Here is a 46,489-nt window from a genome sequence, read left to right as displayed (position 1 = left end):
AAAAAGTTTCAATTCCTTATAGGTAGTCTAGAATCGTTATTATAAGAAAATAAATAGTTGGCAATGTAATATGTTTCAATTCCTTATAGGTAGTCTAGAATCGGTCGAATATGTCAAATAAGAGTATTTGCATGTAACATGTTTCAATTCCTTATAGGTAGTCTAGAATCCAATTGTACACCTTGATATTACTATATTCTCTCATTTTTGTCAATGTAATAAAAATAGCCTTATTTGTTACATAAATTTAGTATTTTTTCTTATAACTATTGGGATTATTCAATTTAGGCAAAAAATAATTTGTCGTCGATCTTCAGGGGTTTTTGCACCATTATAGGTCGACGACAAATTATTTCTAACAATTAATACTTAGTTGTTCTAAAACTATAAATAATAATAAAGGCTTGGTCATAATCAATTATTCTTCTTAGTTCTACCTTCAATTTCGTCAAATTTGATTCTGATATTTCGCCTTCCTTTTTTATATATCCCCCTATCGCCAATACAGATCCACTGGTTCTCCTGTGACTAGAGAAATAATTATGTACAATACCAATGCTATAACTCCAATTATAAGAGATGCTCTGCAATAGTTCTTCTTGTTTTCATTTACATTCCCACCAAAGCCCCAAACAAAGAGCATGACTATGTTGACAATAGGTATAGCCAATATAAGTTCTGTAGTGAACCAATCTTTTACACTCATAACATCGTCATAATCCCTAGTTTCATCATAATAGTTTCTATTGTTCGGTTCCATAATATCCCCCTTTCATTTTGTTTACATTATATTATATGCAGCCTTAAGATTTCAAGTTCAGTTCTATTCCCAAAACTCTTCTATTCGTCTCTTTAGATTTTCCAAATTCCTTGCTTTTTTATAGATCATCCATTCCTTAGGAAATAATTTTTTGTATTTATAGGTAGTAAATCTATCATCTATGAGTAGGACAACTCCTTTATCTTTTTCTGTTCTTATGACTCTGCCTGCAGCCTGAAGTACTTTGTTCATTCCTGGGTACATATATGCATATTCATATCCCAGTTTGTTTTTTTCATCAAAATAGTTTCTAATTATGTTTCTCTCAAGACATATTTGAGGAAGACCTACACCTACAATTATAGCTCCTATGAGTTTATCTCCTGTCAAATCTATTCCCTCTGAAAATATTCCTCCAAGTACAGCAAAGGCTACTCTAGTTTTATTGTCATCTTGAAATTCTTTCAAAAAATCTTCCTTTTCACTTTCCTCCATGGATGAGCTCTGAATGATTGTATTTATATTTTCATTTCTTTCTTTGAATATTTCATAGACCTTTTCCATATATACATAGGAAGGAAAAAACACAAAATAATTTCCTTTTTTACCTTCTGCAACAGTTTCTATATATTTAGCTATATCTAAATAGCTATTTCCCCTATCTTTGTATCTAGTAGATATATGTTCGGCTATGGATAAAGACAAATTTTTCTCATCAAAAGGTGAAGGTATTTTCATTGTATAATCTTCTTCGGCACCACCCAATATTTCTTTAAAATATTCCAGAGGAGTGAGGGTTGCCGAAAAAAATACAGCACTTCTCCCTTTTTTTAAAGTCTCACTCAATAGATGGGATGGATCTAAGCAAAAAAGTTTCAATTTTATATCCTCATCTACTTTTTCTCCATAGGTTATAAATTTTTCATCATATATATCCCATATCTTCACAAATCCTACGAGACTAAAATATACATCTAGTATTTCTTTATATTTTTCATCTTCTTTGTTCTCCAAAAGCCAAGGCTCCAGTTTCTTCATAAGCCTCTCTATCAACAAAATTATTTCATCTATTCCTTCTTTTCGTACAAAATAGTTTTCATCATTGTACCATTTTTTAGTCCCCAGCATGAAACTGTTAATTTTCCCAAAAGCTTTGGAAAGCCCACGTTCACTTTCTTTGAAATATTTTTTGTATTCTAAAAAAGGTTTTTTATATATTTCTATAGAGTACATATCTCTGGCCCTGTCTACTAAATTGTGAGCTTCATCCACTAGAAATATGAAATCTTCCCTTTCCTCTTGAAAAAATCTTTTTAGAGAAACCATAGGATCAAATACATAATTGTAGTCACATATTATGCAATCTGCAAAAATACATAAATCCAGAGACAATTCAAAGGGACATACATTGTACATTTTTGCATAGTATTCCACCAATTCTCTAGTGATGATATCTTTGTTTTCCAGTATCTCCATTATAGCTTCATTTACTCTATCGTAGTGCCCTTTGGCATAAGAACAACAATTTGGATCACAGTTTACTTCATCATTTAAACATATTTTTTCTTTTGCTGTAAGAACTATAGTCTTTATTCTGAGTCCCTTGGATTTCATATTTTCTATTGAATCTAGAGCTACCTGTCTAGTTATGGTTTTAGCTGTAAGATAGAATATTTTGTACCCAATTCCTTCTCCTAATGATTTGATTGAAGGAAAAAGAGTGGATATAGTCTTTCCTATTCCTGTAGGAGCCTGCACAAATAGATTTTTTTCGTCCAGTATAGTATTGTAAGTTGCTACTGCTAGTTCCCTTTGTCCTTTCCTATAGACATCATAGGGAAAATTTAGTTTTCTAATAGAATCATCCCTTGTATTGGTCCAATCTAGAGTCAAACGTATCCATTTCAAGTATCTATCTATAAGGAAATAGAAGAAACTTTCCAATTCTTCTATGAAAAAACTTCTTCTGAATTTTTTCATCTCTTCTGTATCCAAATGATAATATGTGAGATTTACGTCTAAATCATCTAAATGATTTAATTTCCCGTATATATAGGCATAGCATTTTCCTTGAGCCCAGTGCATTTCATTGTAGTCTTCATCTATGGAATCTAAAGCTGTAGTAGTAGTTTTTATTTCATCTATAACTGTCTTCTCATTTTCTTTAAATATTCCATCAGCTCTTCCTTCTACTGTTATATTGAAATCTTCATATTGAAAGGACTGTTTTAATGTGACTTCTTTGTTGTATTCATCTCCATAAGAATTTTGAATTTTTGTATGAGCTCTTGTACCTTCAACTGCTCTGCTTGAACCCATAAAGCTAGTATCTAAGTCCCCAGAGCGAAGAACAAATTCAACTAAATTTCTTACAGATACTTTTATTTCCTTTTTCATATCAAGTTTCTCCTTATTTCTGTTCTAATGATATATTATCATTTTTTCATAAATAGTCACAAGAATATTAAATATTTAGAAAACGTTTACAATTGCTGCTTTTTAATATAAACTATAATTGTCGATAATTTTATTGGGGGGATTTGAATGAACAATTTTAATACTATGTTAGAAAATTATGCACGCCTTGCAGTAAAGGTAGGAATCAATATTCAAAAAGGTCAAAAGCTTGTAGTGAACTCTCCTATTGAATGTGCTGACTTTGTCAGGCTTGTAGCAAAATGTGCTTATGAAGAAGGTGCAAGTGATGTATATGTAGAATGGCACGATGAAGAATTGCTACTTATGAAATACATAAATGCGCCTATGGAAGTATTTGAAAAGTTTCCAAAATGGAAAGCAGATGGTTTTGCACAAATGGCTGAAGAAGGAGCTGGATTTTTATCTATTGCAGCATCAAATCCAGAACTTCTAAAGGATGTAGATCCTGAAAAGATTGCTGCAAGCAACAAGTCAAGTTCTACAGCCATGAAGAAATTTAGAGAATATACTATGGGAAACAAAAATTCTTGGTGCGTAATCTCAATACCTACTAAAGACTGGGCTACTAAAGTATTCCCAGATGTATCAGAAGATGATGCTATAGAAAAATTGTGGGAAGCTATATTTAAAACTGTAAGAATAGATAAAGAAGACCCTGTGAAAGCTTGGGAAGAACATTTAGAGAATGTAAATGAAAAAGTTAAATTCTTAAATGAGAAGAAATTTAAAACTCTTCATTACACTTCTTCCAATGGAACAGATTTAACTATAGAATTGCCTAAGGGACATATATGGGCTGGTGGTGGAGAAAATACTACTGGCGGTGTATACTTTGTCGCAAATATGCCTACTGAAGAAGTTTTCACTATGCCTAAAAAAACTGGAATCAACGGATTAGTTGTGAGTACTAAACCACTTAACTATGGTGGAAACCTAATAGACAATTTTAAATTGACTTTTAAAGATGGAAAAGTAGTAGATTTTGAAGCGGAAAAAGGATATGAAACATTGAAACATCTATTGGATACTGATGAAGGATCTCGTTATTTAGGAGAAGTTGCATTGGTTCCATATGATTCTCCAATATCCAATTCAAATATATTATTCTACAATACACTATTTGATGAAAATGCTTCTTGTCATCTTGCTTTTGGTATGGCTTATCCAACTTGTATCGAAGGTGGAAATGATATGAATGAAAAAGAAAAAGAAGCTCATGGTGTAAACACATCTCTTGTCCATGTAGATTTCATGGTAGGAGCAAAGGATTTAGATATAGTTGGAGAAACTGAAAGTAAAGAAAAGTTCCAAGTATTTAAAAACGGCAACTGGGCTTTTTAAGTAATTGTAAAAGACCTTGGGTTAAACCCAAGGTCTTTTTATGAATTAAAAACTTTTGTTTTTTTAAGTGCTACACTCAAAACTACTGCTACTACTGCTCCAAGTAGGCCTTGTACAATATTTCCTGGTACACCAGCTAAAGCTGCTTCTCTTCCATACATAAATATCTCTGCTATATAATATCCAAAGGCCATCCATACTCCTCCAATAGCAGTTGGTACGATAGGTGCCTTTTGACCTATTTTAGTTTCTAAAAGTGCTCCTGCAAAGAAACCTTCAAGACCCTTTACTACAAAGGTAATAGGTGAATAATGAGTATATCCTAAAAGTATATCTGCAAGGGCTGAACCCAATCCTCCTACAACAAATCCACCGCTTTTCCCAAATATAATTGCAGCTAAAAATACTACCATATCTCCAAGATTCAAATATCCCTTTGTAGCTGGTGTAGGTATATGCACTACCATAGTCATGACTGTAGTAAGGGCGATCATGACAGCATACCTTGTCATTAGTTTCAATTTTTCATCTTTCATAGCTATCAGCTCCTTTACCGTATGTATTGTATGGGTACGATTTTCTTTTTCCTTTAAACTGTATCCATATCTATAGTAGCATCTTCATTACACTTTTGCAAGTAAAAAGTATAAAAAAACTGTCCCAAATTTAGGACATTTTATATCATATCATCTTGTATTGGATTTTTTTCATAAGAATTCATTTCATACTCTTTATCACTAATAGCTTCTAATTCAGCTTTTCTAATGGTCTTATCTAATTTCTTAGATTCTTTCCTCATAAGAAATACAGCTACCACACTTGATGTAAAATCTGCTATAGGATAGGATAGCCAAACAGCTAATGCTCCTAAATCAAACACCTCTATAAGCAGTATGGATACTGGCAAAAGTATTATTATCTGTCTAAGTATAGATACAGTAAAAGATTTTTTTGCCTTCCCCAAAGCTTGAAAATAATATATAGAAACATAATATAAACTTATGAGTGGCAGTACAGACACCATTATCCTAAACGCTTTTACAGCTTCTTTTACAATGTTTTTATCTTTTACAAATATAGATATCAATTGAGGTGTAAATATCATTGTTATAGCCCAAAGGCCTAGAGAAGTAAGTAAAGCATATATAATTGTTTTTCTCACTACTTCCTTAAGTCTTTTATAGTTTTCAGCCCCCAGATTATATGCTGCAATAGGTTGCATAGCCGAGCTAATTCCAAGCATATTTATAAACATAAACATAGATAGTTTCGATATAACACCTAAAACTATAACTCCCATATCTCCTGCATGTTTTAGAAGAAGATTGTTTAGTATTGCTAAAAGTATTCCATCTTCTGCTTCAACTATAAATGCAGAAAATCCAACGGTAGTTATACCTTTCCATATATCAGCATTAAACTTAAATCCTAAGGATAGTTTAAATTTCTTCTTTACTTCTACAAAATGATAGTAGGCATATATAAAGGAAACAATTTGAGACAAAACTGTTGCAATAGCTGCACCCTTTACCCCAAAATCTAAAAGTACTACAAAGATAAAATCTACAATAGCATTGCAAATAGCTCCTGTCATAGTACTTTGTAATGCTACCTTTCTATTTCCTAAGGCCATCATCATATATCCTATAGATATAGTTAAAGATTGAAATATGCTTCCAAAAACTATTATAGATAAATATTCATGAGCATAAGGTAATATTTGATTACTTGCTCCCAAACTTTTCAATATGCTATCTTTAAATATAAAGATTAAAATAGTTAAAGGAATCATACTAGAAAAAGTCAAACTAATAGAATTTTTTATGATTTTCTGTACATTTTTATAATCTTTTTCTCCGCTACTTCTTGCAATTGCAGTAGAAGAACCTATAGCTATCATCATACTTATAGCGACTATTATTCTTTGAATTGGAAACACAACTACTAGTGCTCCTATCCCATTTCCACCTATAACTCTCCCTACAAAAACAGTATCCACCATATTGTACAGCTCAGATACTAGTAAGGAGATTATAGCTGGAATGGAAAATTTCATCAAAAGTTTTCCTACATTACCTTTCTCAAATATACTGTCGTCTACCCCATAAAAAAAACCTCCTGTCAATATGAACCTATATATCATATTAACATTTTTTAGCTTCTGTTTCATTCACTTAGATACCTAATATGGGGTACTTATTTAGGTTAATACAAAATGTACAAAATTTCCAATTCATAAGAAAGTTCTTTATTTTCGCTATTTGTGTACTTTTTTTAATATTATCAAAGTTCCACCGTATTCCTCAACAGTAGCTACTATATTGTGTACAGCACTTTTTTTGCCATAAGACAACAAAATTTTAGGTTTGCTAGAATCCTTTAAAATTTCCAATTCTTCTTCATCTACTCTCTTTGGTCTACCTATAGAATTCCATTTGTCATATGCACAGCCCCATTTATTGTTTATATAGTATTTAATTATTTTATAATCATCTTCCATGTTTTTTATATTTATTGAAAATTTTCTCTCTATAGTATTTTTAAGTCCTCTATTTAAAAAAGCTTCTTCATAAGTAGGAATAAAATCTAAATTTTCACTATGGCTAAACAACAATATTTGATAATCTCCATCTTTTTCCGTGACTATATATTCTTCTCCTTTAGAAACTAAATTGTTCCCTAATTGGGACAATAAAAAGCATGTATAATATGAAGACTTTTTTATATAATTGTTAGTCACAAGGCCACTGTCTCCAAAAAAAATCTCATTGTCCATTTTCACCCTATAATTTACTTCATCTATAGCCTTAAATACGTTCAAATTGTCTTTCTCAATTAAATTATATACTATGTATGGAATCATATAAGAAGTATCATATACAGTATTGAAATCACGAAAGGTCTTGATGGCTCCACTTTCTATGATCATATCTTTTCCCCATTTTTCACCTAAAACCTCTTCTAATTTTTTTATATACTCTTCACTATTGTCTGATGGGACAAAATATCTCCAACTACAAACTATATCCTCTCCATAGAAATTCATAAAATAATCAAAAAATTCTTCTAGTACAAAAGACATTTCTTCACCACTATATTTCATTCCTATGTCTATGATGGGAACAAGCTCTTCTTTCATTAGAAAGCTAATACCTCTTTCAATTTCTCTCCAGTTTATAAGTCCTGATTTGTCTTTCAAATATGCATCTAGGCATTCTTCGAATATATCATGCAACAGTGCATATTTAAACCCTATGTCTTCTTGAATTTCTTCTATAAGTCTTTTATTTTCTTCTTTCAACAAATTTTTAGCTTGACCTAAATCTATTATATTATTTGTCTCAATATCCCAAGGCTCTACTTCTTCAGATAAATCAATGTCCAATCTAATAGTCTTACTTTCATAGTTAAATCTATCATAGTCCTCTAGATAGTGGCTGACTATAGAAAGGGCCTCTTCTAAATCATAGAAGTTAATCTTTTTCATCTTCTCCAATTTTTCGCTATCCATTTTGTATTTTTTTCTATACTGCATAGGAGTAAGTTTATAATTGGTCTTAAAATGCTTGTTGTAATATCTTACATGAGAAAAACCAACTTCTTCTGAAATTTCCGATATGGTTTTATCTGTATCTAAAAGAAGTTTTGTAGATTCCTCCACCCTTATAAGATTTAAAAAGTCATTAAAATTTCGCCCAAAGGTATTCTTTATTTTATATGAAAGATATTGAGAACTCAAAAATTCTTTTTTTGCTATATCTTGCAAACTTACTTTATTCATATAATTGTTGCTTATGTATTTGACAATCCTATGATATCTTTCAAGTTGAACTTCATCTTCCCTTAAGCTTTCTTCTTCGTAAAATAGATAATGGAAATTGTTTAATAAATGAAACATCATGTCCAAAAGGTTTTCTTCTAAAATATCTTCATAATCATCATGTTTTTGTACTATTTCACACAATAGTATAGATAAATATTTTCTCAAAATATAATAATTTTCTTCTTCTTGTATTCCCTCTATTGATGAATTTGTATAAAAAAACACATCCTTTGCATCTTCATAATATTTTTCAAAAAAATTTGGATCTATGTTAAATATGAGAACTCTATTGTCTTTATCTTTGCTTTTTATGCTATGAACTTCATTTGAATTTACAATTTCAATTTCTCTTTCTTCTACAGTATATATTTCTGTTTCCATTTTCAAATCAATAGTTCCTTTGAGTACAAACAATATTTCTATGGAATCATGCCAATGAATAGGATATTCCATGATATTGGCAAAAGCTATATTTATAGGAAGTCCGGCTATATATTCTATATATTCCTTTCTCATAATTTTACTCCTTTCTAGATAGTCAAAAACTGCCATACCTATGGCAGTTAATTATCTAAATTTATCAATTAAATATAGTATGGACAAATGTGCTGGATAAAAGACATAGAATACATATTTTAAATTATATCCTCGTTCTCCATTGTATAATTTTATGAGCAGCAAAGATACTAAACTCAAAGCTTGATTTGATGCAAGTAATACGTTTTGTAAGCTTAATTTCCCTCCATAAGCTGCATATCCAAGGATATTTATACTAGCATATACTATGTTCAATATTACTTGATATTTGACTATATCCTTAAAATCTTCATGATATTTATAAAAAATATATATTGTGAGTACTCCATACATTCCATAGTCGGCACCTATAACTTGTCCAATCAATCCCATCAGCCATATATAGTAGCTTTTATTGGTTTTTTCATACATGTATATAGCATATAAACCTAAAAACAATGTAAAGTATATATTTAGATGATATTTTTCATTGAAAGCTAAATAAAATGGTATTTGAGATATCAGGGCAAATATAAAAAGTCTCTTCATATAATTTTTTACATCACTGGTCTTAAAAAATCCTTCAGATACTAAATACGCAAATATAGGGAATGCTAGTCTGCCTATCATTCTCAGCCACTCTACATCTGGAAACAATACTGCCCCTATATGATCTATGAGCATAGTGATAATGGCAATGAGTTTTAATTCAAATGAATTCATTTTTCACTCCTCCAAGTTTTTCTATGCTTAAATTTTAACATAAATACAAAAAATATAAAAGCTCCAAATTCATGGAGCTTAATAAAGACCTTTACTGTTAAAATACTCTTTATATTCCATATCACTCTTTAAGATATGATTTTCAATCCAATTTGCTATAAAAGCTATAAGTTCCGTACTTACTTTTTTCTGTTTTTCATCTACTTCTTCTTGACTTATAGATGTGATTTTCTCAATAAATTTCGCATGCTCTATTTTTTGTTTTTGATAATTTTCATATCCATATTGTTTCATAAGCTCTTCTTCATAACCAAAATGATAGATAGCATATCTCCTAAGTTCAGATAATATTTCCATTATTTCATCATATCTATCTACATTGTCTTTTGCTGAAACAATAGTATACAATTTTGACCCCAAATTAAAAAGTTCCTTGTGTTGTTCATCAATCTTTTCTACATTTACACTAAATTCATCTTTCCATTTAAACATAAACAATCGCCTCCAAATTTTTTTATACCCTAAAAATCTAGAAGTTAACTCTTTATTTTTCCCTGTGATGGAGTCCTACAAGATTAGAAACTGGAATGGTAAATATGATACCTGTTCCTGGATCGTTGAGTCGTCCAGCTTCTACAATAGTATCAAATACTGGTCTATATGTTTCTTCTTCATGAAGTACAAGTATCACTTCTTTTGAAGCTTCTATGTGAATATTTAAAAATTTATTTATTTCACTTTCTCCAGTTCCACGGCCATACAATATTGTAGCTCCTTTTGCCCCAACTTTTTTAGCTTTATCTACAATCCTATCTGCCTTTCCCCTTTCAACTATAGCTATAATGCATAGAATATTTTTCATATCTAAGCTCCTTTCTTAAAACTTTGTCAGTATTCCTAATACAAGAACAGACACTACTGCTCCCAAGGATGTCAGTCCTATTATACCAAATCCATTTAAAAGAGGGTCTGCATTTTCTACTATAGTGGATAAACCAATAGCTACTGCCATGTTCAATGGTATATTTACAGGTCCTGTAGTAGAACTAGCAGAATCCATGGCAATAGCTACGAATTCATCAGGTGCTAAATAAGTCAGGACAAGTATGACTAAAAGTATAGGTAAGATAATTTTAGTATTGGGAATACTATTCAATATCTTAAACATGCCTATGGCCATTCCTCCGCCAAATCCTATAGCTACAGCATGAATTAAAGTTGTATGAGGAATAGCTCCTACTGAAATTTCCTCAACTTCTAAAGCCAATGCTTTTAAAGCCGGCTCTACCAAAGTTGCAAAATATCCTAGTATAAAAGAAAATACTACTATTGACCATTTATATTTTAAATCAATGAGATTTTTGCCTACTGAATTTCCCAATGGAATGAGGCTCATAGAAACTCCCTTTAAAAAGAAATGAAGGCCGAAGACGCTCAACAAGAATCCTAAAACAAAATTTTTCGCATTTTCTATAGGTTTTCTCAGGACTAAAACTTGAAACAATATTAGAAAAGCTGATATAGGCAGGACACTTCTTGCTGTTTCCCACAGGGCATTTAGCCCTTCTAAGTTTTTCATATACACTTCCTCCTTTTGTAAATCATTTTCCATATATATTATACTATATACTATATAAATATTGCAAAAAATAGGTTATAATTATTAAAATAGGGTATTTATAATTATTGATATTTGAATATAAATTTATTTATATATAATAAAATGAGATGGGAGGTAAAAAAATGGAAAAATACATTCCTGAAGTAAAATCTAAATTAAGAAGCAGAATCATAGAAGTACCACCAGTTATATATAAAGCCAGCGGAATAAAAGTATTGGGTACCCGTATTAAATCCCTTCTTTTTTCCACAGATGTAGCCATTATAAAAAATACAAATGCCAATTCTATAATAGCAGTGTATCCCTTTACCCCACAGCTTTCCATTACTCAAGCAATATTAGAAGTAGCACCTGTGCCTGTATTTGCAGGAGTTGGTGGTGGAATAACTACTGGTAGAAGATCTATAGATATAGCTCTTCAAGCTGAACTGATGGGAGCATATGGAGTAGTAGTCAATGCACCAACCACAAATGAAGTCATAAGTGAGATGTATGACAGAATAGATATACCCATTATTGCCACTATAGTATCAGAATTTGATGATTATAAGGGAAAATTAGATGCAGGTGCAAGAATTTTAAATGTGTCTGGAGGAGCAAGAACTGCAGAAATAGTTCGAAAGATAAGAGATGACTACAAGGAACTTCCTATTATAGCTACAGGAGGACCTACAGATGAAAGTATACTAAAGACTATTGAAGCTGGGGCAAATGCTATAACCTATACCCCACCTTCCAGTGCAGATATTTTTGCTGGGATCATGTCACAATATAGGATCGAGAAAGAAAAATAAGAAGCTATATTATAGCTTCTTATTCTATTTCTACTATTGGAATAGATATTTCAAAGGTTGTCCCTTCATCTTTCTTTGAAAAAACAGACATATCTCCCTTTAAATAAACTTCAACTATACTTTTGGCAAGACTAAGTCCTAGTCCTTTGTTTACTTCCCCAGTTTTATAATCCATTTTAGTAGAATAGCCCGGTGAAAATATATGAGCAATTTCTTCTCTTTTTATACCACACCCATTATCTTGTATTATAAATAAATGGTCTTTATCTGATACTTTATGAATAAATACAATCTTGCCTTTATATTCAATGGAATCAATAGAATTCACAAAAATATTTGTCAAAGCTGACATTAAATAATACTGTTTTTCTGTATGAAAATCTTTTCCTAAATTGAAATCAAGGGAAATATTTTTATCTTGGCAGTTTATCTCCGAACCCATATTTTCTTTTAAAATAAGTCCTAGTTCATGAAAATACATACCATTATCATCTATTCTATTTTTAAGGATTTCTTCCATATCCTTAGTTAATTGTTCATATTCCTTTTGTACTTCGTGAGTCTTTTTTGAAATCTCAAGGGATCTATTGGCCCAACTTTCTTTATCTTCATTATTGTTAATTTTTAAAAATAGTTCATAGGCATCAGACATAGTGCTTTGAACATAATCTATACTTTCCCTCATCCTATATATTTCGGTATTGAGTCTTGAAGTTAGCCAAAGAAGTTTTTTATACCTTTCTTCATGTTCTTCCTTTATGAGAAACATTTTATAATATTTAAGCAATATAATTGCAAATATAGCCATTCCAGACCTTATAATAGCTACTACAATCAAGTCTTTTATAATATATAAATCTGCCAAAAAAGACTTGATTCCAATACGAATGCATACTTCAACTATATTGCTTAAAAAATCACTTCCTAAAACTATAAAAAACATCTGTCTTGTAGACATCCTTGGAAACGTTTTTTTAAACATATAAAATATAGTACCATAGGTCACATAAAAAATTACCTCTGGAAAAATTTCAAAAATACCTGTCTTAAAAGCTCCCCCATCAATGATATAAAATAGCATTCTAAAAAAGCCGAGGGAAAGTCCAGATGAAACCCCTAGCAATATGGGATTTATTTCACTGTAAATATATAAAAACACAGAAAAAACCACCGCTGAAAGTGAAAATTTTAAATTTAATATTTGAAAATCAGTATACAATTGTGACAATAGACCTACCAAAATGATTACTAAAATAAAATTTTTCTTTTTATCCATTCTACCACCATTAATGTATATTATTTTTTATATTATACCATTTATATATATGTAAGTGAATTAATGATATTTTATTAACATAAAACAGTGGGCCAAAGCCCACTGTTTACATAATGCTATCTAATGCTTGTTTTAAATCATTTATAATATCTTCAGGAGTCTCCAATCCAACTGATAGTCTTATGAGTCCATCAGTTATACCACTAGCTTCCCTTTCTTCCTTTGTATATGGTGAATGAGTCATACTAGCCGGATGTTGGATTAAAGTTTCCGTATCTCCTAAGCTTACTGCAATATTGCAAAGTTTTACATTGTTCATGACTTTCTTTCCTTCTTCTATTCCACCTTTTATTTCAAAGGAAATAATTGCTCCTGGAAGTTTCATTTGCTTTTTAGCTAATTCATATTGTGAAAAACTTTTGAGTCCTGGGTAGTAAACTTTTTCAACCATTGGATGGTTTTCAAGAAATTCAGCTACTTTGGAAGCGTTTTCACAATGTCTATCCATTCTGATTTCCAAAGTCTTTATCCCTCTGTTTATTAAAAATGCATCGAAAGGACTAAGTGAAGCTCCTGTCATATCTTTTACACCAAACAATCTCACTTCATCAATAAATTCTTTCTTACCTATTACAAAACCAGCTATGACATCTCCATGACCATTTAAGTATTTTGTCGCAGAATGAACTACTGCATCTGCTCCTAGTTCTAATGGTCTTTGTATATATGGAGTACAGAAAGTATTGTCTACTACAACCATACAATTTTCATTTTGATGAGCAATATTTGAAATAGCTTCAATATCTGCAATTCCCAAAGTTGGATTTGCTGGTGTTTCAAGATATACTACTCTTGTATTGTCTCTCATGGCTTTTCTCACATTTTCAGGATCTGTTGTGTCTACAAAGGTCACGTCTACTCCATATCTAGTCAATCCATGATTCAAATAGGCAAAAGTGCAACCATAAAGAGTTTCAGCAGCTACTACATGATCTCCTGCTTTAAGTATTGTCCAGAGGCAAGATGTTATAGCTCCTATGCCAGATGCCATAGACATACAAGCTTCTCCATTCTCTAGCAATGCTACTTTTTCTTCAAGTTGAGTATTTGTTGGATTTCCAAGTCTTGTATAGATATATCCTTCTTCTTCTAATGCAAATCTCCTTCCACCTTGTTCTGCTGAATCAAATATAAATGTGGAAGTCTGATATATTGGAGTAGCCAATGCCCCAACTTCATTTTTTTGATACCCTCCATGTACAGCTTTGGTAGCAAAACCCATGTTTTTCATTTCACTCTTATCCATTTGCATCCCCCTATCAATATATTTACTTTTCATATCTCATACTTTCATTATATTACAAAAAAGCAATAAAACATAATTATTAAAATTTTGTTAAAATTCTAGCAATAGAACCTTTTTCGAATGTTTTAAATATAATAATAGAAATATCATATTTTTAGGTGATAATTCATGTATAAAAATTTAATTTATGGTTCAAACACGTTGGTTCCCCTCTCAAATGGAGAAAAAGTCCCATATATAAACTTTGACAATGCTGCTACTACTCCCCCTTTCTATTCAGTCATGGAGGGTATAAACAATTTTTCACCTTGGTATTCTTCTGTTCATAGAGGATCTGGCTATAAATCTATAATTTCCTCTGAATTCTATGAAAATGCTAGAAGATTAGTTTTAGACTTTGTTGGAGGAACTCCAGAATACCATGAAGTAATATTTCTCAAAAATGCTACTGAAGGAATAAATAAACTCTCTTTTAGACTTCTTGAGGAAAACAAAGATAATGTAGTTCTATCTACATTTATGGAACATCACTCCAATGATCTCCCTTGGAGAAATAAATATAAAGTTGACTATGTAAATATAGATGAGTCAGGAAGACTTTCATTGGAAGATTTAGAAAAAAAATTAGTCAAACATAGTGGAAAAGTAAAACTTGTAGCAGTCACTGGAGCTTCAAATGTGACAGGATATGTAAATCCAATATATGAAATAGCTAAAATATCTCATAAATATGGAGCAAAGATATTGGTAGATGGAGCTCAGCTAGTCCCTCACCATCCTATGGATATGAAACCAATTAACTCCAATGAGCATATTGATTATCTTGTATTTTCTGCTCATAAAATGTATGCCCCCTTTGGCACTGGAGTCCTCATAGCCCCTAAAGCTACCTTTTCAAAAGGTGCTCCAGAATTTTCAGGGGGAGGTACTGTAAAAATAGTTACAAGTGACTTTATTTTGTGGGATGACCCTCCATATAAAGAAGAAGCAGGCACTCCAAATTTAATGGGAGTAGTAGCACTTATAAACAGTATAAATACATTGAAATCTATAGGAATGAAAAATATAGAAATATACGAAAAAGAACTTACTTATTATACTCTTGAAAAGCTATCTAAAATACCCAATATAAATTTGTATTGTGATATGGATGTAATAAATAAGGTATCTATAATACCTTTCAATATTGAAGGAATTCATCATGGAATAGTAGCAAATATACTTTCTCTTGAAGGAGGAATTGCTGTAAGAAATGGATGCTTTTGCGCTCAACCCTATGTACAGAAACTCCTTAAAATATCCTCAGAAGAAATGGAGAAGTATAAACTAAATCCCAATTTGCCTCGTCCTGGTATGATAAGACTTAGTTTTGGCCTGTATAATGATTATATAGAAATAAATATATTCCTTGAATTGCTTAAAAATATTGTAATGAATAGAGAATATTATTTAAATAAGTATAGAAATCCCTCCTTTTTCTAAAACTATTGAAAAAGGAGGTTTTTTTATGGGGAAAAAAATGAATATACTCATGTTTAGTGGAGAATATGACAAAGCGCTAGCTGCTCTCATTCTTGCCAATACAGCTAAAGAAATGAATATGGATGTAACTATGTTTTTTGCCTTTTGGGGACTTTGTCTTGTGAGGGATCCAAACAAAATGACCGATGAAGACAAAACTTCCTATGAAAAGATGTTTGCCAATTTCACTCCAAGAGGCATAGAATATCTTCCATTGTCTAAGATGAATATGGGCGGTATAGGCAAAAAAATGCTTAAAAGTATGATGAATGAAAATGACACTCCTTCTCTAGACAAATTTTTGCAGGGTGCTATAAACAAAGGTGTAAATATGTATGGATGCAAGTTGTCAGTAGAAGTCATGGGATTTAGTAAAGAAGAACTTCTGCCAGAAGTAAAAATAATCACTGCAGAAGAATATTTAAAAGATGCCATAGAATCAGATATGCAATTGTTCATATGAAAAAACTGTACTTCACCAGTACAGTTTTTTTGTGCTAATATATATATATATAAGTAAGAAACGAGGTGTATTCATTTGTCCATTTTAAATAATATAAAAACCCTAAAGGAAGTCTTCTGGATAAACCCTAAGTATGAGAGCTTTGATAATGTAAAAGATAGCCTCGAAGTTTCAAAAGAAGATGTATTAGATGCAGAAAAAAGGCTAAATAGATTTGCCCCATATATAAAAAGTGCATTCCCCGAAACAGCTTCATCTGATGGTATCATAGAATCTCCCATAGCTAAAATACCAAATATGAAAAAACGGATGGAAAGTGATTTAGATAAAAAAATTTCAGGAGAGCTTTTAGTTAAACTTGACAGCAATTTGCCCATAGCTGGTTCCATAAAGGCTAGAGGAGGAATCTATGAAGTACTTAAACATGCTGAAACACTAGCTATAGAAAAAGATATGCTATCTATAGAAGATGATTATTCAATTATCAATAGTGATAGATTTAGAGATTTTTATAGTAATTATACTATTCAAGTTGGAAGTACAGGAAATTTGGGAATTAGCATTGGTATCATGAGTGCAAAATTAGGATTTAAAGTGAAGGTTCATATGTCTAGGGATGCAAAAGAGTGGAAAAAGGGCCTTTTGCGAAGCAAAGGTGTTGAAGTAATTGAATATGCTTCTGACTACTCAAAGGCAGTAGAAGAGGGAAGAAAACTATCACACATGAATCCTAAAAGCTATTTTATTGATGATGAAAATTCAAAGGATTTATTTATGGGATATGCCGTAGCAGCCTTTAGACTTAAAAAGCAGTTAGAAGAGGCGAATATATTGGTAGATGAAAAACATCCTCTAATTGTATATCTTCCTTGTGGAGTAGGTGGAGGCCCTGGTGGAGTTGCATATGGACTAAAATTGGTATACGGTGACAATGTACACTGCTTTTTTGCTGAACCAACTCATTCCCCATCAATGTTACTTGGACTTGTAACTGGACTACATAGTGAAATCTGCGTACAAGATTTTGGAATAGACAACAAAACTGAAGCTGATGGCTTAGCTGTAGGAAGGCCTTCAAGTTTTGTAGGAAAAACTATGGAAAAGCTATTGGCTGGAGAGTATACTATTGATGATGAAAGGCTGTATAAATTGTTGCAAGCTCTTTTAGATGAAGAACAAATTTATCTAGAACCTTCTGCCCTGGCAGGATTCATGGGCCCTGTATATGTATCAGAAAAAGAATGCATAGATCATTTAGAAAATGCAACTCATATCTGTTGGGCAACAGGCGGAAGTCTTGTACCAAAAAAACTTATGGAAAAGTACTATGAAAAAGGAAAAATGTTGAATATAAAAAGGGCTATTTAGCCCTTTTTATCATTAAAACTCCCTTGTCATATATATTTTTTTAGATATTTGAAGTGAAATATAGTATATTAGTATAGAAAATATAAATGCAAATAAAGTTATTTGCCTTATATTTAAACTTGCCATTCCTTTTAATAGACCTTTTGATTCTAATTTTCTTCCTATTTTGCCTAAGATAGTTGGCCCAACAAACACTAACATCCATAGTATTGAATTAAACATTCTCAAATCACCTAATTTAAAATATAGTGGATAATATATAGAATAAAATACTAGCAATAAACTCATAGCTGCTACAACATCCCATATATCCGCAGGCCTACCATCTGGTTTTACTCCTAATCCTTTAATTATATTTGTCAATAAAAATACAAAAATGCAACTAACAAATATAAATATTAAAAGAGTCACATATTTACCTATTACAATATCCTTTCTATCAATTGGAAAACTGTTTAAAACTACTTCACTTTTGTTCTTGTCATCATATCCGATAGAATAAATTACAGAAACAAATACAAAATTAATGATTCCTAGTATATACATTATATTTACAGGTAAATCAACAGGTAAATTCATTCCCATTGCAGAAATAAACATTGCATAAGCTACTCCAAAAATATTTATTTTAGTAGATAATTTTAAATCCTTCTTAACCAAATTAAACATAATATCACCTCTGTCTCCTTTTTGTATCCCCTGTCTCCCAGTTTTATAAGTCTCTTGTTTCATAAAGTTTCATAGATAATAGTAATGACAGTAGATATAAGACAATAGATATGGGCAAAATATAATTACTAATAGTAGGAAGATTTATATAATTTATCATAGCTTTCTCCCCTAAGTTAGCAACATTTATCATAGCAATAAATGAAGACATAAAAATTATCATATGAACTACTTGAGCTAATTTAGGTTCAAATCTAAAATATGCTGGATATATCAATGATGTAGAAATAAGTATTACAGGTATTACTGTTTTTATCATTTCTAAATTAAAATAATCCACAGTTTTTATTCTCAAAATATTAATTATCCACAAATAGACCCCAGAATACACAATTGTTATTAGAAAATATACAAATGTTAACAAATACTTTTGTAGAACAATTCCCTTTCTACTAATAGGTAGAGAATTTATCATATAACTAGTTTTGTGCGTAACATCATAGCTAAATGGTGTTATAGCCATAAGATAGGTATAAGTATACAATATTATACCGTATGGCCACTTTGGGTCATCGGATTCTACTATAAAAAGTAAAAAAGGTATATATAATAGAAAAAATAATCTATTTTTTTTATCTGCAATCATAAAAGTTAAATCTCTTTTCAACATCCCTATCATTGCCTTACCCCCTTACTGTATAAAACATTATATCTTCAAGAGTTGCTCTTTCTATTAGAACCTGTTCTCCAAAAAGTCTTTTCACCTCATCTTTATTATTCGTCAATCCTTCAAATCCTACATTGGTTTCCTTAAGACCTATAAATTCTTTTTTTGTATCTCTATCAAGAAGGTCTGTTCCTCCTTTAACCACACTATAATTTTCAAGTACTTCATCTTTAGTTTCTGAAAAAACAATACTTCCTTTATTGATAAAGGTAATATAATCTGCTATTTTCTCTAAATCCGTAGTTATATGAGTTGAGAAAAATATACTTTTGGTTTCATCTTGTATGACATTGTAAAGTATATCTAGTATCTCTCTTCTAAATACTGGATCTAACCCAGATGTAGGCTCATCCATTATGATCAAATCCGCATTGTGAGAAAGAGCTACAGCTAAGGAAAATTTCATCTTCATCCCCTTAGAAAGAGTCTTTATTTTAGATTTTGGATCCAAATCAAATTGTTCAATATAGTCATTAAAAGTAGCATCATCCCATTTAGAATAAAAACTTGCCACTATATTTTTCATCTGCTTTATAGTCAAATCCTCATAATAATAATTCTCGTCATATACAAAACCAATCCTGTCTTTTATTTCTTTTTCATGTTTTTTATGGTCTAATCCAAATACCTTTATTTCCCCTCCATCTAATTTAAGCAAATTCATTATTAATTTAATAGTAGTGCTTTTTCCAGCCCCATTTGGCCCTATAAATCCCATGATATATCCCGGTTCTAATTTGAAACTTATATCTTTTAATGTAAATTTTTTAAACTCTTTTCTCAAATTATTAACTTCCAAAATATAGTCCATGATTAAACCTCCTCAAACAAAATTCTTAGCATTTCAATTACTTCTTGATAGGAAAGTCCCAATACATTGCATTCCTTAACTACTTCTTGCAATTGTTCTTCTATAATCTTTAATTTCATCTCTCTCATAAGTTCCTTGTTTTGACCAGCAACATAGGACCCCTTCCCCTGAACTGATTCAATAAAGCCTTCCCTCTCCAATTCATCATAAGCCCTCTTTGTGGTAATGACACTTATTTGAAGATCCCTAGCAAGTCCCCTTATAGAAGGAAGCATCTCCCCTTCTATAAGTTCTCCCTTAAGTATCATAGATTTTATCTGGCTAGATATCTGCTCATATATGGGCTCATTTGAGGAATTTGAAATAAGTATTTTCATTTTCATCTCCCCATTCTAATTTAGCTGTGTATATACTGTTTATATTCTATATAAGCAGTATATACACAGCTAATATTCTTGTCAAGTCATTTTTAAAAAATAATCAAAGGTCATATTATTGTCAACCGTTTTATGATTCTAGTTGACAATGTGTAGACAATCAAGTATATTTATATTGTAAACTTGATTTTATATTTAGTTAACATTTTAATTTAAGGAGGCTTTTTTATGAAAATCAGTACAAAAGACATGGTATTGGTATCATTATTCACAGCATTGACAGCTATAGGAGCTTTTTTAAGTATTCCATTAGGAAATGTTCCTATTACTCTTCAAACCCTTTTTACTATTTTATCTGGACTTATATTGGGACCTAAACTTGGTAGCTTGTCTCAACTAGTATATGTGATATTAGGACTTTGCGGAATAAGAATATTTGCAGGATTTTCAGGAGGACCACAGACAGTTTTTAGTCCCTCTTTTGGATTCTTGATAGGATTTATATTTGCAGCATACATAGTTGGAATCATAGGAAATGCTGAAAAGAAAGTTAACTTTAAGAAAATGTTTTTAGCTGCATTGGCAGGCACAGCTGTTATTTATGCTTTTGGTGTTCCCTATATGTATTTGATATTAAATAAAGTGCTGTTAAAAGAAATTTCTTTTGCCACAGCACTAAAAACTGGTTGCATTATATTTTTGCCTGGAGATTTAATTAAATGTTTTGTAGCCACATATGTAGCAACAAAGGTAGTTCCAAAATTTTGTAAAAATTGATTTTACACTACCCTACCATTTCAAGTATTTTTAACTCTTCTTCTTTAGCTAAATCCACATAGGTGTTACCCAACTTTACAACTGGACAAGTAATATTGTTAGGAGGAATAAATACTATTTCTCCTATATGTCCATCACTTATTTTGACCTTAGAACCTAAATAATAGTTAACTATATTATCAAAAAATACTTTAAGTATATTGACATCAAAAGAGTATGCTCCTATTCTTTTCAATTCTTCCACAGCCTCAAAAGGAGTGCTCTTTTCCTTGTATACCCTTTTAGATATCAGTGCATCATATACATCAGCAATAGCTAATATCTTAGCATAGCTGTTTATTTCATCACCTTTAAGTCCTTGAGGATACCCACTCCCATCTACTCTTTCGTGATGAGAAAGAATAGCTTGTCTTACATTCTCATCTATACTCAAAATATCCTTAGACATTTTATATCCAATGATGGTATGAGTTTTAACTATATCAAATTCTTCTTTTGTAAGTTTCCCTTTTTTATTTAATATTTCTAAAGGTATTCTAGATTTTCCTATATCATGTAGAAGTCCCGCTTTTATTATGTTCTTTTTTTCTTCTTCACTACATCCTAACCATTCCCCAATCAAAAGAGCATACAGTGCTACATTCATAGAATGATTGTAGGTATATTTGTCTTTAGCTTTTATTTCAAAAATATGTTCTATTGAGATACCAACCTTATCTATATATGCGTATAGAGTATCAGAAATTTCTCTTATTTTTTTAGGAGCTACAATTTTTCCTATGGCTAAATTGTTCATAATGCTTTTAAGCGTTATGACACTTTCCTTGTATAATCCCCTAAAGTCTCTTTTTTGCCTTCCAGACAATTCTTCTTTAGAAATATATACAGGAACCTTATCCACCTTATATTCTTCCAACCTCTCAGCAATATATGGATTTATAGTTGAGTTTTTAGAAGCCAAAATACTTCCTTCTAAATCATATAAATTTTCACTCAATATTTCTCCGTTGCTACATTCAGATAATTTCATATATTTATATGCCAAAATATCACCCACAATTTCTACAGTGTATACAATCAGAATATTTTATGGTAAAATATACTATGTATAACATAGCAATATTATCAGAAATTTTTATAAACTGCAACAGGTATTATAGATTTTGTCCATAATTTCTATCATTTTAGACAAAATAGGTATAATTTCCTAGACTTATAAGAAATCTTTGTAATATTTTCTCATAAGATTGACTTTTCATAATATTATTGTTAAGATATTATCAAACTGAACTTTCATCCAAATTTTTTGAGGGCTTACCTTAAATTTTTGGATGTACAATACTTCTAATACCTGACAGGAATAGAATATTCTATCCTGAAAGGGAATTGGTTTTATTTTGCTACCAACTTCCTTTCAGAGGAAGTTTTTTTGTTTAGAAAGGAGGAAATTTCTTGAAAAAAAGAATCGCAATCATCAGTGCCATATTGGAGAGCCCAGAAAAATCTCAATATGAATTCAACAAAATCGTTTCAGAATACAAATCCCTCATAAAAGGAAGAATGGGCATACCTTTTGATGAGGAAAATATTTCAGTCATATCCATAACTGTTGTAGGAACTATTGATGAAATAAATAGCCTGACAGGAAAATTAGGAAATCTAAACAATATCACCGTAAAAACTTCTATATCTAAAAAGGAGCTTGATTGATGAAAAAAGTATTAGACAAATTATACAAAACCAACTCCCTGTCTAAAGATCAACTCATCTATATTCTAAACAATTTAGATAAATCTCTACAAAATTATTTATTCCAATTGGCAAGAGACACTACAATCAAAATTTATGGAAACAAAGTATTTATAAGAGGACTTCTAGAATACTCCAATCACTGCAAAAACAATTGTATGTACTGTGGCATTAGACGTGATAACAAGAATGTAGATAGATACAGGCTCAGTGAAGAAGAAATACTTCTCTCCCTTGAAGAAGGATACAAAATAGGATATAAAACTTTTGTATTGCAAGGAGGAGAAGATTTATATTTCACTGATGACATATTTGAAAGTTTGATACTTAAAATAAAAAAACAATTTCCAGATGTAGCAGTCACTCTTTCCATTGGAGAAAGAAGCTATGAAAGTTATGATAGATTTCATAGAGCTGGAGCAGATAGATTTTTACTTAGACACGAAGTAGCAAATGTCCAATTGTATAATGAACTTCATCCTGGAATGAATTTTGAAAATAGAAAAAACTGCCTGTACAATCTTAAAAAAATAGGATATCAAGAGGGAGCAGGATTTCTTGTAGGACTGCCTGGTGAAAACAATGAAATACTAGCTGAAAATCTTATATTTTTAAAAAATTTAGCCCCCGCCATGGTAGGAATAGGTCCACTGATTCCTCATCCTGATACTCCACTAAAAGATGAAAAAGTTGGATCCGCAGAAAAAACTATTGTGATGCTCTCCCTCACAAGACTTCTTCTTCCAACTGCATTAATCCCTATAACTACTGCTTTAAATACTATTTGTGAGGATGGACTGGAACGTGGACTGATGGCTGGAGGAAATGTAGTCATGCTCAATCTCTCACCTATATATGTGAGAAAAAAATATGAGATATATAAGAACAAAGAAACAAGAGATGCCCATGAGTTGAAAACCATTGAAGAAAAGGCTAAAAATGTTGGTTTTGTTATAGATATGGGAAGAGGAGACAATATAAATTTTAGGAGGAATGAAGATGGAAAATAGTTTTATCAATGATAAAAAAATTTGTGAACTCCTTGAAAGTGGCAAAGGAGCTTCTAAATCCGAAATAAGAAAAATCATAGCTAAATCTTTAGGTAAAACTCGTCTTGAACCTGAAGAAACAGCTAAACTTTTACAAGTAGAAGATGAGGAACTTTTAGAAGAGATATTTAAAGCTGCGAGAACCCTTAAACAAGAAATATATGGAAACAGAATAGTATTCTTCGCACCCCTTTATATAGGAAACAAGTGTATAAACAATTGTCTCTACTGTGGATTTAGAAGAAGCAATAAAGCCATAGTTAGAAAAACTTTGACTCATGAAGAACTTGAAGAACAAGTAAAAATTCTTGAAAGTAAAGGACACAAGAGACTTATTTTAGTATATGGAGAACATCCATATTATGATGCTGATTTTATAGCTGAAACTATGAAAACTGTCTATGATACAAAAAACGGAAAGGGGGAAATTCGAAGAGTAAATATAAATGCTGCCCCTATGGAAGTAGAAGGATATAAAAAACTTAAGGAAGCAGGAATAGGAACATTCCAAATATTCCAAGAAACATATCATTATGAAACATATAAAAAACTTCATCCTGAAGGAGATATGAAAAGCGACTACAACTACAGATTATATGGTTTAGATAGGGCCATGAAGGGCGGAATAGATGATGTGGGAATAGGTGCATTGTTTGGACTTTATGATTGGAAATACGAAGTCATGGGACTATTATATCATGCTATACATTTAGAAGAAACTTTTGGAGTGGGTCCTCACACTATTTCTTTTCCAAGAATAGAACCAGCCATAGATACTGAATTTTATGACCAAACTAAATATAAGGTTTCAGATGATGATTTCAGAAGAATCGTAGCTATACTTCGTCTATCTGTTCCTTATACTGGAATGATTTTGACTGCAAGGGAAAACCCCGAAGTAAGAAAACAAGTAATTCCTCTTGGGGTATCTCAAATAGATGCAGGTTCAAGAATAGGTATAGGTGGATATACAAAAGATGATTATATACCAGATAAAGAACAATTCCAATTAGGAGATATGCGTTCTCTAGATGAAGTCATTGGACAAATGTGCGACTTAGGGTTTTTGACTTCCTTCTGTACTGCTTGCTATCGTTCAGGAAGAACTGGAGAAGAATTCATGTGCAAAGCCAAACCAGGGGAAATACAAAATTTCTGTGAAGCCAATGGAATATTTACCTTTAAAGAATACCTAATAGACTATGCTTCAGAAGAAACTAGAAAACGAGGAGAAAAAATCATATCCAAAGAATTAGATAAAATTGAACCAAATAGAAGAAAAATCATTGAAGAAAAGTTGAAAATCATAGAGGAAGGTAAAAGGGATGTCTATCTATAATACTCCAAATTCAAATAGAACAACTATATCTATATATGGAAAAAGAAATGCAGGAAAATCTTCCATTTTAAATGCAATTGTAGGGCAAGAAGTCTCCATTGTCAGCCCCTTTAAAGGTACTACCACAGATCCAGTAAAAAAAGCCATGGAATTAAATCCAGTAGGACCAGTGCTTTTTATTGATACTGCAGGAATTGATGATGAAGGAGAACTAGGCCATTTGAGGGCACAGAAAAGTTTGGATACAGCAAGACGTACGAATATAGCCCTACATGTAATGGATGGAGAAAATATCGACGAAGAATCTTTTTTGGATATGGAGTTGATGTTCAAAAAGTACAATATTCCCTATATTCTTGTGATAAATAAAATAGATCTTCTTTCTAAAGAACAAATTGATGACATAAGTAAAAAGTTCCCTGAGGCTGTTTTAATATCAACCGTTTCCAACGAAAGCATTGAAAAGCTTAAAACTGTAATTATTGAAAAAATTCAAGATACAGAAGAAGACTTTCCTATTGTGGGAGATTTAATTCCATATGGTGGAAAAGTTGTACTTGTAATTCCCATTGACAAGGAAGCTCCAAAGGGAAGGCTCATTCTTCCTCAAGTACAAATTTTAAGGGATTGTCTTGACAATGGTATCAAATCTTATGTAGTGAGAGATATAGAACTTAAAAGTGCATTGGAGGACTTAAATGATATAAATTTAGTTATAACTGATTCCCAAATATTTAAGAAAGTAGATAAAATCGTACCAAAAAATATCCCACTCACTTCCTTTTCTATTCTCTTTGCAAAGCACAAGGGAGATTTAAAAGATTTTGTTCATGGAACAAATGCAATAAAATCTTTAAAAGATGGGGCAAATATACTAATAGCTGAAAACTGTACTCACAACACATCTCATGAAGATATTGGAAGAGTCAAAATACCTACACTACTTCAAAAGAAAACTGGAAAAAATTTTAATTTTGACTTTAAAACAGGGTACAATTTTAATGAAGATTTAAGTAAATATAGCCTTGTCATACACTGTGGCGGTTGTATGGTTAATAGAAAAGAAATTGAAAGTAGAATCAAAATATGTAAAGAAAATAATGTTCCAATGACAAACTATGGAATACTATTAGCATATTTAAATGGAATACTTGATAGATGTATTGAGATTTTTGCATAATTGGGAGAGTGTTGCTCTCCCTTTTTCCCTTATACATATCCATATAATCCCCTTACTGATACTTCGCCTGACAATACATTCTCTATTTTGCCATTTCCATAGTCTATTATCAATTCTCCATCATCATTTATGCCAAGTACTTTTCCCTTTTCTTCATCTTTGCCCCTTATGATTCGGACTTCTTTTCCTATGAGTATGGACTTTTCTCTGCATACTTTAAGTGTTTCAAAAAAATCATCTTTTCCCACAAAAGGTATATATAGTTCTTCAAATCTATTTAGAAAAAGCCCCAACAATTTTTTTCTATCTATCACTTTTCCTGATTGTATTTTGAGAGATGTACCTACATTTGAAACTTCTCCAGAAAAATCCTCACTGCCTAAGTTCACGTTTATACCTACACCCATTATTACATAATTTATCATATTTAATTCACAACTCATTTCAGTAAGTATTCCACATACCTTTTTCCCATTCATGACAATGTCATTTGGCCATTTTATAAATGCTTCTATGCCTAAATCTTCAAGGGCTAACGCTATTGCCGCTGCACCTATTTGAGTTATCTTTGCTACTTTCATAGGATCTATGCTAGGCTTCAATATGATGGACATCCATATGCCTTTTTTCTTAGGAGAAATCCAAGTTCTACCTAATCTCCCCCTGCCTAATGTTTGTTCTTCTGCTATGACCAATGTACCTTCATCTTCTTTGTAAGCTAATTCTTTAGCTTTTATATTTGTAGAATCTATAGTGTCAAAATAATATATTTTTCTTCCTATAAATTTAGTTTCTAAATATTCTTCTACCTCCCCATAAGTAAGTGTATCTGGAGAAGAAATAAGTCTATACCCCTTTCTAGGTATGGATTCTATTTCATAGCCTTCTTCCTTTAGAGTATTCATATATTTCCAAATAGCCGATCTGCTCACGCCAAATTTATCACTTATCTTTTCTCCAGAAATAAATCCATCTCTGTTTTCTTTCAACAATATAAGTATTTTATCTTTCATCCTATCACATCCCTTAATTATATATTCTCTAATTCTTTTTATTTTCCTTTAAGTATTTTCTTTTTCTATAACTATTTACTCAAACATCTAAAATGGTATATGATTGATATAATAAATTGAAAGGAGTGAACTGTATGAAAAAAAGATACATATTGATGCTTTTTCTAGCTTTAATTGTTTTTAGTTCTCTTCCATTAGAAGCAAGTGCAGATGGAGATTTAGCCGTAAATAGATGGTTAGTTGAATCCAAGCTTTTAGAAAATGGAGATTTGTATGTAGAAGAAGATATTACATATAATTTTTCAGGTGAATTCAATGGAATTTATAGAGAAATATCCCTTAAAGGTACCGGTGGAATAGAAAATACTCAAATATCAGAAATAATTGGCGAAAAAGAAGTAGCATATACAAAAACTAAAAACGGTGAAAACGGAGATAAAAAAATATTTGAAATACTTGGAGGAGAAAATGGAAAAGTTATAAAAATCTATTGTCCTTCAGAAGATGAAGAAAAAACCTTTAGAATTAAATATACGATAAAAGATGTAGCTATTTTATACAATGATACTGGAGAACTATATTACAAATTTTTAGGGGCTGAAAATTCCACCCCTATTGACTACTTTTCAGTAAATATAAAACTCCCTCAAAATATAAATGATAAGGTTAAGATATTTGCCCATGGACCACTAAATGGGAATATTGATTTTGTAGGTAAGGATATAGTACATATGGAAGTAGAAAATGTTCCATCAAACACTTTTATAGAAAGTAGAATACTCTTCCCTACAAATTTTATCCCAAATTCTCACAATTTAATAAATAAAAATTCCTATAATGAAATAATAAATGCTGAGAAAAAGCTACAAAAAGATATAATAGCTGAAAATGCTAAAAGAAAAAATAGAGAAAACACCTTTAATTATATATCCATAATATTGGGTGGAATAAATACAATACTATTGGCTTTAGCTATGACCAGTCTAAGAAGAGAAGTAAATATATATGAAAAAGTAAAGTCAAGCCCTATACCTGATGATTGTACTCCTGCTGTAGCTTCATATTTATTTAGTTATTCTGTAAATTCAAATTCTATCATAGCTACTGTATTAGATCTTTCAAGAAAAGGGTATCTTCAAATTGAAGATGGTGGAAAATATAAAAAGAAAATCAACAATATAATCATCACAAAAACTAAAAATGAAGATGGAAATCTTCTAGCCCATGAAAGGTATTTTATGAATTGGATATTTGATCATATTGGTACTGGAGATAAAGTTGAAACAAGACAAATTGAAGATTACGCCCAAAAATACTACGGAGATTTCTGGAAAGAATATAGACAGTGGACAACAAAAGTCAAAGAAGATGCTATAGATAAAAATTATTTTGATGACAAAGGCAAAACATGGGGAATATTTACTTTGATATTATCTATAGTATTTATGACTTTAGCAATTGTATCTCTTACTTTTGGTAGCAGCTATGGACTATTTCCTCTCTTTGTTTCTATATTTGGAATAGTATATAGCACAATTTTATTCTTTAGGAGATCGGATTTAGGATATAGTGAATATAAAAAATGGGAAGCTTTCATGAAGTATATGAAAGAAAATAGAAGTGACTTAGATAAAGACATATTTGAATATCCTTTGGATATATCTCTTATATACGCATTAGTACTCGGAATAGATAGAAAAATTCTAAATAAATACAAAATACAGGCACAAAGCTGTTATGATATAAATAATACGAATAGCTGGATATATTGGTATTTTCTCACTAGCTCTTCTAGAAACAATACCTTTGATCAAAGTATAAATAGAGCTTTTGGCATCGTTTCATCTTCCACTGGAAGTGGCGGCAACTTTGGAAGTGGAGGAGGTTTTTCTGGAGGTGGTGGCGGTGGCGCTGGTGGTGGTGGAACTGGTGGATTCTAATTATCCACCAATTCCTTTAATTCACCTTTAATTTTATATGGAGTATTCCTTAGCCCTTCAATATTTGCTTTGCCAAGAAGAAGCATGAGCATCTTGAGCTTATAGGTCATTTCATCTAAATACTTATAGGCTGAATCATATCCTCCTTCTAAAATTCTTCTGAGTATTTCCCCGCTGATACCTACCATATGAGCTCCAATACATAAGGATTTCACTACATCAATAGAATCTTCTATGCCACCACTTGAGATGATTTTTAAATCATCCTTGATATTCGAACATTGTATAAGACTCATTGCAGTTGGTATTCCCCAAGTATATATATCAGAAAAATCCTTTTTTACATCTCTTCGTCCTTCAATTTCAATGAAATTGGTTCCTCCAGCCCCTGAAACATCTATATAGCGTATACCTGCATCATATAATCTAACAGCCACATCTTTTGATATCCCAAATCCAACCTCTTTTATAATGATAGGTACATCTATGTTTTTAACTATATTTTCTATATTCTTAAATAGCCCCTTAAAACGTCTATCTCCCTCTCTCATGACAAGTTCTTGAGCAGCATTTAGATGAAGTTGAATGGCATCTGCCTCTATCATATCTATAGCAGCTTTTACTTCATCTATGGTAGCATTGGCACTTAAATTTCCTATGACTACCCCATCTTTTATATTTTCCCTAACAATCTCGAAAGATTCTCTACTACATTCTTCATGAATTCCTATAGTTTGAGAACCCACTGCCATAGGAATATTAAATTTTAGTGCCAATTTAGACAAAGTTCTATTTATTTCCCGGGAAAAGTCTGTACCCCCCGTAATAGCATTTATCATTATAGGATAATCTACACTCTTTCCCAAGAATGTAGTATTTGTTTTTATTTCCTCAAAATCTAATTCAGGTAATGCATTGTGTTCTAAATATACATCTTCAAATAATGTAGACTGTTCATGACTAGATTTAAGAAAATATTCTATATGTTCCTTCTTTCTATCCTTTCTTATATTTCTCATACATTTCCCCTACTCTACAGTTTTATTTGTATAAAGGTGATCTCCAAACATTTCCTGTACTAGTATATCCATTTCTTCTTTATTGTATATAAAATAGCTAACTTTTCCTATATATTGACCATCTCCTGGAATAGTAGCTCCATGAATATTTTCTGTATTTATTTTGTTCGCACTAAAAGCCATTTTAGATAAAGTTCCCATAGGTATATTTGTATCTACATATTTGTAATATGCCGATATCATCTTTGGCAATTTGAGCAAGTTTTTAGGCTTTAGGGCTTGTTCCATAAAAGCTTTCATGAATTGTTGTTGAGCTCTTATTCTACCTAAATCTGCATCTTTATATCCCTTTCTAAATCTTAAAAATTGAAGAGATTTATCCCCATTTAACTCCTGTACGCCTTTTTTCAAATTTATATGAAGAGGTGGATCTGCTGTTGGGTCATTATATTTCATGTTCATAGGTACGTCCACTACAACTCCTCCAATAGCATCTACTACTTCTTTAACTACCTTGTAGTCTACTTTTACATAATAATCTAAATCTACTCCTAAAAGATCCTGTACAGTTTTTACTGATAGCTCTGGTCCGCCATTGGCATGAGCAGCATTTATTTTTCTCTTTCCACTTAATCCTCTTATATCAACTCTAGTATCTCTTGGTATAGAAAGTATTTTTACATCCCCTGTATTAAAATCTATATTTACCAACATCATAGTGTCAGTTCTAGTCCCTTTTGATTTAGACACATCTTTTGCATCTACTCCTAAAAGCAAAAACAATATCTCGTTTTTTTCATCAAAATGAGCATCTATTTCTTTCTCTTCTTCTACTCCTACTGCTACTTCATTCTTATGATTCATAAAATAATATCCTATTCCCCCATATGCTACAACAAAACATAAAAAAGATATAAAAAAAGTTCTAGTAAATTTTTTCTTCATTTTTTCACCTCAAATTTAAAGTATATACTACTGTTTAATAATACTAGATATAATGTTTTTTTTCAATCAATATATTGTAAATGTAACTTTTATGTAAACATTAACATAAATTAAATCAACACAGCTGTTATTAATTGGATTTTGTTGTGTTTTAATGTATTTTTACTTATTTTATGATATAATAACGAGATGTTTTATAAATTTAAAAGTAGGAGAAGATTATATATATGATAACTGTAACAAATGTAGGACTAAGATATGGAGAACAAAAACTATTTGAAGATGTAAATCTAAAATTCACTCCAGGCAACTGCTATGGCATTATCGGTGCTAACGGAGCTGGTAAAAGTACTTTTTTGAAAATATTATCTAATGAAATAGAGCCAAATGTAGGAGATATAAGCATTCCCCCAGAAGTTCGTATGTCTGTTTTAAAACAAGACCATTTTAAATACGATGGATATAATGTCCTAGAAACCGTTATAATGGGGAACTTAAGACTTTATGAAATTATGAAAGAAAAAGAAGCTATATACGCAAAACCAGATTTTACAGATGAAGATGGAATCAAGGCTTCAGAATTGGAAGGAGAGTTTGCAGAACTTGATGGATGGAATGCAGAATCAGAAGCTTCTTCAATACTTCAAGGATTAGGAATCGGAACAGAGTTGCATGATAAAAAGATGTCTGAACTCTCAGGTAATGAAAAGATAAAAGTATTGCTTGCTCAAGCTCTATTTGGAAAACCAGGTATATTGCTATTAGATGAACCTACAAACCATTTAGATAGAAAGGCTATCAATTGGTTAGAAGAATTTTTAATTAATTTTGAGGGTACTGTCATAGTTGTATCTCATGACAGACATTTTTTAAACAAAGTTTGTACTCACATGGCAGATATAGACTATGGCAAAATTAAATTATATACTGGAAATTATGATTTTTGGTATGAATCTAGCCAATTAGCTCTTAAAATGGCAAAAGATCAAAATAAGAAAAACGAAGAAAAAATCAAAGATTTGCAAGAATTCATTGCTCGTTTTAGCGCTAATGCTTCTAAATCAAGGCAAGCTACATCTCGTAAAAAGCTATTAGAAAAAATTTCTTTAGATGATATTCAACCTTCAAATAGAAAATATCCTTTCATTTCTTTTCAAATGGAAAGAGAAGTAGGAAACGAAATCCTTACAGTAGAAGGATTATCTAAAACAATAGATGGAGTTAAAGTTTTAAACAATATTAGTTTTAGAGTTTCTAAAGATGACAAAATTGCATTTATAGGCGAAAATGATATTGCAAGTACTACCCTTTTTAAAATATTGAATGGAGAAATAGAACCAGACTCTGGCAGTTACAAGTGGGGAATTACTATCACAAAATCCTATTTCCCAAAAGATAATTCTAAATACTTCAATGATGTTGAACTAAATTTAGTTGAATGGTTGAGACAGTTCTCTGAAGAAAAATCCGAGAGCTATTTGCGTGGATTTTTAGGTAAAATGCTCTTCTCAGGTGATGAACCTTTAAAACAAGCTAATGTACTATCAGGTGGAGAAAAAGTAAGATGTATGCTTGCGAAAATGATGCTTAAACATGCAAATGTTTTGATATTAGACCAACCTACAAATCATCTTGACCTTGAATCTATCACTGCTTTAAATAATGGACTTAAAGATTATAAAAGCATTGTATTATTTACTTCTCATGATTATGAATTTGTCCAAACTATAGCAAATAGAATAATAGAAATAACACCAACAGGTCTAATTGACAAACAAATGACTTATGATGAATACTTGGAGAATACTAATACAATTATGTAGGGACGACCTTTTGGTCGTCCCTATTAATCTAACTTTATTTCTCCTGCCTTTATAAGGGCAGTTTTTGTTATCATGGGTCCCAGGAGTTCGTATATAACTGTTGCAGCAAGGACAATAGTCCTCACTTGTGCTCCATAAGGAGATGGCAATGTGTTTTGAGCAATCATAGAAAGGCCTATAGCTACTCCTGCTTGAGGAATAAGTGTGAAACCTAAATATTTTTGTACAGTGTCTGGAAAATCTGAAATTTTTGCACCTAAATATGCTCCAAGCATTTTACCTACCACTCTTACTACTATATACACAATTCCAAGAAGTCCTACCTCTTTCAATATAGATAAGTCCAATTGAACTCCTGCAATAGTGAAAAAAGAAATAAGTACTGGTGGCGTAAATCTCTCAACAGCAGTAAAAGCTCTTTTATTGTTTGGGTCTAAATTGGTCAAAGTAGCTCCTACCATCATACATGCAAGAAGTGAAGAAAGATTAAATCTTATGGCAATCCCCGCTGTAGCAAAAAGTATAGCTATGACTATAGAAAGTAGCCCATCTTCTCCTTTTACTTTTTTGGATAAATACGTAAGAAAAATTCCCATTCCAAATCCTATGACCAATGCAGCTACAATTTCTAAAAGTGGAATCAATATTATTTTAGCTATTGAAATACCCCCTGAATTTTTGACCAATGTTTGAGCTATAGTAGTAGATACTCCAAAAGCCATAATTCCCACAGCATCATCCATAGCAACTACAGGAAGTAGTGTATCTACTACAGGACCTTTAGCTTTATATTGACGTACAACCATCAGAGTAGCTGCTGGTGCAGTTGCAGCCGCTATGGCTCCTAGTACCAAACTAAATGCTACAGGTTGTCCAAGAACAAATATCATGACAATATCAACCAAAAAAACTGCTGTCAAAGCCTCTAATACAGTTATTAAAATAACCCCTTTGCCTACTCTCTTTAAATTTTCTATATTGAATTCACTTCCAATACTATAGGCAATAAAAGAAAGAGCAGCTTCAGAAATGATAGAAAGTTTGTCCGAAGCCTCTTTTGGAATAATTCCAAGTAGTGAAGGCCCTATTATGAGACCTGCTATTAAGTATCCGGTTACATTAGGTAGTTTAAATTTTGACAAAATCTTTGCAGTACCCATTCCTGCAAATAGTATTACAGATATATAAAACAACATATGCATCTAGATCATCCCTTTATTTTAAAATTCCTTCTGTCTTATTTACTGGAATAGTAAACATGATTCCAACTCCATTTTTACTTAAATCTCCGATAACTCTTCTCACACAATCCATGGCAATAGGCACTTTTTCTTCACACAATACTGTAAATATAGTTTTGTTAAAAGGTCTATTTTCGTTAAGCATCATTTTGAGAGAGCCAAACAATGGTATATCATCTCCATGTTCATCTGCAAGAACCTTTATCATACCCATACTATCAATAATTGTAGCACCTCTTATGCCACAGTTGTTGAACTCTACCATTAGGTCTTCTAATTTTTCAGTTTTATTAAGCACTATAACCAGCATCTCCATATATATATCACTCCTTTCACATTTTTCATTATATTACTTGAAAAAAATTTTTTCAAATTTTTTTATTTAGTCTTGGAAATATATGAGTTCCCTTCTATATAGTATCTATAGAGAAAATCTTTTGCCTCTTCTGCATAGTCTATACCTATTCTCTTTGTATTAATTATATTAAAACTTTCCACTTTTCTTTCTTCTATATAAAGTGTATCTCCACATAAATCTTCTCCATTCAACCGCTTGTCAAGTTCCATGGCCTGACAAAGTTTGCCTGGCCCATTAGTTAAATTTTTTAATTGAGCATTTGTTAATTGAGACAATTCTTTATTAAATCGATTTTTAGCCATAAGGCTTATTCCATCTATAGGTTCCAATCCTCTAATTAGTACCGCCTCTGGTGTGCCTTCCTCTTTAGTGACTACATTAAAACAATAATACATCCCGTATATAAGATATATATATGCCCTCCCTGGAGGACCATACATAATCTCTACTCTTTTAGTCCTTTTCCCTCCATAAGAATGAGCCGCTTTATCTATAATACCTAAATAGGCTTCGGTTTCAACGATTTTACCACTAAATATCTTTCCATTCACATTATGTACAAGAACTTTCCCTAAAAGTTCTCTTGCAACAGTTTGAGTATCTCTAATATAAAAATCTCTTTCAAGTTTCAATTTTTAACCTCCTTCTCCAAAAAAGTGGAGCTATTGCCCCACTTTTTCTTCAACCATATCCAACAATATATCTTTCTTAAGCTCGTTTGATTTTTCTTTTCCAGCTAAATTCTCTAGTATCTTAAGAACAAAATATACTGCAACTGCAGGTCCTCTTGCTGTAATAATATTCCCATCTTGTACTACTATATCTTCTAAGTAAGTACTTTCTTTTAGTTCACCTTCAAAGCCTGGATAAGACGTAACCTTTTTTTCTTTCAATACTCCTGCCTTTTCAAGTACTATAGGCCCTGCACATATAGCAGCTAGAATTTTTTCTTCATGATTAAATGCTTGAACTAGCCTTATGACTATAGGGTTATCTCTTAAATTTGTAGCTCCCGGTAGTCCTCCAGGTATAATTAAAGCTTGATAATTGTCTATATTTTTTATTTCCGCTAATACTTTATCAGCTTCCACTCTTATTTTATGAGCTCCTACCACCATTTTTTCTCCAGTTATAGAGCAGGTTTCACACAACACATCTTTTCTCTTTAAATAATCTACTACTGTCAAAGCCTCAACTTCTTCGAAACCTTCAGCAAGTAAAACTAATACCTTTTTCATAAGAATCCCTCCACTTATATTCTTCTACACAATATTATATATCAAATGACAAGATAATATGGGTTGATTTGTGAATAATAACTATAATATAATAAATTAAATTAAAATTTCAGCTTAGGAGGGATTTCGTGGAACTACCAAAGGATTTTACTAATATGATGAAAAATTTTTTAAAAGACGAATATAACTCTTTTATAAAATCCTATGATGAAAAGCGAACTTATGGATTGAGAATAAATACTTTAAAAATAAATAGAGAAGAATTTCTTAAAATAAATCCATTTCACCTTGAAAATATTTCATGGGTAAAAGAAGGATTTTATTATGCCAAAGAAGATTTACCTGGGAAACATCCCTATCATGAAGCAGGACTATACTATATTCAAGAACCTAGTGCCATGGCAGTTGTGGAACACCTTGATGTACAAAAAGGAGATAAGGTACTGGACCTTTGTGCAGCTCCTGGGGGGAAATCTACTCAAATAGCAGCAAAACTACAAAATACAGGTTTTTTGTTATCCAATGAATTGTACCAAAAAAGAGCCCAAATACTTTCTGAAAACATTGAGAGAATGGGGATTTCCAATGTATTAGTTACCAATGAAACTCCTGAAAAACTTGCTAGTAAGTTTTCTGGATATTTCGATAAAGTTCTCATAGATGCTCCCTGTTCTGGTGAAGGTATGTTTAGAAAAGATCCTGAGGTCATCAGCGAATGGAGTCTTCAAAATATATCATATGCTTCAGAGAGGCAATTTTATATCTTGAATAGTGGAAAAAATATGCTAAAATGCGGAGGAAAATTGGTATATTCTACTTGCACTTTTTCTCCTGAAGAAAACGAAAAAGTAATAGAAAAATTTCTAACTGAAAATAGTGATTTTTCTCTAGAAAAATTGCTTCGCCTTTGGCCACATAAAGTAAAAGGTGAAGGCCATTTCATTGCTGTTCTTAAAAAGAATAGTGATAGTAAATTCTCCAAAATAAATAAAGTAAAAGATAAAATAAGCAAAAGTGATATAAAAGATTTTTTCAAGTTTCAGGACAAATATTTGAACACAAATTTTAACCATTATTTCACTTTGTTTGGGAACAATCTCTATTTTTTCGAAGAAAATTTGGACTTAAATGGTATAAGAGTGATAAGACCAGGACTGCACTTAGGAACTTTAAAGAAAAATAGATTTGAACCTTCCCATGCACTAGCACTACACTTAAAAAAAGATGAAGCTAAAAATACTATATCCTTAAACTTAAAAGATGAGGAAATTCTTTCTTATTTAAAAGGTCAAACCTTTAAATTCAATTCAGAAAATAGTTGGAATTTAATACTTATAGATGGATATTCAATAGGCTGGGGAAAAGTAACTGACAATTTCGTGAAAAACCATTATCCTAAAGGTCTCAGATGGACATAAAGTATAAAAAAGGCATAGTTCCTTTGTTGTTGAAGGGGTTTCGGAACTATGCCAGTGGTGGGCTTATTTATGTTCTTCTAATCTATCTATAGCTTCATTGTATAAATCTACTACTTTAGATGTGAGAACATCATCTACAATATACTCATTTTCTCCAATAAGTTTTAAATACTTACTCATAATATCAGCTGTAATAGTGTTTTTATTATTAACTATTGTCTTTTTATAGCTTTCAAGAACATCTTCAAGTATTTTATTATCTTCCATATTATATATAGGAGTATTATCTCCTCCTGACATATACTTTATCAAATATTCTCCATATAACCTTAGTATTTCTTCATTTTTTAGTCCTTCTGGATACTTCATCAAGTATTTCTCTGTTTTTATGAGTCTATTAGCTAGTTCGTCCCAAGTAATAATAAGACCCCCATCTGTCATTGAAGGACTATCTGATTCTAAAGATTTAATGTTTAAATATCCCTTCATATCTTCAGACAAGTATTTTTCATACTTCTTAAAACTTCCATAATCAATTATAGGAAAGAACGAGCCTTCAACATTTATAAGCTTATATTTGCTTTCAGCAATTTTAGTTACAAGTTGTTTCAATTCTCCATCTTCTATAGCATCAAGCTTTTGTGGATCATATTCTCCATTTGGAAAAGTTAAATTTAATATTTCTTGCCTATTGGATTTATAGAGTTCTTCAGCATATATATTCATGTATTTTTCTTGAACTAATTCAAACTCTTTAATCATTTCCGCTGCCTCTACTTCAGATGTTTGATCTATATTCTCATCAATAAACTTTATTATTTCATAGGGCTCTTTGTTTTCTGATATCAATACTCTAAAATCATCCATTATCTTTTTTATTTTATTTTCTTCTACCTTTGCCATTTCCTCATCTATGCTTTGAACTGGTTTGTTTTCTTTTTTAGAATCCTTTTTCTTTGTACACCCTGAAACAAGCACTAGTATTGCTAAAACAAAAATTAACACCAAATGTTTCTTGTTTTTCATATCATTACCTCTCTCGTTAATTTTATGGGTTCCTTCTCATTGTAATTATACCAAAATTTTAAGTGGAAAGCATTACAAAAGAGTTACAAATCAAATATGAACATTATCAATATTTAGGGTATAATTAAAGTAAATATTGATAAAGGGGTGAAATAGATATGAACTCTATTTTAGAAGAGCAAAGAAGTTTCTATAGTTCGGGTATTACTAGAGAATTAAATTTTAGAATGGCAAGTTTAAATAAATTAAAAGATATAATATTAAAAAATGAAAAATATATTATGGAAGGATTGAAAAAAGACTTAAATAAATCCCAATTTGAATCCTATTCTACAGAAATAGGAATATCGCTAAGTGAAATAACCTACACAAACAAAAACTTAAAAAAATGGGTTAAACCTAAAAAAGTTAAAACTCCTTTGACTGACTTCAAGGCTAAAAGTTATATATATCCAGAACCCTATGGAAATACATTCATCATCTCTCCATGGAATTATCCATTTCAACTATCTATAACACCACTTATAGGTAGCATAGCCGCAGGAAATACAGCTATAATAAAGCCTTCTAGCACATCACATCATACAAGTAAAGTATTAGAAGAACTGATAAACTCTAATTTCAACAGAGAATACATCTTCGTGGCTAAAGGAGAAGAAAGCAAAGCTTTATTAGATGAAAAATTTGACTATATTTTTTATACTGGTAGCGTTCCCATAGGAAAATTAGTCATGGAAAAAGCTGCAAAACATTTAACGCCGGTCACCTTGGAATTGGGAGGGAAAAGTCCTTGTATAGTAGATAAAGATGGAGATATGGACTTATTTGCCAAAAGAATAGTATGGGGGAAATTTTTAAATTCAGGTCAAACCTGTGTTGCACCAGATTATCTATTAGTACACAAGAGCATAAAGAATGTATTAATAAAAAACATTATTAAATACATTGAAGAGTTTTATGGAAAAAATCAAAAAGATAATCCTGACTACATAAGGATTATAAATGAAAAACAGTTTAATAGATTGTTCGGATTACTCCAAAGTGGAAATATAATTTATGGCGGAAAACATGATAGAGAAGCTCTTTTTATTTCTCCTACTCTTATGGATGAAGTAACTTGGGATAGCCCTATAATGGGAGAAGAAATTTTTGGTCCTATTTTCCCTATCTTAGAATATGAAGATTTAGACGAGGCTATAAAAGTAGTTAATGCTCATCCTAAACCACTAGCTCTCTACTTCTTCTCAACAGACAATGAAAAGGTAGAAAAGGTCATTAAAAATACTTCCTATGGAGGTGGATGTATAAATGATACCATAATGCATCTTTCAAGTCCCTATTTGCCTTTTGGAGGCGTAGGAAATAGTGGAATGGGTAGCTATCATGGCAAGAAAAGTTTTGATACTTTTACTCACTATAAAAGTGTTCTAAAAAGGAGCAATGCATTTGACCCAAATTTTAGGTATCCACCATACAAAGATAAAATAAATACTATAAAGAAATTTTTAAAATAGCTGGACAGCCAGCTATTTTTTTGTGATTTATGTCCACATGTTGAACTTTTCGTACAATTTGATATACTACTAATATAGATATTTTTATATTAGGAGATGATTTAATGAAAATTGTATTCATAACTCCTGCAGCTGACATTAGAAGAAATTCTATCTATAGACTCGGTGGCTCCTTTTATGGGCAGAAAAATTCAATAACTGGACCATTAATTTTGGGAAGAATACTTAAAGAAGCTGGTCATGATGTAGAAGTATATGAGGAGCTTTATAAAGATTTAAAACCAGAAAATATATTGGATGCAGATACTGTAGGAATATATACTATGACTTCCAATGCAACAAGAGCTTACGAACTAGCTGATATTTTAAGAAACGAATACAAAAAAAGAGTCATCCTTGGTGGTATGCATGTTTCTGGTTTCCCTGAAGAAGGACTTAAACACGCTGACCAAGTAATTGTAGGTGAAGCCGAAAATATAATAGTAGATATAATTGAAGGAAATATAAAGGAAAAAATAGTTTATGCCCCACCTGTTAAAGACTTGGACAAAATACCATTCCCAGATTATTCCCTATTGAAAACTCCATGCAATGCAGCCAATGTCATGACTTCTAGAGGATGCCCCTTTAGCTGCATATTTTGTACTACCTCAAGAATGTTTTATCCTTATAGACAAAGAACTCCTGACAATGTAATAAAAGAACTTGAAATGTATAAAAAAATGGGATTTAAATATGTAAACTTTGAAGATGACAATTTCACTGCCAACAAAATTAGAGCAAAAGAAATACTCAGAAAAATGATTGAAAATAAGCTTGTGTTTAAAGAAACATTTTTCTTTGGAAGAACCGATTTGGCAAATGATGAAGAACTACTAGTTCTCTTAAGAGATGCTCATCTAAACAGAGTCCTTATAGGGATTGAGTCCTTAAATCAAAAATCCTTAGACTATATAGATAAAAAACAAAAAATCGAAGATATAGAAAAAGCAGGTGAAATGCTTGCAAAATATAAAATAAAGCTCATAGCAAGTATTGTACTAGGTCTTGACTATGATACAGTAGAAGATATAAGAAATTCTGTGGAATTTACAAAAAAAATTAATGCATATCAATTACAACCTGCAGTCTTGACACCATATCCAGGAACCCCACTTTATGAACAATTCGAAAAAGAAGATAGAATTATAATAAAGGACTGGCAGTACTACGATATGATGAATGTAGTATTCCAGCCCAAAAACATGTCTCCTTGGAAATTACAGTCCGAATTTTTCCATGCTGTAAAAAGTTTTTACTCTTTCAGCGGAGCTATGAAAATATTTAAGCTTTTCGGCTTTGAAGCAGGTATGAGACGACTAGGCCTGTGGATAGCTGCTAATTTTGGAAAAACATTTTTCAACAAACAGTCAGAAAAAGAAAATGGAAATATATATCATGAATTATATGAACTAAGTGATTCATCTTCTTCTGAACTTCCTAAATCGTCCTTTAAATTGTCTTGAGCTGCCGAAAGCATCAGTTTCAATCTATTCAATTGATTTACTTCACTTGCCCCAGGGTCATAATCTATTGCAACAATATTGGCCTTAGGGTATTTTTCTTTTATAGCTTTAATCATTCCTTTTCCCGTCACATGATTTGGAAGACATCCAAAAGGTTGAACACACACTATGTTTTCGACACCACTTTCTATCAGTTCTACCATTTCTGCAGTTAGAAGCCACCCTTCCCCAGCTTGATTTCCTACTGATACCAATGGTGATACTGCATCAGCCAATTTTTGTATCTTCATAGGTGTATTAAATCTCTTACTCTTTTTCAATGCTTTCTTTAAAGGTTTCCTATAGTGTTCCATATACAATATGGCCACATCTCCTACAAATTTATTGAGCCTTGCCTTAGATAGATATTTGTATTTAAAAGTTTCATTATATGCACAATACATCAAGAAATCCGTCAAATCTGGTACTACAACCTCTGCACCTTCATCTTCAAGAATACCCACAATATCATTATTAGCTGTAGGATGGTATTTGACAAGTATTTCTCCAACAATCCCTACCTTTGGTTTTTGAATTTTTTCTATTTCTAATTCATCAAAATCCCTAACTATTCCTTCAACATTTTCTATGAAGACTTTTTTATCTCCAACCTTTACAGATTCTATGCATTTTTCCATCCACTTTTCAAACAAAAGATTGGCAGAACCTTTTATTTTTTCATAGGGTCTCACTCTATATAGAACCCTCATGAGGAGATCACCGTACATTACAGCCATGATTCCCTTTCTAGCCATATCCATGGAATAAGTAAAACCAGGATTAGCTTCCATCCCATATGGGTTTACACTTATAACTGGTACCTGTTCAAGTCCAGCATCTTTTAAAGCCTTTCTTATAAATCCTATATAATTCGAAGCTCTACATACTCCTCCTGTTTGAGTCATCAAAACTGATGTGTTATCTAAATCATATTTCCCCGATTTCAACGCATTTATAAACTGTCCAACTACTATTATAGATGGATAACACGCATCATTGTTTACATATTTGAGCCCTTCATCAATAGCTTTTTTATCCACTGAAGGCAATATTTCGAAATTGTATCCGCAAGTATTCACAGCTTCTTGCAACAATTTAAAGTGAATAGGAGCCATCTGTGGCGCAAGTATTGTATGCTTTTCTCTCATTTCTGTAGTAAATATAACTCGCTTTGACAACTCTCCTACCCTTGTAGGTTCAAACCCATTTTTATCTCTTTCTTGCACTGCTGCTATCAATGAACGCAATCTTATTTTTACTGCGCCTAGATTGTTCACTTCATCTATCTTTAACACAGTATATATTTTTTCATAATTTGCCAATATCTCTTGTACTTGGTCAGTAGTCACTGCATCTAACCCACACCCAAAAGAATTTAGTTGAACAAGTTCTAAATTCCTTTCTTTTGCTACAAAATTAGCTGCATTGTAAAGTCTAGAATGATAAGTCCATTGATCAACTACTCGTAGTGGTCTTTCCACTCCCTCTAAATGGCATACTGAATCTTCAGTTAATACAGCAATCCCCAATGAAGAAATTAAATTTGGAATACCATGATTTATTTCTGGATCTATATGATATGGTCTGCCAGCGAGTACTATTCCTTCCATATTATGTTGCTTTAAGTATTCAAGTACTTCTTCACCTTTTTTTCTTATATCTTCTTTATATCTTTGTTTTTCATCCCAAGCAATATCTACTGCTTTTTCAATATCTCTTTTTGATATAGATAGTTCCTTTAAACCTTTTATAAGTCCCTTTTTAAGTCCTTCTTTATCATCCAAAGTTAAAAATGGATTTAAAAATTGTATATTATTTTCTCTAATTTCATCCATATTGTGCTTTATAACTTCTGGGTATGAAGTTACAACAGGACAATTTAAATGATTATTTGCGTTTTCATCCTCTTTCTTTTCATAGAAAATGCATGGATAAAATATAGTCTTTACCCCTTTGTCTATTAAATCCACAATATGACCATGAGCTAATTTCGCTGGATAACAAATTGTTTCGCTTGGTATAGTTCCTATTCCTTTTTCGTAAAGTTCTCTATTTGAGTTTCCAGACAAAACTACTCTATAACCCAACTCAGTGAAAAAAGTAAACCAAAATGGATAATTTTCATACATATTTAACACTCTGGGAATACCTATAATTCCTCTTTTAGCTTCTTCTTCACCTAACGGAGTATAGTCAAAAGTCTTTTTATATTTATATTCAAAGAGATTAGGTACATCTTTTTTCTTGTTGGTAAGTCCAGCTCCTTTTTCACATCTGTTCCCAGTTATGTATCTATTTCCATCGGAGAACATATTTATGGTCAAAAGACAGTTGTTACCGCAACCTCCGCATCTTCTCATCTTCGTACTATAAGAAAAACTATCTAATTTATCACTATCTACTAAAGATGTGCTTGTTTTAGGATTGTATCGTTCTTTAGCTATAAGGGCTGCTCCAAGGGCACCCATAAGTCCTGGATCATCAGGGCGCACAGCCTTTCTCCCTGAAACCAATTCAAAACTTCGGAGTATAGCATCACTATAAAAAGTACCACCTTGAACTACTATTTTTTCTCCCATTTGTTCTGGATCTCTTATCTTTATTACTTTTTGCAAAGCATTTTTTATGACTGAATAAGAAAGACCTGCAGCTATATCTCCAAGAGTAGCACTTTCTTTTTGAGCCTGTTTTACTTTAGAATTCATAAATACTGTACATCTGGAACCTAAGTCCACAGGATTTTCTGCCATAAGAGCTTCTTGTAAAAACTCTTCTGCACTCATATTTACTGAATGAGCAAATGTTTCAATAAAAGAACCACAACCTGAAGAACAAGCTTCATTCAAAAGAATGCTATCAATAACTCCATCCTTTATCCTCATACATTTCATATCTTGTCCACCAATATCAAGTATAAAATCTACTCCAGGAAGAAAATAATTTGCAGCCTTGTAGTGAGCAATAGTCTCCACTTCTCCTTCATCTACGTGAAGTGCTGCTTTTATAAGCTCTTCTCCATATCCTGTAACCGCAGAATAAGCAATATATCCACCCTTTGGCAAAGAAGAATAAACTTCTTTAAGTATTTTCACTACTAATTCCAATGGTTTTCCTTGATTGTTTCCATAATAAGAATATAATATATTGTTTTCTTCATCTATAAGGACAACTTTAGTAGTAGTTGATCCTGCATCTATTCCTAAAAAACATTTTCCGCTAAAAGTTTTTATATCCTTTTCAATTAATTTATGTGTCTTATGTTCTTCTCTAAACTTTGTAAGTTCATCTTCATCTAAAAAAAGAGACCTTAATCTTTTCACTTCCATATCTATAGGTTTATCCAAGCAAATAAGCCTATCCCTCAACTCTTGAAAACTAATTTCTTTTCCCTCTATTGAAGCAATAGCTGCCCCTATAGCAACAAACAATTGTGCATTTTCTGGATATATAACTTCTTCATCTTTAAGTTTTAATGTTTCTATATATCTTTCCCTAAGTTCAGATAAGAAATGAAGTGGTCCACCTAAAAAAGCCACATTCCCCTTTATGGGTCTTCCACAAGCAAGACTAGTTATTGTTTGATTCACAACAGATTGAAATACACTGGCAGCAATATCTTCCTTACTAGCCCCTTGATTTATCAATGCTTGAATGTCTGTCTTTGCAAACACTCCACATCTAGAAGCTATAGGATATATTGCCTTGTGCTTTTGGGAAAGTTTATTTAATCCTTCTGCATCTGTCTCTAGCAAAGATGCCATTTGATCTATAAATGCACCTGTTCCTCCAGCACACATACTGTTCATTCTTTGATCTATTCCACCATCAAAGTAAGTTATCTTTGCATCTTCACCACCAAGTTCTACAGCTACATCAGTTTTAGGAATAAATTTTCTAATTGCTGTAGTAGACGCAACAACTTCTTGAATAAAAGGAATTTCAAGCCATTTATTGACTGCCAATCCTCCTGATCCAGTAACCATTATAGTTATGTCCTCATTTTTAAATCTAGAATAAGCTTCAAGTACCAAATCTTTAACACTGCTTTTTATATCTGAAAAATGTCTCTTATAACTACTAAAAAGTATTTCAAACTTGTTGTTTAATACTACCAGCTTTACAGTTGTTGAACCTACATCCAATCCTAAATGTAATGTTTTCATATACACCCAGCCTTAGGCCTTTACCTCCCTTATATTCTATATACAAAAAATTTGGTAAAAGACTCACGCCAAATACCAAAATAAATATTTGAGTTAGATTAACTTTATACGAATTATATCACAAGTTTTAAGAACTTACAAATGTTTCTACAGGCCCTCAAAAGTCCTATTATTACCCTATTTTTAGATTATGTTTAAATCCTTCATGGTATGCAAATTAGCAATAGTTTTTTTAATTCCAACTCCAATTTATCTCATCAAAAATAAAAAATGCTTCCATTGGAAGCATTTAAAATCAAGGAAGCCTTTTTAAAAACCATTTCAGAAAGTTTTTTATTAACGAAATCTAGAACTTTCCTATGGATTACAAAAAAGATACCAAAAGAATGACTAAAATTAAATCGCTCTTCTTGCTTTAACCCTAAAAAAATAGCCCAGATAATATATTTATCCAGGCTATTTTCTATTATCCTCTTGGACATGGCCATGGTCTTGGCCTTGGAATACATATCACTTGACCTATCTGTAGGTTGTTTGGATCGATTCCTGGATTTGCTGCTATCAATGCCTGCACTGATACATTAAACATTTGACCTATACTGTATAGTGTATCTCCTG

General features: G+C 31.5%; 40 protein-coding genes. 15 read left to right on the top strand and 25 right to left on the bottom strand.

Annotated features, from left to right (window positions below; genetic code table 11):
• Positions 1–493: 493 nt before the first annotated feature.
• Positions 494–760 (bottom strand): hypothetical protein, encoded by a 267-nt coding sequence (locus tag BUA21_RS12595; protein ID WP_072745190.1) that lies wholly within the window; start codon positions 758–760, stop codon positions 494–496.
• Positions 761–823: 63 nt separating this feature from the next.
• Positions 824–3,157 carry an ATP-dependent DNA helicase gene (locus BUA21_RS12590; protein WP_072745189.1) on the bottom strand — a complete coding sequence of 778 codons (2,334 nt, stop codon included), beginning with the start codon at positions 3,155–3,157 and terminating at the stop codon, positions 824–826.
• 147 nt (positions 3,158–3,304) lie between these two features.
• Here BUA21_RS12590 and BUA21_RS12585 point away from each other — a divergent pair, with 147 nt between their 5' ends.
• Positions 3,305–4,540 carry an aminopeptidase gene (locus BUA21_RS12585; protein ID WP_072745188.1) on the top strand — a complete coding sequence of 412 codons (1,236 nt, stop codon included), beginning with the start codon at positions 3,305–3,307 and terminating at the stop codon, positions 4,538–4,540.
• A 38-nt stretch (positions 4,541–4,578) separates the two neighbouring features.
• Here BUA21_RS12585 and BUA21_RS12580 read toward each other — a convergent pair whose 3' ends face one another.
• The 7 genes from BUA21_RS12580 to BUA21_RS12550 form a co-directional block, all read right to left on the bottom strand.
• Complete coding sequence (locus BUA21_RS12580; protein WP_072745187.1) at positions 4,579–5,076, bottom strand: ECF transporter S component; 498 nt, start codon at positions 5,074–5,076, stop codon at positions 4,579–4,581.
• Between the two features lie 140 nt (positions 5,077–5,216).
• Complete coding sequence (locus tag BUA21_RS12575; RefSeq protein WP_072745198.1) at positions 5,217–6,683, bottom strand: MATE family efflux transporter; 1,467 nt, start codon at positions 6,681–6,683, stop codon at positions 5,217–5,219.
• A gap of 114 nt (positions 6,684–6,797) precedes the next feature.
• The gene (locus BUA21_RS12570; RefSeq protein WP_072745186.1) at positions 6,798–8,879 is read right to left on the bottom strand and encodes a helix-turn-helix domain-containing protein; all 2,082 of its coding nucleotides are present in this window, start codon (positions 8,877–8,879) and stop codon (positions 6,798–6,800) included.
• 51 nt (positions 8,880–8,930) lie between these two features.
• Positions 8,931–9,602, bottom strand: coding sequence for a TraX family protein (locus BUA21_RS12565; RefSeq protein WP_072745185.1), 672 nt, complete (start codon positions 9,600–9,602; stop codon positions 8,931–8,933).
• A 78-nt stretch (positions 9,603–9,680) separates the two neighbouring features.
• Positions 9,681–10,094 (bottom strand): bacteriohemerythrin, encoded by a 414-nt coding sequence (locus BUA21_RS12560; protein ID WP_072745184.1) that lies wholly within the window; start codon positions 10,092–10,094, stop codon positions 9,681–9,683.
• A 52-nt stretch (positions 10,095–10,146) separates the two neighbouring features.
• Positions 10,147–10,464 carry a P-II family nitrogen regulator gene (locus BUA21_RS12555; RefSeq protein WP_072745183.1) on the bottom strand — a complete coding sequence of 106 codons (318 nt, stop codon included), beginning with the start codon at positions 10,462–10,464 and terminating at the stop codon, positions 10,147–10,149.
• A 15-nt stretch (positions 10,465–10,479) separates the two neighbouring features.
• Positions 10,480–11,181, bottom strand: coding sequence for a DUF1538 domain-containing protein (locus tag BUA21_RS12550; RefSeq protein WP_072745182.1), 702 nt, complete (start codon positions 11,179–11,181; stop codon positions 10,480–10,482).
• A 164-nt stretch (positions 11,182–11,345) separates the two neighbouring features.
• Here BUA21_RS12550 and BUA21_RS12545 point away from each other — a divergent pair, with 164 nt between their 5' ends.
• Positions 11,346–12,017 carry a beta/alpha barrel domain-containing protein gene (locus BUA21_RS12545; RefSeq protein ID WP_072745181.1) on the top strand — a complete coding sequence of 224 codons (672 nt, stop codon included), beginning with the start codon at positions 11,346–11,348 and terminating at the stop codon, positions 12,015–12,017.
• Positions 12,018–12,036: 19 nt separating this feature from the next.
• Here the strand turns inward: BUA21_RS12545 and BUA21_RS12540 are convergent, their stop codons facing one another.
• Both BUA21_RS12540 and megL read right to left on the bottom strand, forming a co-directional pair.
• A complete protein-coding gene (locus BUA21_RS12540; RefSeq protein WP_072745180.1) occupies positions 12,037–13,293 on the bottom strand; it encodes an ATP-binding protein in 1,257 nt (418 codons plus the stop codon).
• A 106-nt stretch (positions 13,294–13,399) separates the two neighbouring features.
• Positions 13,400–14,599, bottom strand: a complete 1,200-nt coding sequence (gene megL, locus BUA21_RS12535; RefSeq protein ID WP_072745179.1) for a methionine gamma-lyase — start codon at positions 14,597–14,599, stop codon at positions 13,400–13,402.
• A 168-nt stretch (positions 14,600–14,767) separates the two neighbouring features.
• Here megL and BUA21_RS12530 point away from each other — a divergent pair, with 168 nt between their 5' ends.
• The 3 genes from BUA21_RS12530 (at position 14,768) to BUA21_RS12520 (ending at position 17,951) form a co-directional block, all read left to right on the top strand.
• On the top strand, positions 14,768–16,081 hold the full coding sequence (locus tag BUA21_RS12530; protein WP_072745178.1) for an aminotransferase class V-fold PLP-dependent enzyme: 1,314 nt from the start codon (positions 14,768–14,770) through the stop codon (positions 16,079–16,081).
• Between the two features lie 25 nt (positions 16,082–16,106).
• The gene (locus BUA21_RS12525; RefSeq protein WP_072745177.1) at positions 16,107–16,583 is read left to right on the top strand and encodes a DsrE/DsrF/DrsH-like family protein; all 477 of its coding nucleotides are present in this window, start codon (positions 16,107–16,109) and stop codon (positions 16,581–16,583) included.
• A gap of 75 nt (positions 16,584–16,658) precedes the next feature.
• Positions 16,659–17,951, top strand: coding sequence for a D-serine ammonia-lyase (locus BUA21_RS12520; protein ID WP_233242588.1), 1,293 nt, complete (start codon positions 16,659–16,661; stop codon positions 17,949–17,951).
• A gap of 12 nt (positions 17,952–17,963) precedes the next feature.
• Here BUA21_RS12520 and BUA21_RS12515 read toward each other — a convergent pair whose 3' ends face one another.
• Genes BUA21_RS12515 through BUA21_RS12500 form a run of 4 tightly spaced genes read right to left on the bottom strand, consistent with a single transcriptional unit; the run spans position 17,964 to position 20,535 of the window.
• Positions 17,964–18,620: an ABC-2 transporter permease gene (locus BUA21_RS12515; RefSeq protein ID WP_132995957.1), complete on the bottom strand. Its 657-nt coding sequence runs from the start codon at positions 18,618–18,620 to the stop codon at positions 17,964–17,966.
• A 43-nt stretch (positions 18,621–18,663) separates the two neighbouring features.
• Complete coding sequence (locus BUA21_RS12510) at positions 18,664–19,299, bottom strand: ABC-2 transporter permease (protein WP_072745174.1); 636 nt, start codon at positions 19,297–19,299, stop codon at positions 18,664–18,666.
• A gap of 4 nt (positions 19,300–19,303) precedes the next feature.
• Positions 19,304–20,158: an ABC transporter ATP-binding protein gene (locus BUA21_RS12505; RefSeq protein ID WP_072745173.1), complete on the bottom strand. Its 855-nt coding sequence runs from the start codon at positions 20,156–20,158 to the stop codon at positions 19,304–19,306.
• A 2-nt stretch (positions 20,159–20,160) separates the two neighbouring features.
• Positions 20,161–20,535: a GntR family transcriptional regulator gene (locus BUA21_RS12500; RefSeq protein WP_072745172.1), complete on the bottom strand. Its 375-nt coding sequence runs from the start codon at positions 20,533–20,535 to the stop codon at positions 20,161–20,163.
• 228 nt (positions 20,536–20,763) lie between these two features.
• Here BUA21_RS12500 and BUA21_RS12495 point away from each other — a divergent pair, with 228 nt between their 5' ends.
• Positions 20,764–21,312, top strand: a complete 549-nt coding sequence (locus BUA21_RS12495) for a biotin transporter BioY (RefSeq protein ID WP_072745171.1) — start codon at positions 20,764–20,766, stop codon at positions 21,310–21,312.
• A gap of 7 nt (positions 21,313–21,319) precedes the next feature.
• Here BUA21_RS12495 and BUA21_RS12490 read toward each other — a convergent pair whose 3' ends face one another.
• Positions 21,320–22,342, bottom strand: a complete 1,023-nt coding sequence (locus BUA21_RS12490) for an HD-GYP domain-containing protein (protein WP_072745197.1) — start codon at positions 22,340–22,342, stop codon at positions 21,320–21,322.
• Positions 22,343–22,764: 422 nt separating this feature from the next.
• Here BUA21_RS12490 and BUA21_RS12485 point away from each other — a divergent pair, with 422 nt between their 5' ends.
• Genes BUA21_RS12485 through hydF form a run of 4 tightly spaced genes read left to right on the top strand, consistent with a single transcriptional unit; the run spans position 22,765 to position 26,629 of the window.
• Complete coding sequence (locus BUA21_RS12485; protein WP_072745170.1) at positions 22,765–23,022, top strand: TM1266 family iron-only hydrogenase system putative regulator; 258 nt, start codon at positions 22,765–22,767, stop codon at positions 23,020–23,022.
• Positions 23,022–24,071: a [FeFe] hydrogenase H-cluster radical SAM maturase HydE gene (hydE, locus tag BUA21_RS12480; RefSeq protein ID WP_072745169.1), complete on the top strand. Its 1,050-nt coding sequence runs from the start codon at positions 23,022–23,024 to the stop codon at positions 24,069–24,071. The genes BUA21_RS12485 and hydE overlap by 1 nt, the downstream gene beginning before the upstream one ends.
• Positions 24,061–25,449 (top strand): [FeFe] hydrogenase H-cluster radical SAM maturase HydG, encoded by a 1,389-nt coding sequence (hydG, locus tag BUA21_RS12475; RefSeq protein WP_199228994.1) that lies wholly within the window; start codon positions 24,061–24,063, stop codon positions 25,447–25,449. Before hydE ends, hydG begins: the two co-directional genes overlap by 11 nt.
• Positions 25,436–26,629 (top strand): [FeFe] hydrogenase H-cluster maturation GTPase HydF, encoded by a 1,194-nt coding sequence (hydF, locus tag BUA21_RS12470; RefSeq protein ID WP_199228993.1) that lies wholly within the window; start codon positions 25,436–25,438, stop codon positions 26,627–26,629. Before hydG ends, hydF begins: the two co-directional genes overlap by 14 nt.
• Before the next feature lie 29 nt (positions 26,630–26,658).
• Here the strand turns inward: hydF and BUA21_RS12465 are convergent, their stop codons facing one another.
• Positions 26,659–27,642: a biotin--[acetyl-CoA-carboxylase] ligase gene (locus BUA21_RS12465; RefSeq protein ID WP_072745167.1), complete on the bottom strand. Its 984-nt coding sequence runs from the start codon at positions 27,640–27,642 to the stop codon at positions 26,659–26,661.
• Positions 27,643–27,776: 134 nt separating this feature from the next.
• Here BUA21_RS12465 and BUA21_RS12460 point away from each other — a divergent pair, with 134 nt between their 5' ends.
• Positions 27,777–29,582, top strand: coding sequence for a DUF2207 domain-containing protein (locus BUA21_RS12460; protein ID WP_072745166.1), 1,806 nt, complete (start codon positions 27,777–27,779; stop codon positions 29,580–29,582).
• On the opposite strand, the gene fni is transcribed toward BUA21_RS12460, so the two are convergent.
• Positions 29,579–30,601, bottom strand: coding sequence for a type 2 isopentenyl-diphosphate Delta-isomerase (gene fni, locus BUA21_RS12455; protein ID WP_072745165.1), 1,023 nt, complete (start codon positions 30,599–30,601; stop codon positions 29,579–29,581). The two genes, BUA21_RS12460 and fni, sit on opposite strands and share 4 nt — an antisense overlap.
• Before the next feature lie 9 nt (positions 30,602–30,610).
• Entirely contained in the window at positions 30,611–31,546 is a 936-nt protein-coding gene (locus BUA21_RS12450) for an LCP family protein (protein WP_072745164.1), read from the bottom strand.
• 227 nt (positions 31,547–31,773) lie between these two features.
• Between BUA21_RS12450 and BUA21_RS12445 the strand changes: the two genes are divergently transcribed.
• Positions 31,774–33,369 carry an ABC-F family ATP-binding cassette domain-containing protein gene (locus BUA21_RS12445; RefSeq protein ID WP_072745163.1) on the top strand — a complete coding sequence of 532 codons (1,596 nt, stop codon included), beginning with the start codon at positions 31,774–31,776 and terminating at the stop codon, positions 33,367–33,369.
• 23 nt (positions 33,370–33,392) lie between these two features.
• Here the strand turns inward: BUA21_RS12445 and BUA21_RS12440 are convergent, their stop codons facing one another.
• The 4 genes from BUA21_RS12440 to BUA21_RS12425 all read right to left on the bottom strand — a co-directional run bounded on the left by BUA21_RS12440 (position 33,393) and on the right by BUA21_RS12425 (position 36,206).
• Positions 33,393–34,571, bottom strand: a complete 1,179-nt coding sequence (locus tag BUA21_RS12440) for a cation:proton antiporter (RefSeq protein WP_072745162.1) — start codon at positions 34,569–34,571, stop codon at positions 33,393–33,395.
• A 13-nt stretch (positions 34,572–34,584) separates the two neighbouring features.
• Positions 34,585–34,926 (bottom strand): hypothetical protein, encoded by a 342-nt coding sequence (locus tag BUA21_RS12435; RefSeq protein ID WP_072745161.1) that lies wholly within the window; start codon positions 34,924–34,926, stop codon positions 34,585–34,587.
• A gap of 62 nt (positions 34,927–34,988) precedes the next feature.
• A complete protein-coding gene (locus BUA21_RS12430) occupies positions 34,989–35,600 on the bottom strand; it encodes a DNA-3-methyladenine glycosylase (RefSeq protein WP_072745160.1) in 612 nt (203 codons plus the stop codon).
• 30 nt (positions 35,601–35,630) lie between these two features.
• Positions 35,631–36,206 carry a DJ-1 family glyoxalase III gene (locus tag BUA21_RS12425; RefSeq protein ID WP_072745159.1) on the bottom strand — a complete coding sequence of 192 codons (576 nt, stop codon included), beginning with the start codon at positions 36,204–36,206 and terminating at the stop codon, positions 35,631–35,633.
• Positions 36,207–36,334: 128 nt separating this feature from the next.
• Here BUA21_RS12425 and BUA21_RS12420 point away from each other — a divergent pair, with 128 nt between their 5' ends.
• Positions 36,335–37,624, top strand: a complete 1,290-nt coding sequence (locus tag BUA21_RS12420; protein ID WP_072745158.1) for an RsmF rRNA methyltransferase first C-terminal domain-containing protein — start codon at positions 36,335–36,337, stop codon at positions 37,622–37,624.
• Between the two features lie 63 nt (positions 37,625–37,687).
• Here the strand turns inward: BUA21_RS12420 and BUA21_RS12415 are convergent, their stop codons facing one another.
• On the bottom strand, positions 37,688–38,650 hold the full coding sequence (locus BUA21_RS12415) for a hypothetical protein (protein ID WP_072745157.1): 963 nt from the start codon (positions 38,648–38,650) through the stop codon (positions 37,688–37,690).
• A gap of 158 nt (positions 38,651–38,808) precedes the next feature.
• Here BUA21_RS12415 and BUA21_RS12410 point away from each other — a divergent pair, with 158 nt between their 5' ends.
• On the top strand, positions 38,809–40,164 hold the full coding sequence (locus tag BUA21_RS12410) for an aldehyde dehydrogenase (protein WP_072745156.1): 1,356 nt from the start codon (positions 38,809–38,811) through the stop codon (positions 40,162–40,164).
• A 104-nt stretch (positions 40,165–40,268) separates the two neighbouring features.
• Positions 40,269–41,669 (top strand): B12-binding domain-containing radical SAM protein, encoded by a 1,401-nt coding sequence (locus tag BUA21_RS12405; RefSeq protein ID WP_072745155.1) that lies wholly within the window; start codon positions 40,269–40,271, stop codon positions 41,667–41,669.
• Here BUA21_RS12405 and BUA21_RS12400 read toward each other — a convergent pair.
• Positions 41,600–45,871, bottom strand: a complete 4,272-nt coding sequence (locus BUA21_RS12400; RefSeq protein WP_072745154.1) for a 2-hydroxyacyl-CoA dehydratase — start codon at positions 45,869–45,871, stop codon at positions 41,600–41,602. The genes BUA21_RS12405 and BUA21_RS12400 overlap by 70 nt on opposite strands.
• Positions 45,872–46,489: the final 618 nt, after the last annotated feature.

Origin of the sequence: Sporanaerobacter acetigenes DSM 13106, assembly GCF_900130025.1 — a bacterium.
GTDB classification, from domain to species: Bacteria; Bacillota; Clostridia; order Tissierellales; family Sporanaerobacteraceae; genus Sporanaerobacter; species Sporanaerobacter acetigenes.
This window is presented reverse-complemented; position numbering and strand designations above follow the sequence as displayed.

Coding starts and splice junctions, on each gene's coding strand:
- BUA21_RS12595 (WP_072745190.1), bottom strand. CDS start 760: ATGGAACCGAACAATAGAAACTATTATGATGAAACTAGGGATTATGAC.
- BUA21_RS12590 (WP_072745189.1), bottom strand. CDS start 3,157: ATGAAAAAGGAAATAAAAGTATCTGTAAGAAATTTAGTTGAATTTGTT.
- BUA21_RS12585 (WP_072745188.1), top strand. CDS start 3,305: ATGAACAATTTTAATACTATGTTAGAAAATTATGCACGCCTTGCAGTA.
- BUA21_RS12580 (WP_072745187.1), bottom strand. CDS start 5,076: ATGAAAGATGAAAAATTGAAACTAATGACAAGGTATGCTGTCATGATC.
- BUA21_RS12575 (WP_072745198.1), bottom strand. CDS start 6,683: ATGATATATAGGTTCATATTGACAGGAGGTTTTTTTTATGGGGTAGAC.
- BUA21_RS12570 (WP_072745186.1), bottom strand. CDS start 8,879: ATGAGAAAGGAATATATAGAATATATAGCCGGACTTCCTATAAATATA.
- BUA21_RS12565 (WP_072745185.1), bottom strand. CDS start 9,602: ATGAATTCATTTGAATTAAAACTCATTGCCATTATCACTATGCTCATA.
- BUA21_RS12560 (WP_072745184.1), bottom strand. CDS start 10,094: ATGTTTAAATGGAAAGATGAATTTAGTGTAAATGTAGAAAAGATTGAT.
- BUA21_RS12555 (WP_072745183.1), bottom strand. CDS start 10,464: ATGAAAAATATTCTATGCATTATAGCTATAGTTGAAAGGGGAAAGGCA.
- BUA21_RS12550 (WP_072745182.1), bottom strand. CDS start 11,181: ATGAAAAACTTAGAAGGGCTAAATGCCCTGTGGGAAACAGCAAGAAGT.
- BUA21_RS12545 (WP_072745181.1), top strand. CDS start 11,346: ATGGAAAAATACATTCCTGAAGTAAAATCTAAATTAAGAAGCAGAATC.
- BUA21_RS12540 (WP_072745180.1), bottom strand. CDS start 13,293: ATGGATAAAAAGAAAAATTTTATTTTAGTAATCATTTTGGTAGGTCTA.
- megL (WP_072745179.1), bottom strand. CDS start 14,599: ATGGATAAGAGTGAAATGAAAAACATGGGTTTTGCTACCAAAGCTGTA.
- BUA21_RS12530 (WP_072745178.1), top strand. CDS start 14,768: ATGTATAAAAATTTAATTTATGGTTCAAACACGTTGGTTCCCCTCTCA.
- BUA21_RS12525 (WP_072745177.1), top strand. CDS start 16,107: ATGGGGAAAAAAATGAATATACTCATGTTTAGTGGAGAATATGACAAA.
- BUA21_RS12515 (WP_132995957.1), bottom strand. CDS start 18,620: ATGTTTAATTTGGTTAAGAAGGATTTAAAATTATCTACTAAAATAAAT.
- BUA21_RS12510 (WP_072745174.1), bottom strand. CDS start 19,299: ATGATAGGGATGTTGAAAAGAGATTTAACTTTTATGATTGCAGATAAA.
- BUA21_RS12505 (WP_072745173.1), bottom strand. CDS start 20,158: ATGGACTATATTTTGGAAGTTAATAATTTGAGAAAAGAGTTTAAAAAA.
- BUA21_RS12500 (WP_072745172.1), bottom strand. CDS start 20,535: ATGAAAATACTTATTTCAAATTCCTCAAATGAGCCCATATATGAGCAG.
- BUA21_RS12495 (WP_072745171.1), top strand. CDS start 20,764: ATGAAAATCAGTACAAAAGACATGGTATTGGTATCATTATTCACAGCA.
- BUA21_RS12490 (WP_072745197.1), bottom strand. CDS start 22,342: ATGAAATTATCTGAATGTAGCAACGGAGAAATATTGAGTGAAAATTTA.
- hydE (WP_072745169.1), top strand. CDS start 23,022: ATGAAAAAAGTATTAGACAAATTATACAAAACCAACTCCCTGTCTAAA.
- hydG (WP_199228994.1), top strand. CDS start 24,061: ATGGAAAATAGTTTTATCAATGATAAAAAAATTTGTGAACTCCTTGAA.
- hydF (WP_199228993.1), top strand. CDS start 25,436: ATGTCTATCTATAATACTCCAAATTCAAATAGAACAACTATATCTATA.
- BUA21_RS12465 (WP_072745167.1), bottom strand. CDS start 27,642: ATGAAAGATAAAATACTTATATTGTTGAAAGAAAACAGAGATGGATTT.
- BUA21_RS12460 (WP_072745166.1), top strand. CDS start 27,777: ATGAAAAAAAGATACATATTGATGCTTTTTCTAGCTTTAATTGTTTTT.
- fni (WP_072745165.1), bottom strand. CDS start 30,601: ATGAGAAATATAAGAAAGGATAGAAAGAAGGAACATATAGAATATTTT.
- BUA21_RS12450 (WP_072745164.1), bottom strand. CDS start 31,546: ATGAAGAAAAAATTTACTAGAACTTTTTTTATATCTTTTTTATGTTTT.
- BUA21_RS12445 (WP_072745163.1), top strand. CDS start 31,774: ATGATAACTGTAACAAATGTAGGACTAAGATATGGAGAACAAAAACTA.
- BUA21_RS12440 (WP_072745162.1), bottom strand. CDS start 34,571: ATGCATATGTTGTTTTATATATCTGTAATACTATTTGCAGGAATGGGT.
- BUA21_RS12435 (WP_072745161.1), bottom strand. CDS start 34,926: ATGGAGATGCTGGTTATAGTGCTTAATAAAACTGAAAAATTAGAAGAC.
- BUA21_RS12425 (WP_072745159.1), bottom strand. CDS start 36,206: ATGAAAAAGGTATTAGTTTTACTTGCTGAAGGTTTCGAAGAAGTTGAG.
- BUA21_RS12415 (WP_072745157.1), bottom strand. CDS start 38,650: ATGAAAAACAAGAAACATTTGGTGTTAATTTTTGTTTTAGCAATACTA.
- BUA21_RS12410 (WP_072745156.1), top strand. CDS start 38,809: ATGAACTCTATTTTAGAAGAGCAAAGAAGTTTCTATAGTTCGGGTATT.
- BUA21_RS12405 (WP_072745155.1), top strand. CDS start 40,269: ATGAAAATTGTATTCATAACTCCTGCAGCTGACATTAGAAGAAATTCT.
- BUA21_RS12400 (WP_072745154.1), bottom strand. CDS start 45,871: ATGAAAACATTACATTTAGGATTGGATGTAGGTTCAACAACTGTAAAG.